Origin of the sequence: Dyella caseinilytica, assembly GCF_016865235.1 — a bacterium.
Lineage (GTDB): Bacteria > Pseudomonadota > Gammaproteobacteria > Xanthomonadales > Rhodanobacteraceae > Dyella_B > Dyella_B caseinilytica.
Map to the genome: position 1 here is coordinate 4,526,486 of NZ_CP064030.1, position 57,671 is coordinate 4,584,156.

Genomic DNA, 57,671 nt, shown 5'->3' on the forward strand with positions numbered 1-57,671 from the left:
GCCCAGAGTCAGGTCGCCCGTTACGGTCGCCACGTTTACCGCCGAGTTGCTGCTATAGCTTTGATCGTCCGCAGTGAGGCCTGCTGGCGCGGCATAGGATGGGTCGAGGATGTCCGCGATATTCACGCCATCGCGGGCTTGCACATTCCATTGCGCATCCTGGAGAGCGAGCAAGGTGGAAACGGGTACCGATGTGGGGGCGCTGCTGGTCGAGATAATCTGACCCGCTGCATCCGTGGTACCACTTGGCAAGACATAGGAGAAATCAGAACCGATCAGGCCACCGGCCGAAAGGCTGCCCGTTCCATTCGCGACGAAATAACTGCCGCTGAGAATGTTGCCACCCGAGCTGACGCTGAGATTACCGCCCCCAACGGTCGTGATGGCGGTGCCAGCAGCATTGGCATACCAAGTCGTGGGCAGGGACACCGAGAGATCGCTGATATTGCCGCCCGCTGTGACGCTGACATTGCCACCCGCGCTCATTACGCCCTGATCGAAGTTGGCGAAATTGATCGAGCTGGCGATGGTGCTGCCGTTCGCGTTGAAACTGTTGCCAGTCTCCATCCACGGCCACCAGAACTGACTGATCAATGCGCCCTGTGTGCCGGTGATGGTACCGGTGGTGTCGTAGACCTGCTCGATACCATTGATGTTGCCACCCGCACTGAGCAGGACATTACCCGCGTTATCGGGGTTGACCTGGCCGGTAGCCAGTATGTCGGGTACAGCGCCTTCGCCGGGCACTGGAGTGACTATCGATACGCTGGTACCTGCCGCGGTGCCTGCCGCAGGTGCGCCAGCGGTATAGACCGCAGCGGGTGCGGCCGAATCCTGCCAATCGATATCGCCCGCCGCAACGATGTCGATGGACCCGGTGCCGGTGCGCACCACCGTGGGAAATTCCAGCACGTAGTTATTCGCAGCGCCACTGACGGTGTACTGCACAGCAAAATTGCCATTGAGATTGACATTGCCTGCACGGGTGTTCGCGACGACAGACAGCGGATTCACGCTGGCGAAATTTGCCCCAGCGACCAGCTGGTAGCTGCTGCTTGATCCACCCAGAAGCGTGGCGGACTCCAGCGAGGCCGGATTGCCAAGACTGGCCATATTCGAGGGGCTGTTATTCGGCGCGACGGGTACAGGCGTTAGTCCGTTCGGATTACTGTCCGCCGGCGCATAGGGGGCATAGAAGAATTGTGATCCACCAAGCGAGTTAGGAGTGTTGGGGACGCCGCCGTTAGCGGCTGCGATGACGTTGCCCAGTGGACCGGCGCTCGATACGTAATACAGATAGTTGGCGTAACCGGCCATATAGGCTTCGTACTCACCGACATACGTGCTGCTGTAATTGTTCGCTGTGGGCGTTAGCGGCAACAGCAACGGGGGCGGCGTCGCCGCCTGTGAAAGGGGGAGATTGCCATTGACACCCGAATTGCTGCTATTGAAGTTGGTGGTCAGCCAGCTTTGATACGCCGAAACGTAGCTGGCATAGCTAGTAAAGCTGGCTGGCTGGGGGGCGGTGGCGGAGAGCGCATTATTGGGGTTGTAGGGAAGGAAAGAGTCGTAATCGCCGTAGTTGAACAACAAGGAAAAGGTATTGTTACCGCCTTTGCCAACCTCGGTGATGTAGAGATTGTAATTCGCATAGTACTGAGCCGATTGACTAGGGTCCGGCGCCTGGATGGGCTCGTAATATTTATCGGCAGCGGTACTCAGAACGAAGGGATCGTAGTTACCACCTGCATCAATGTAATACTCGGTAAGTGGACCCGACGATGCCGTTGCCTGCCAGATTGGCCATGGTTGCCCGGTGAGAGCGGCTTCAAATGAGTCGTTCGCGAGGTAACTGATGGACGCGTTATAGGCTGATAACTCGTTATTGTAATCCTGCGTGATGACACCACCCGGCTGCACGTAGACGGGCGGGGTAAGATCAGCCCCCAGGTTCTGCTGATAGAAGCCGTCGGTAAGACTCGCATCGACATTCACGTCATGCAGGGCCAGTACGGTCAACGTGGGCGCGATGCCCGAAGCGGACACCGAAGGATTGGCGCCATAGCGATAGGCCAACTGGATCGTGCCATTGGATGCCGTGACGCCGGCGCCCAGATTCCAGTTGGTGAGTACCGAGATATCGCCGCCGTTGACGTTTGCATCCGGATTGATCAGCTCGATACCAGGGCTGATCTGCAGATTGGTGATGCCCGTATAGCGATTGCCAAAGGTGTAGCCGGGCTGTTCCACATAACTCATCAAGGTGCCAGCACCCTGGGTCGGGTCGCCGTTGACGTAACCGTAGAACGTTTCGTGCGCGGCATTGGCCGTTGTCGGCACGAAGTAATCGTTCTGTAGATCGTATTGCAGCGCGGTGGCGGTGGTAGGCGCGGCCAGTACATTACCTGTCGCGTCGTACCACGTACCGGCGACCAGTTGCGGCGAGTCGCTGGTACCTGCGTTGGCATACCACCCAGAGGGATCGATCAGGCCATCGAAATATTTGGCCGTGCCTTGGTTTTCGGTATCCGCCGCGCTCCACACCGCATAGGGCACCATAGTGACGCTGCTGGCGCCGGTAATCGTGGCATTGTTGGCGAAGGTGATCGGCACATCGCCATTGGCCAGCAACGGTGCGCGCAGGCTCACCATGCCGCCCACACCACCGGAGCCGCCAGCAACATTGACGATGGCACTGGGCCCGAACACGATGCTGCCGGCATTGCCAGCGTCCACGTCTTCATAGCCATACGTGGTGTTGAGCTGACCGGGCGTCGCCGTGCCTGACGTGCCAATCTCCACAATGCCGCCCATCTGTTCCGGCACGCTGCTGGTAGCGAGCAGGCTACCGTTGACGGTGACGCCATTGCGGCCAAAGAGCTGAATTTCACCGGCCGCTTTGCCCGACGCATTGACCGTGCCTTCGATGTCCACCACGCCGGCATCCGTGTTGACAGCGCCGCTACCGCCATTGGCGGTCAGGTACACATCCTGCGCCACCAGACTTTGCCCGGCGGAAAGCAGCAGGTTCCCCGCACCACTGGTGATGGAAATACCGCTGGTGGTACCGGCGCTCTGCGTCAGCTGTGCAAGTTGATCCAGATTCAGCGCACCGCCGCTGCTCAGCGTGAAATAGCCACCCAGATAACCATCGGTTGCACCGCCTTCAAACGTGCCATTGAGCGTGGCGAGATTGTTCGCGTTGATGGTAAGGCTGCCCGCCGTACCGCCCTGCGGCGCACCGGCGAAATTAACTAGGGCACCGTTGTCCACGGTGACCGAGCCCTGGCTCGAAGCCAGCGTGAGATCGCCACCTACTGCATAGGTGGTGACGTCGTAGAAGGTCTTGTTGATGCCGGCGACATCGACATTGGCATTGCCGGTGAGGGTGAGGTCGCCGCTCGTGGCGGTGAGGGTGAGTGCGCCGGCCAGCGCATCCACTTGTGTGCCCACGGTGAGCGAGCCACCGCTGAGGGCCAGGGTGCCGCCCAGGTTGTTGTCGGTGAGTGGCGTACCGCTCGCGCTGTTGACGGCAAAGCTGCCGGTGGTGGTGAGCGTCGTGTTGGCTCCGCTTTCGGCCAGCAGAACCGGTGTGTTGAAGCTGACATTGGCCGCACCGAAGTTCATCCCACCATCACCCTGGCCGGTGATGCCCTGGCTGGCGTTGGCGGTCACGCTGGCAAAGCCCTGGGTGACGCTGCTACCGGCAGTGAAATCCAGCTCGTTCGCAGTGAGAATCAGCTGGCCCGTACCCGCAGTCACCGTGGCAGTGCTAGTGCCGGCGTCATTGCCCAGACCCAGGATGTCCGCCTTGATGCTGACGGTACCGCCGTCGCTGACATAGGCATTCGCGTTGAGGTTCAAGCTCTGCGGCAAGTCGATGCTGACATTGCCCAGGAAGTCGATGGCGCCGCGGCTGTTCAGCGTGACCTGGCTGGCATCGTTGAACAGGCTCAAGGTGCCAGGGCCGATCACCAAACCACCGATGCCAGCGCTGCCTGGCGCATCGCTGCCGATAAAATTGATCTGATTGGCGGTGGCCAGGATGTTCTGCGCGGTGAAGACCGCATTTGGATCGACGCTGGTGGCGCCCGTGGTATCCATCGTCAGCGACGCACCACCCTGTACGGTGGCGCCGGCATCAATGGTGAGGTTGCCCAGCGTGGTGCCTGATGTGTCGTAGCGGGTGACCGGCGCCACGCCATCTTGTGAGACGCGTAGCAAGGCACCATTGCCGCTGACAGCGGCGGTATTGGTGGTGGTGTTCGCATCACTGCCAAACAGCAGCGGCGTGGTATTGGGCGTGCCGCTACCGGTGGCGGCAAGATAGCTACCCGACTGCAGCACGATGCCTTGTGCTCCCGCATTCCCATTGGTAACCAGCAGAATCTCCTGACCTTCCAGCGGATCGGCGCTGTCGTTGGACAGCACCACGCTGTTGGCAACGCTGGTGATCTGGTAGCCATCGCTGGTGAGTTGGCGGGTGCCGCCCAACAACAAGCTGCCCGCATTCAGCGCCGTCAACTGATCGGCGGAGATCTGCAGATAGTTGCCGCCCAGCGATGTGGAATTGGCCCCCACCACCTGGATCGCCTGCGCTGCGATATCCACCATGCCGGGGCGCCCGCCACTGGCGGGTGCATCGTCCAGGGTAGCGCCCAGTTGCAACTGCTGGGTGGCGCTGAGGATCAGATGGCCGCCATCTTCAGGCAGCTGCGGCGTGACCGTGCCATTGCTGGCGGCCTGGCTGGTGAAATAGCTGTTCGCATTGGTGAAGGTGTACTGCGAATACTGCTGCCATACCGAGGCCGACTGGACGTCGAAAGTGGTGTTGGTGGATTCGTGCGCGCCATCCAGGGCGTCAGCGAAATACCCCGTAATGGCCAGCGTGCCATCGGGCAGCACCGCGTTCTGGCCCAACACGGCGTTCTGCGAGCTGGTGTCCTGCACCACGCGATACGCGCCAGGCAGGGTCGCGTAACCGGCCGGCAACAAGGTGTAATAGCCGGCAGGCAAGCCGGTGATGCCTGACAGATAGACCGACTCGCCCACGGCCGGGCCCGAACCCGCGTTTGCGGCGCTGTTCATGGCCGCATCCTGTGCACTGACCGGCGCGGTATAGCCGGGCAGGATGGCGTAGATGGCGCGCCCGTCAGCGTATTGCGATACCTGCGTGCCGGTGGTGCTGTTGGCGTAGCTGGTTTCGGACTGGGTCAGCACATTGACGGTGCCGCCCGTGCCGGGCACCCATTCCGAGGCCTGTAATTCACCGCCACCGCTGATATCGATGGTGGCGCCGCTGCCCAACGACACGTTGTTGCCGGTGATGGTGATGGACTTGGACGGCGGCGCGGTCAGCGGTGAAACGGTGTTGCTACTGTTAGGACTGCCGGCATAGTTCCACTCCTCGCCATCGGTAGTGCTGCCGTAGGGTACGGTTTCGCCATCCAGTGAGACCGAGGTAAGGCTACCAGCGCCCAGGATGACGCTTTGCGTGGCCACCAGCGGATACCAGGAGGAGGGGCTACTGCCGATGCCAAAGCTGGCAAGCGTGCCGGCGGTATTCTGCGGCACGCCGATGATCAGGTCGCCGGAAGGCACCCATACCGCACCGTCCTGCACGATATTGTCCGCATCCAGCAGCAGGCTGCCGCCAGCCGACAACGGCACGCTGGCGGCGCCGTTGCCCAGGATGGTCAGCGTGGTGCTGAGCGCTTGGCCTTGGGCATTTTTCAGGCCCGAGGGATTGGCATCGATCGCAAAGGCGTAATTGGTGACCGGATAAAGCTCGGCCGCCTGGAAGGTGAGGTTGCCGGTGCTGAACAGCAAACCGGACTGCAAGGTGCCGCTTGCCCCGGAATACTGGACGTTTGCCGGTGCGTAGAAACGGATATCGCCGCTCGCGGTGAAGTTGGCGTTGGCCCAGCCCTGCAGATTGATCAAGCCACCAAGATCGATGAAGTCGGCATTGACATTCAGGGTGCCGCTACCGGCCACCGGGCTCGGTGCGCCACCCACGCCGGTAATTTCTACGTAAGGTGCGCTGATTTGTACGGTGCCGTCCCCCGGGTTGTAGGCGGTGGTGCTGACACCGGACAGGTTCTTACTGCCCGCGGGCAAGGCCGTGAGGGTAGGCGTATACAACTCGAAGCTTTTGCCCAGCGAGAGATCGATATTGCCAGCGAAGCCGACCGGCACAGGGGTTTGATAGATCGCGAGGTTGGCCGAAGGAATAGGTCCCAACGTAAGACTGGTAATACCTGAGCCATCCAGTCGATCCAGTGCGAAATACAGCACACCCTTAGCAGCTTTGAGCGCCACCTTGCCGCCCGGTTGCAGACCGGAAGCGGGCACCAGCATGCCGGATTGCTGCAACACAAGGGCGGTGGATTTCGCGGCCAAACCGAACTCGACCAAGGAGCCTTCCGAGGCAGCGGGGCTCATACCTGCTATCTGCAGACTACCGCCTTCAGCCTGAGAGCTGCCCCCTTGCGCCAGCAAACTCCCATCCGCGTATAAGCCCGCTGCGGCGCCCACCAGGATCGAGCCGGCGTTGCTCCACACCGGCGTCGGTGTATAGCCGGTTTCGGCACCGTCGAACGCCCCATTGGCAACAGGCAAATCGTAGACATCGGAGCTGCCCGATACATCGATCAGGCTGCCCTGCTCGGTCAATACATAGCCCGCAGGGGACGTGATATTGACGCTGCCGCCATTCAACACCAAGCCGGTGCGAGGGACATAGCGGGTGGCTAGGCCCAAACCCAGGCTATTGCCGGGCACGGCTGCGGCCAGCGGGTCGATCAAAGACACGCCAGCGACGTTCAGGACTGCCTGCGGCTCCAGCCACAGTTCGGGCACGCTCTGAAGTTCGACGTCGACTGCGGGGTTGGTGACATTGATCGTGCCGCCGGGCGCGTTGATGGTGCCATCCACAATGGTGGACTGCGCGCCCCCCAGCGTGATGGCGGCCCCCGCATCGGCGGAAATACTTGAACCCGCGCCCAGCGTTAGCGAGCCAGTGACACCGGCATACGCCTCTGGCCCTGCCTCCGGACCTATCGCAGCGTTTGCGGAGTAGTTCAGATACATCCCGGCACTCAGTGAAAAACCGGGGCCGTTCGCATCGCGGGAGATATAGCGCAGATAAGGGGCCAACTGTCCGACGCTGACATACGCGCTACCGGTCAGCGCACTCTCGCCATAGATGTCGGTGCCGGTGGGCGCGGCCAGCAGAGCGGGGATATTGGGTAACAGGTTGTCGCGGCTAATCTGCACCACCGCGCCTGGCGCGATGTTCGCGTCGGTGAAAGAGGTGAGCGCATAGTTGTCGAAGCCCTGGCCGGCAAAGAAAGACGGGGACAGGTACAAGCCATTGCTCAGCGCCAGGTCGCTGGCGCTACCGCCGATCTGGATATCGATCGCCTGCAGGGTAAGCGTGCCGCCACCGCTGAAGCCGTAGGCGCGCAAGCTACCTTCCAGCACCAGCTTGCCCCGCCCAAGGGAAACAGGTGGGTTCGTACCTGAGTCGTTGAATGTAAATGAACCCTGATCCGCATAGTCGATCAGGCTGATGCTGCCGCCACTACCATCCGGCACGCCATTGGTCAGCTGCAACTGACCATTGCTGTTGACATAGCCGCCACTGGAGACGTCCAGCAAGCTGCCGGATTGCAGCACGATGGAACCCGTTTCATCAGTAGGAGTGCCGCTGGTACCCTTGCCGGCGCCAACAATCACATCAGCTTGATCCACTGTAAGGCTGATGGTACCGCCGTTGATGTAGCGATCGCCGATGTAATTGCCGGCAGCAGCCTGCGCGTCATTGACCCATAGCCCGTCGGTACTCAGCACGGCGCCACTGCCGACGGTGATGCCTTCGGCCAGCACCGCCCCCGTAAGACTGGCCGGATCGGGAAAATCAATGCCCGATGCTGTCAGGGTGATCGCGCCGGACGGCGCACTGAGTTCACCGAGGATGTCGATGGCGTTTGCCGTCATCCCGATCGAACCGCCGGGCTGCACGCCGAGCACCGTGCCAGTCTGCTCCAGAATCTCGCCGCCAGCTTTATTCAGGTTGAGTGCGCTGAAGCCGCCTTGCTGCACCAGGTTGGCCGAAACGGGCACCCAGCGCGTGAGGTCGTACGGGTTGGTGCCGGCGGGGTCTTCATCGCCAAGCACGGTCGACCAGGACGTATCGGCCTGGAAGCTGGAATCGATCTGTTGGAGCGGCGCTACCGATTGCTGCAACAGGATGCTGGGCGCAATAACCACGCCATCTGTGTTCTGCGCGCCGCTCACGCTGATATCTAACGTACCGCCACTGGGCTGGGCACCCTGCGACACCTGGTTGCGACCGGCAAACGCCTGCGCGCTGATCTGGCCGTCCAGCACCAGCGCATCGCCCGTGGTGATATTGAGCGTGCCGCCGTTGCCGCCGACCGCGAAGCCGCTGTCCCAGCGCGTGTTGCCCGCCAGCAAGGGATTGCTGTAGTTGGTGGTGACGCCCCAGCGGTTGTCGACAACGCTGTATTCGCCGGCGAAGCCCACATAGGTCAGATCGGGATCGGCGTCGGCGATGTTGTAGATCTGTCCGTTGGAAGCCAGCAGGTTGGGTGTGCTGATCCAGCCGGGCTGGTAAGCGACATAGCCGCCATCCAGGTTCAATTCGGCGCCGCTACGTACGATGACCTGGGCACCGTTGAGGTTGATGGTGCCGCCATTGGTCATCAGCTGATTGACGGTGCGTGGCACATCATCGACATAGCCGGAAACATTGAGGACGGGGCTGCCGACCCAGGTAAGGCCGCTCGCCGTAATACCGCTCTGGGTACTGTCTACCGTGAGGTTTTGGCTGTGATAAAGGACGCTGTTGCGCAGCAGGGGCGAATTGGCCAGTTCGTTCTGGCCTACCAGCGGAATGGTGACCAACAGATCCGACATTGGTAATTCGACATTTGCCAAACCCGAAACGTCGATGACTGCGCCGTCGTCGACATAGATGCGCCCGGCCTGCGGATTAATGAAATCATCACCAGAGTAATTACTGGCGGCATAGGCATTGATGCTTAGATTTGCACTGGGCGCTTCCAGCAGTGAGCCGGACTGGAAGTTGACCGTTTGACCGCTGAGGATCAGAACACTGTCACTCTGATTGAAAGCCGTGGTGGCCGCGGCGGTAGACGTGGTCGTTGCACCATCCTCTTCCGGAAGCACGGTGGTGACGGAGTTGGGGCCGAGCGTCAGGGTACCGCCCGCTAGGTAAGTGCCCTGGGCCTGGTTATACCCACCACTCTGGGCGTTCAGCACGATGCTGCCCTGATAGTTGATGCTGGTGGAGGCCAGCGCCACGCCGTCCTGCGTGACGTTGAGGCCATCCATCTCCACTTCGCCTCGGCGCGATTGCAACAGGCCCGTATTGGTAGCAGTGCCGCCACCGGTCCCTGATGCCACGATGGCCAACGGTAGCGTGGTCGACGCCGAATTGGCGTTCTCGAATTGCGTACCCGCTGCGAGGATTATTTGGCCCTGATCGTCCACGATGCTGCCAGCATTGGAGACGTTCGGCGCCGCCAACAGCACGAAGCCTTGTGTGCCGCCGGTGATGGAAGCGCCATCTTGCACTACCACATCGTGGTTCTTTCCATCGGTAAAAACGCCATTGACCAGGATTGGCAAATAGGGGAGGTTGCTGGAGCCAATGCCACCATTGAGGAAATCGCTATTGCTGGTGGAAACGCTGCTGCTGAAAAGATCCAGCGAACTGGCAATCAACGAATTCGTATTTACCTGGCTACCGGCACCAAACAGGATGCCGTTGTGATCAAGAATGTAGACCGTGCCTTCGGCCTTGATCTGGCCGAAGATCTGGCTGGGTACGGCATTGGGATTGACGACGCGGTTCAGCGCAATCCAGTTGTTGTTGCTGCCGTTGGTCTGGTTGCCGCCGCTTTGATTGAAGTAAAGCGTGGTATCGCTGCCGACGTTGAAGCTGCTCCAGGTGAGGATCGCCTTCTGCGCGGTCTGTTTCACCTGGACGGTGGTCTGGCCATTGGAAACCGATTGCGTCGGCGCGTTGGCGTTCTGCCACAGCGATGGATTGCTGGAGACGCCGGGTGCCACCACCAGTCCACCTGGTGTCAAACCATTGGGTACCGAGGAGCCTTGCTGTTGCGCAGCCTGCTGCGCCGCTTGCTGTGCAGCGACCTGTGCGGCAACGGCCTGCGCGGCCTTGCTGAGGTTGGCCAGCGACTGTTGCACCTGTACTTGTTGCAGCAATTGCGCAGGCGTCTGCGCGGTGATGCCGCTGGTGGCCGGCGAATTGGCGGCAGGGTTGGTCGCCTGGGTTGTCGCCTGATTTTGCGCCTGAGCCAGCCATGCCTGACTCAGCGGCGGTGGGCCGCCGGCATGTGCCGGCATGGCCGCCATGGCCAGCACCGAGGCAATGGCGTAAGCCAAGGGGCGCCTTGGGCCCGTGAAACGCTTTACAGAAAGGGACCGCTTACCTGAACCGATCGGTGTGATCACGAAACTCTTCCCCTGGCATCTCTACGGCAACTCGCTAAGCAAGGCCTTCGGCTGGATAGACCGTTGGGTAAGGGGCCGACTGAACCATGTCATCAAAATTTCATCTGCGCTGTCGCGCCGGGTTCACAGATTTGTCGCAAAGGATTCAGACGGCTATTTGGAACAACGGAAATTCAACGAATGACCTCGCTTGGACTGTGCATCGCACTCTCCGCCTGTCATCCCAGCTTTCGCCGGGATGACAGGCGGAGGCATTACGCCAATTCATTCATCGCTCGTGCGGTGCAAAGCCACTGGGCCCCGGCCTTCGCCGGGGCGACGGATTCATTGAATATTCGCCACTAACTGTGACGATTAATGCGCACCCACAGGCACACCCAGCAAAGGCATGGGCGCCAGCGGCGGCGGGCGTTGCGGGTAGACAGATTTGCCCAGGTTGTTGCCCATGCGAATGCTGAGCGCGGAGAAGTTGAATTGCCCCAGCTGCTGGTTGCTTGGCGCGTGCGTTACCGCATCAAGTTGCGGCTGCGGACCGGGAGCAGTGTTGGCGGACGCGCCCAGTTGCTGATTGAGACACGCGTAGGACAAGGCCGGATGATCGTTGACAGCGACATCAACGCAAGATGAAGCCTGGCCTGTGGTGTGGATCGATGTCTGCGCCAACAGCGGCGCAGACATCAGGTACAAACTGCTGATCAGAAGAACGGATGCTCGCATGACACGCTCATCCTCCTGCTGTGATGGAATGATTATGGCGTGCTGCCGGTATTGGCGGCAGGTGCCGGTTCCAGGTTGAACGAGATGGTGGTGATCTTCGCATCCAGGCTCTGCACCACGGCCGGTGTCAGGTCGTTGGTCATGTTGCCGCCCAGCACTGCGTTGCGATCAAACAACACACCGCAGTTCTTGCTGTTGTACACGCTGACGATCACCGGCTGCGCGTACTGCGCAATCTGGTCCAACGCCTTCGCGCGCGTAGCTTCCAGCTGACGACCCTTGGTCTGCTGGTCGGCCTGCACCTGCTGCATGCGCTGGCCGAGCGCTTGTTCCTGCGACTGACGCTGATCGGCAGAGAGCGAAGCGGCCTTGGCGCGATAAGCTTGCACGTCGGCATCAAGCGGCTTGCGCTCGGCATCGATCTGACTCTGCGCCTGCTCGGCGAGCTGCTTGAGACGCGCGGTAGCGGCCTGGCCAACCTTGGCATTGGCGAAGATCGCTTCACGCGACAGGTAGCAGACGCCGGATACGGCAGGGCCGTTCAAAGGCATGCTGCTGGTGCTGGCCTGGGCGTGGACGGCGGTGCTGGACGCGCCCGCCAGGGCAACGGCTGCCACAGCCATGAGAGTTCGATCGATACGCATGGTGATTCCTTTACTGGGTGAAGTGCGAAATGAATAAGATCGCACTAATGCTGTCGTTTTGCATCGGGCGCGCGGCTTTATGCCTTTCTCCCTCCCTGCGGGGCTCGACATGCCCCCTACGCTTTGTGCGCCGTCATTCCCGCGAAAGCGGGAATCCATGGTCGCTTTTAACGCCAGAGCCACATGGATTCCCGCTTTCGCGGGAATGACGACAGGGCAGGATTGAGACTATTCGCAGCGAACAACCTTTTTCGAGCCACAAAAATGGTCGTGTTCGCCTCCGGGAGCAAACCGGCCATCACGGCTTCTTCACACTTGCCGCCCGCGGGTCATAGCGCTGCTCATACAGCTTGTCGCCATAGGCTTGCGCCGCGTTTTCCAGCTTGACCCGCTCGGATGCCGCAAACGGCTCGCGGCTGGCGAGCACGGTGCCGAGACCTATGTGGCTGTAGGCATCGAGTATCTCGCTGCCGATCGTGTACAGCTGCTGGTTCTTGGCGGCGCAGGTGCCAACCTGGGCCTGTGCGGTGTTGAGCTGGGTGGCCAGGTCGGTGCCGTGTTCTTCCTGATCACGCTCTTTGGCGTTGGCGTCGGCGACCTGTTTCTGCAGCTGCTGCACCTGGGCCTGAGCCTGCTCATGAGCGGCGCGTTCGGATGCCAATGCCGACGCATCCTGCGATGTGCTGGCGTTGTTCTTGGCCAACTGCGCCTTGGCATCGTCGAGCGCTTTACGTGCAGCATCACGCTCCTGCTCCAGTTGCGCTTTCTGCGCCTGCCATTGCGCCTGTTGGCCTTGCAGATCCTGCAGCTGGCTGCGCACGTCGGCCAGTTGCGAGCGTAACTGTTCTTCCAGTGTCTGCGCGCTGGCGTGCGTGGCCACCAACAACGAACACAGGATGGCGGCGGTGATCAGTAAACGTTTCATCGCAAAGCCCTCAGAACTTGGTGCTGATCTCGAACTGGACGATGTCGAGGGTGAACGGCGGTCCGTAGACCTGCTTGGCGCCGTAGTAGCGCGCCGACACCCAGGTACGATCCGCAATGCCGTAGTCGGCGCTGAAGATGAAGCCCTTGGCATTGGTGCCGCCGAGATGGAAGTTCTGATCGGTGAGGCCATCGAGCGTCGCGTCAGGCTGCAGGTACTTGTAACCGAGTGCGATATTCCATTCGTTGGCGGCCATCGGATGCGGATTGCCGATGATGCCGCGCAGCAGCCAGCCGACCGGGCCGCTCTTGTAGGGGCCGGTGGTAGCTTCGCCAGTGGTGCTGGTGCTGCCCTGATAGTTGTTCACCGGAACACCCAGGCCATCCGGATAACGGTCGAATGCGTCGCGCGTGCTGTAGGCCATGTTGCGTTCGTATTCGGCCTGGATCTCCATCGGCGTCTCGCCAATCTTGAAATCGATCTTATTGGTCAGATCCGCGACGTGATAGTTGTACGACAGGCCCACGAACTGCGGCTGCGCATAGTTGTCCGGCGACGACGTACTGGGAATGATGTCGCGCAGCAGGAACACCGTATTGCCCCATTGCATATAGTCAGGCGCGGTATCGTCGGTGCTGCAGTAATTTTGGCCGGTGGTGGCGAGGTAGCACGGCGCGGAAAGCTGCCCCTGCATGTGGTCGAAGAAGTAGTAGGCCAGCGCAACCTTCCAGGTCGCGTCGTTGGCGAACCGCCACTGAAGGCCGAATTGCGCAGCACTCAGCCAGTTGTCGCCGGCGGAATATTTGGCGGTGCTGTAAGAATCGGTGGGGGCGTTGTTACTGGTGTACTGGATCGGAACCTCGCTCAAGGTCGCGAAAGCCTTCAAGTTGTCGGAGAACGGCAGATCACCATGGGCGGCGACACCGTCGAAATTCAGCTCAGGCGCAAAGATCAGGTCGGTGACCATAAACGGATCAGGCATGCGGCCGGCCGTGAGCGAAAAATTCGAATTCGGCTGCCAGCGGATCCACGCCTCATTCAACCAGATGTCTTTCTTTTCCAAACCACCACCGAGCGTCTGCGTGGTCGACACCGGGTTGTCGTCATCGCCAGAAGCGAGGGCCACACCCGTCGTGATGGTGTCGCCGAGCTTCACATGCATACCGATATGCGCCTGCAGGCGCAGCATGTTCGGGCGGTTCTCTGTCGAATTGAGAATCGGAGGGAGCTGGCCCGACGTGATGCTATTGATGTCATACGGACCGGTTTGGTTGAGCTGGGCGTAGTTAATGAAGTCGTCGGCATTTTTACGGCTGTAGAGCCACGACTCATCGCGCACATGCACATCGCCGTACCAAGTGATGCGGTCAAGCCAATCGGGCAACGCATTGGGTTCGGCCCAATGTTCGTTCTTGGCTTGTGCGATCACTTCCTGCTTTACCTGATCGCGAATTTCATTGCGCACACTTTGCGGTACATAGGTGACGCGCACATCGCCCGGTTTCGCACCATCGGCAATAGTGGGCACAGCAGCGGGCTGCGCGGCGGCGGCTTGTGCCTGCGCGGCTTCGGCGTTGGCCTGCGAAAGCAGACCATCAGCCTCGGACTGCGTGATCAAACCTTTCTTCACCATCAAGTGGATCAGGTTGATGGTGGCGTTCGGCGAGGGCGCAGCATCCTGCGCGAACGCGTTGCCGCCCAGCATTAAGGCAACGGCCATACACAACATCTTCAAGCGAGGTGCGCTCTGTGCCCGACTCCCTCTCCCCTCCGGGGAGAGGGTTGGGGTGAGGGGCTGCACTGGCCAGGCACCCTCGCAAGTGCGACCCCTCACCCTAGCCCTCTCCCCGGAGGGGAGAGGGGACAGATCCGCTGCACCCTGCAAACTTACGGTTGGCGACTTCATTCCATTCTCCAAATCATTTCGATAATTCAGCCGGGTCGATAACCGCGCATGGCGACGCGAACCGGCATGCCTAATCTCGGGGGTGGTGGCGTGTCGACGCGTACGGTGCGCAACACTTCAATCAAGGCTTGGTCCGTGCTTTGCGAACCGCTGGAATTGACCAGCTCCGCGCGCGTCACTTCGCCGACCGCCGACAGCCACAGATTCACGCGCACATTGAAGACCAGGCGACGCGTGCGGTCGTCATGCTGGATGGCTTCCTGCAGCGCGAAGCTCAGATACTGCTCGTACGATCCACCACCGCCGCCACCACCGCTGCCCACCATGCCGCCACCTTCGCCGGCGCCGATGTTGAACGAGTCGTTGCCGGCTTGTGCAGGACCATTGATGGTGATCTGCTTGGCAAGATCCGGCGCCTGTTTCGGTGACTCGACCGGCTTCACCGGTTCGGCCGGTTTGGGAATGTCTTCTTTGACGACCTCTTCCTTCTTCGGCTCCGGCGGCTTTTCTTTCGGCGGCGGAGGTGGCGGCGGCAACGGCGTGATGGTGGCAATGCGCGGCGCTGAGCGGCGTACGCCCACTTCGTGCCCTGCCAGCATCCAGATCAGCCATGCAGCCGCGAGCACCACCAACACGGCGATGATGCGTCCGCGCCATCGCCGCCATCGGGTCTCGTCTGTGTAACCGGGCTCGAACATTGCGCGGCGCTCCGGTCCGTCAGGTGGGCTGCTTGCCGGTCACCAGACCGACTTGCGTGAGATCGAGACGCCTCAGCAGATCCAGAATGTCGATGACTTTCTGGTACTGCACATTCGAATCGCCTTTGACGATCACCGGAAAATCCGGCGTCAACGCTTTCTGCTGGCGCAGGCGCTGCTCCAGTTCGCCGATCGTCACCGGAAACGCATCCAGGAAAATCTGCCCGGTGTCGGACACGGTGATGGCCTTGGTTAGCGGCTTGGCCAAACTGACCGACGCACTCGCCTTGGGCAGGTTCACTTTCACGCCCTGCACCGCCGCGGTGGTCATGATGATGAAGATCACCAGCAGCACGTACGCCAGGTCCAACATCGGCGTGATGTTGATGTCGTCGTAGGGCTTTTCTTCGTCATGAACCTGCATGGCGCACCTCGCGTGCCTCGGTCGACGATTGATCGACCGGACGATGCAGCTCAGCCAGACGGGTGACGAATTCGTCGACGAACACCTGCATGTTCGCCGTCACCGACTTGTTGCGAGTCAATAGGTAGTTGTAGCCAAACAGTGCGGGAATCGCGACGAACAAACCCGCTACGGTGGCAAGCAATGCGGCGGAGATACCTGGCGCAATGGCGTTGATGTTGACGTCGCCCGCCGCTGCAATCGCGGCGAAGGTGATCATCACGCCCACCACGGTACCGAGCAGGCCGAGGAAGGGGCCGCCTGAGATCGCGATGGTCAGCATCACCATCGAGCGCGATAGGGCCTGGTTCTCGCGCACCAAGGTCGAATCCATCACGGCGCGAATCGCCTCGATCGATTCAGAGGCAATCACCATGTGACCGTGCGTATCGCGACGTCGCCAGACTTCCTTGGCGCCTGTTTCATAGAGTCGGTACAGCGAAGAGCCGGCCAGTTCCTGCCTGATCGCCGGTGACACGTCGTTGCCGGACAACCCAAGCAGGTTGGCGCCCAGATCGCGATAGCGGCGGATGAAACGTTCATTGGCTGACGAGACTGCCGACACATAACTGCCGCGCTGCCACATCACCCACCAGGAGATCAGGGCCATGATCATCAATGCCCCGATGACCACCCACGCATCCACCGTGACCGACTTGACGATGATGCCGAAGTAGCCGAAGCCAAAGCCGGATTTCTTCTCGTCTTCGCCGTAGGCGATCAATTTCGATTCGGCACCCTGCGACAAGGCGTCAGCAGCGATGACCGTGGCCGAACGCGCTACACGTGACAGACGCAGTTCGTCCATCTGGCCGACGAACGATGCAAACGGCACGGCGGCGCCCGTGGTTCCGGCGATGTCGCCACCTACCGTGGCGCTCCCGCTCAATGCAGGCAATGCAGCGGCGACGTTGGCGTACGGACGGCCATCCACATACAACGCGATCTGACCGTTCGATGCAGTCACCGCCAGATGCGTCCACTGCCCGGCCTTCAACGGTTGACCGGCGGTCGTGCGCAGCGGCTTGTCACCGCCATCCACTTCGACGAACGGCGCACCGCCATCGATGCCGATAAGCAAGGCCTTGCCATCCTGACGATGACCGTAGATCAGTGTCGGCGTGGTCGGCAGCGCATCCAGCTTGATCCAGGCGCTGAAGGTGAAGCTGCCGCCATCCTTGATATCCAGCGAGGAACTCGTCGGCAGTGTCAGCACGGTCGAACCGTCGAAACGCGCCGCGCTGCCTGCAATGCCACCATCCACCGTGCGCAATGCACCGCTTACCGCGTTGTTGCCGTAGGCAGTCGCGTCTTTCGGCGGCTGGCCACTGGCTTCATCGAAGTGATAGACCAGGGTGTAGTCGGCGTCGAAGGTCGCCGGACCGCTGCTGAGCGCCGGTGCCTTGCTGTTGCCGTAGTACATCCAGATGGTTTGCTGGCCGCTTGCTGGCAGGTCTTGCACATCCAGCCAGATCTGCGCGACGCCCATGACCGGATCGAAGCTCTCGATCTGATAGTTCAGCGGCGTCTTGCCGTCGCTACCGATAAAGCGCAGATCGTCACCGGTCTTGCTGATGCCGTCGAACTGGAAGTTGCCCGGATGCAGGCGGATCAACAACGGCATGCGTCCCGCCGAGTCCGCGATGTTGGCACCCTTGCTGGTGGTATCCAGCGTAATGGGCTTGCGGTACGACCAGTCGTCGTTCCACCACGAGGCCTCGGCCGCTCCGCTTAGTCGCGGCAGCAGCAGGAGGCACAGTGCGCATACATAGATGAAATACCGCATTGTCGTTGAACCCCTATCTGGAAATGTGGCCCGCGCCGCGTCAGAGACCGGCCTTGACGCTGAAAAGCAGGTGTCCGTCATGCGCCTTCGTATCCACGCCGTTACGCAGTGGGTAGGCGTATTCGAGAACACCATTGAAGTAATGGAACACTGTGAACTGCGTGCCGACGCCGGTACTCAGCAAGGTGAAGCGGCCATGCTGGTCCGGCAGCGGATCGATCAACATCAATCGCGCGCTATCGACAAACACATGGAAGCGCCAGTCATTTGCCCACGATCCCACCCACGAATGAATCGATGGCGTGCGCATCTCGACCGACGCGATGGCACCGTTGTCGGCGGTGTCTTCGGCCGACAGATAACCGCGCACAGTGGTCATGCCGCCCGCAGCGAACTGTTCACTGGAGACCAGCGGCATGCTGGCCGCCTGCGCACTGCCGCGAGTGTAGAAGGCAAAGCCGTCGGCGAACGTGTGCAGGTAGTTGATGTCCAGATGCAGATCGGCGTAGTCGTCGTGCGCTTGGTAACGCTGGTTGTCGAAGGCGGTGTTGCTGCTGCCCGCGCCGCGCAAACCAAAATTGCCGGTCAGCGTGAAGCTGGAACTGGATGTATCGGTCGTGTGCTGGCCCGTATACGCAGCGCTCAGCGGGTAATACGTCAGCGGCGCATAGGTGGTCTGTCCGCCCAGGGTGATGTTCTGGTCGAAGTGCTTTCGGCTGAAGCCGAACGACACCATCTGCGTGTAGTCGCCAAGCACCGGCAATTGGTCGGTAGCCTGGAAGCTGAAAGCGTTGCCCTTGCCGAGCACCGTCGTGCCGCCCAACGTGTTGGCGTTGCTGTTGGATTTGTAGGCCGAACCGAGCAGGCTCCAATTCGCATTCAACGGCGCCAAATAAGACAGCGCATACACTTCGGTCGCGTGCGGATCTTGCGGTGCCACGATGTACGAGGCGGAAATCGTGTGACCTAGCTGCCAGAGATTGCTGTAGCTGACGTTGGCGATCGTGCGTAGATCAGGCGTGTCCGCGCTGTGATCGTTATCCACTTCGACACTGCCGTGCCAGGGATCGGTGTCATCGACCTTGAGTGCGACGTCCATGGTGTCGGGCAAGCTGCCTGGGCTCAGCACGGGAACAACCTGCCGGCCTGGCTGCACACGATTCAAATCGGTCAGCTGCTGCTGCGCCTGGTTGAAATTGGGAATGCTGCCTTCGGCCAGTGCCGGCACCGCATCGCGAATTTCCTGCGGCGAGTGATACTTCGCCCCCTCTACGCGCACGCGGCCGATGCGGTTCTCCACCACTTGCAACAGGATCACGCCGTCGTTCACATGTTGCGGCGGAATTTCCACCACCACCGACTGGTAACCCTTGGACTGATACAGCTTCTGCAACGCGTTCTGCGCTGCGTGCACATCATTCATGCTGCGACCGGGACCAAGGAACGGCTCGACCGATTCCTCGATATCCACATTGCCAAGCAGCGTATTGCCGCGCACCAGGTATTCGTTGATCTGGAAGCTGGTCGGCGCTGACGCAGGTGCTGCCGTTGCAGCCGGCGCTTGACTCTGTGCATGCGCATAAAGCGGCAGCGAAAGCGTCATCGCCATCAGGGAACGCAGGGAACCACCTCGGCGCCGTAGCGCGCCAAATCCATTTCGCATTCTCATTCGCCGCCCCGTTCCTGAGTCGACGCATCGACTCGCCACCCTGTCCGAGTCGATGAAACTACTGCGCGCTTTGTAACCGGATCACGACAAAGGCGTGTCTGCTTCACAACACGCACAAGACTTGGCACTTCGGATACGTGAAGGTTTTGTCTACGCGTCGTTTCCGTGCCTGCATGCCTATCGCGAACGCGTAAAGAACGGGAGCCCCACCCTGTCCATGCACTGCGCGCCGCGCCACTTCCTTGTGGCAGAAGAGATCGCCATCCCTGCGGCCAATTTCTCATTCGCTTGATCACGCAAAACGTATCCTTATTACAGCGGCATTTAGCCGTCCGTTTGCACAAGTCAAAAAGCCCCCGCACGCGAACGCGGCGGCGCTGCGCGTGATGCGAATATTCGAAGAGAGGGCATCCGTGCCCGTCCACGACTTCCTTGCTGGGATAGACAGGCGTCGCCACGGGCGACTGAACCTTGTCACGAAAATTTAATTTTCCGCAGGGAAAGAGGGGGTTTTACGGTCATTCCGACATGAAAGTGTCATGTGTTTGGACACATGATCGCGGGGTGAATCGTCCGCGCGCGATCAGCTCCCACCGCTGACAACGCAGGGCGGTAGTGACTTGCGTGGCGTTCCCGCTAGCGTGCTAGCTCAAAATAACGATTCCGCCCGGCAACGAAGTGACCTTCGCGCCGTAAGCATCCTGAATCAGCGCCGCGACATCAGCCAACTGATTGAGCGAAAACCTTGCCTGCACCTTGCGTGCGGCGAGGTCGTCATTGGCAAGAATGATGCGCCCGGGGCGGTAGCGGTTGATTTCCTCGACCACTTGCGACAACGACTGGCCATCGAAAATCAGGACACGGCGACGCCAGGCCATGACCATCTCGATATCCGCAGCGGTCACCTGGCCGATGTGCCCACTGCCGTAATCCGCCTGCTGCGCGGTGTTCAGCACAGCACTGTGTCCGCTGTAGTTCAAGGTGATAGCGCCATCCAATCCGGTGACCTGCACATCCGCGCCGTAGCAGCGCACATTACACCTGGCTTGCACACCGACATCGATGCGCCCGCCGCCAGCGAAGATTGGCACTGGCCCCGTCGCATCGGCGGTGGCTTTGACCTGGATTTCGCCGCCGAGCAGATCGATGCCCACCACCCTGCCCTGCGCCTTGCGCAGATTCAGCGCGGTCTGGGTGTTCATATGGATGACGACGCCCTGGCCCAGATCCACATCGCGCTGTTCGCCGGTGCCGGTGCGGTAATCGGCCACCATGTCCGATAGCGAAGGCCACAGTTGCAGCGGTGGATGCACAACGGCCAGTGCAGCGGTGGCGGCAATGGCGGCGCCGAGAAAAGCGCGTCGGGTCATGCGCGGCTGGGTACGCGGCAACGCCACTACGTTGCCTGACGCTGTCTTTATCTGTTCGTGCGCCAGCCACGATTGCGCGGCAGGACCCAGGTTTTCCCACATGCGGCGCGTTTCGGCAAAGGCTTCCACGTGCGCACGGCTCTGCCCGCACCAATGTTCGAAGGCGCGTGCGTCCTGCATCGTGGCCGCCCCGGACGTCAGGCGCAGCAGCCAGTGCTGCGCTTCTTTGTGCAGCGCGGCACGCTGATCGGCGAAGTGTTCGGAAATCCGCATACCCCTAAGACTCTTTTCCTGCACCAGGACCGAACCGCTGGATCACTTTTCGGTCAAGGCGCTTGCCGCAATGCTCAAGCGCCCGCTTCAATTCTTTGCCTACCATCCGCACCGAGATGCGAAAGCGATGGGCGAGGTCCTCTTGCGATACATCGTCGACACGGGCGGCGATCAGGATGGCACGCTGCCTGGGCGTGAGCTCCTGCAAGGCGTGCCCCAACGCTTCCACTTCGAACCGGGCGTGCACGATCCGGGCCGGATCCAGCGTATCGGCGCCGACGTTCAAGAGCTCTTCGACTTCGGTGCCGGTGAGGTAACGTCCGTCCGCTTGGCGCTGGTCGGCGGCCACGTTGATCGCCATGCGGAACAGATAACCGGCGGGATTGCTGGAGACTTCCGAGTGATCGCTCATGCGCTTGATGCGCAGATAGGTCTCCTGCAAGGCGTCGTTGGCCGCCTCGTCCGAACCCAACCGATGCTTCAACCGGCGCCGCAATTCCTGGCGGCGCTCCATGAATAGACGCAGCAGCGGCAGTGACGTGGATTCCATCGTGAATCGCTCTCAGCCTTGCGGCGGCAACGCGCCGGCACAGGCGGAACCCGGTCGGCCCGGCAGCAGCAGCAACGTGATGGGTTGCGGCATGTCCACCGGAGGCGGATCCAGGGTGAGGCTATCCAAGGCGTTGCGCACCTCATTCTCGCGCTGTGTGTTGCGCATGGACGTGAGCAGCTGGGTGCGTTCCACTTTTCCGGATGGGGCGACCCAGATCTGCATGGCCAGGCGATAGGTGCCTGGCCGCGTGCGGTCGGACTGGCACAACGCCGTCTCAATAGGGTGTTGAATCTTTCCTGCGTAGCGTTCAGTCACAGCGTCGATTCCCCCAACCTGCATCGCTTCCGGTTTTTCTTGCGCAGCGATAACACCGGTTTCGCCAGACTCGGCGAGCTTCAACGTAAAGGCTTCATCGCTCGAATAACTTGCGACGAGCCCGGTCCCTGCCAGCAATCGCGTCAATGCCTCGATCCGGTCGAACTCGCCGCGGACGCCGGGAGATTGCCGTCCCGTCGCCAACACGTTGTCGACCAATACTGCCTGCCCTGTCAGCTCGCTATACGCGCGCAACGCCGTCAACAGCGGCTGCGGGGGTATGTCGAACGCAATGGTATTACCCACTTCGAATTGTCCGGCCGGTTCATTGGCGGCAGGAACCGCCTGATACGCCGCATCGCCTGCCGCCACGGGCGACAGGACGGTAAGCGCCGAACCCAGGACCAGACCGATGAACCGCTGCAACGTGAAGCACTTAAGCCCCTTTATGTCGAAAGCACCGCACGCTGAATAACCTCCTAGGGCCAGCGTAGAGACTATGCCGACAATATGACAACGAATGACATAGCCGGCAGCCCGGTCGTTGGAAAGCATAGGCAGGCGCTTCATAAGCCCGTAGATCAAGCGCTTGAGCATGGTTCCGGGATGGCGCGTGCACAAGTGACAGAGGTTTGTTTAGAACGTGTCGGGTCTAAACCGGCTTACCGTGGCATCACTATCCATTGGCCCTGATTGACGGGCACGCGATCCAGCACCAGTCCATACACTTTCGACAACGCTTGCGCATCCAGCGCGTAATCCGGCGTACCCAGACGTACCAGTCGCCCCTGGGTCAGCAGCGCAATCTCATCGGCATAGCGTGCGGCCAGGTTCAGATCGTGCAACACGACGATCACGCCGTAGCCTCGGCGCGACAAGGCGCGCATCTGCTTGAGCATGTCGTGCTGATGGGCGATATCAAGACCGGCTTCGGGCTCGTCGAGCAACAACCACGCCGGCCCATCCTGCTGTTCCCAGACTTGCGCCAGCACTCTCGCCAGTTGCACACGTTGCTGTTCGCCGCCGGAAAGCTCCAGATAATTGCGGCCACGCAAATGCGCCACCTGCGCCAGCCGCAAGGCTTGCTCGACGATGACGGCATCCTGCGCGTGCGTTGCATGCCTGCCGCCGGGCGTGCGGCCCAGCATGACGACTTCTTCCACCAGAAAGGCAAAGCCAAGCTGAACGTTTTGCGACAGCATGGCGCGACGCCGCGCCAGTGACATGGTTGGCCATGCGGACAATGGTTTGCCATCCAGCGACACCTCGCCGAGCGAAGGCGCCATCCATCCAGCCAGCGCTCCCAGCAAGCTGCTTTTGCCCGCACCATTTGGACCAATCAGGGCCAGCACGCGTCCCGGATGCGCCTGCAGGTTTATGCCTTGCAAGACGGCGCGTCCCTGGCGTGTGAGGTGAATATCGCGCGCCGCCAGCACGCCACTGTTGGCAGACGGCGAACGCCAATCCAGCGGTGTATTCATGCGCGCACCCCGCTAGTGCGCGTGCGCATCAATAGCCACAGGAAAAACGGGCCACCCAGCAAGGCCGTGATGATGCCGATCGGCAGCTCGGCGGGCGCTACCACGGTACGCGCGACCGTGTCGGCGCCGATCAGCAGGATGGCACCGCCCAAGGCCGAAGCCGGCAACAGCAGGCGATGATCCGGCCCCCACATCATGCGTATGGCGTGCGGCACCAGCAGGCCGACAAAACTGATGACGCCGCATGTGGCGACTGCAGCGCTGGTGGCCAGGGCGGTGAGGGCAATCAACAGTCGCTGCAGTCGCTCCGTGTGATACCCGAGAAGACTGGCTTCGCGTTCGCCAAGCAACAGCGCGTTGAGTGCGCGTGCATGGATGGGCAGCCACAGCAGCGATAACAGGATCCACGGCGCAACGGCCACCAATCGTATCCAATCCGTACCGCCGAGACTGCCAAGCGTCCATAGGCTGAGATCGCGCAACTGGCGCTCGCTCGCCATATAAGTGAGGACACCGATGCCAGCCATCGATATCGCATTGATCGCCACACCCGCCAGCAACAACGTCGCGGCATCCGGACGGCGGCGGCCGATGGCATAGACCAGCGCCGTCGTCAGCAAGCCACCGGCGAAGGCGGCGATCGTCACCCCGAACGAACCCAGCAAACCCGCACCGAATCCGCCACCCAGCACAATGACGCCGATCGCGCCTAAGGCCGAGCCGGATGACACACCGATCAATCCCGGTTCCACCAGCGGATTGCGAAACATGCCCTGCATCACCGCGCCACTGCACGCGAGCGCTGCACCGACCAATGCCGCCATCAGCACGCGTGGCAAGCGCAGAGTAAGCACGATGGCGTCGTCCGCTTGCGCTGGCTTTCCGCCCATTCGGCGCAGCAGTGCACCGAAAACATCTTCTGCGCTCAGGTGCATCGCGCCGCAAGTCATGGCGAAGGTGGCAACGATCAGCAGGGTCACACACAAGCTGCCAAGCACCACGCGATGCCCTGCCCTGCGGCTGGCCGCGGGCAACGCCATACCTGCGCTGTTCATGGCGGCAGCGTGGCGGCGAACTTACCTTGCAAGCTCAGTTCACTGTCCGCATTGCGTGGACCAAACCCCAGCAGCGCCTGGCCGTCGACGAAGATCACGTGCTTGCGCTGGCCGGCCGGCGTTTGCAGCATGCCCGGCAGCGCGAGCACTTGCCCGATATCGCCAACGCCATCGGCACGCTCGCTCATCACCACCAGCACGTCCGGCGCAGCAGCGACCAGCGCTTCGGCGGACAACGGCTTGTAGCCGCTGTAAGCCTGGATCGCGTTGCTGCCACCGGCCAGTGCTATCGCGCGATCCGCAGCCGTGTCGTGTCCTGCGGCAAGAAAATTTCCTGCGCCTGCCGATAGCAGGAATACCACGCGCGGATGGTGCGGCATGGCGGCCACGCGCGATTGCAGCGCAGTGTAACTCTGCACAAGCTTGGCATTGAGCTGGCGGGCCTGCGCATCGCTGTTGAGAAGATGCCCAATGTCATCAATTTTCGCCATCACGTCCTGTGGCGATCTTGATGGCGGCAGAAGGTCCAGTGTCACGCCAGCCTGGCGCAATTGCTCAAGCACCGTGGCCGGTCCCGCGTCATGCGTGGCGATCACTTGCGTCGGATGCAAGGCCAGAATTCCTTCCGCGTTGAGCTGGCGCACATAGCCCACGTTGGGAAGCTGGTGCGCAGCCGCAGGCCATTCGCTGGTGCTATCCACACCAACGAGCTTGGCTTGCGCATCCAATGCGTAGATGGTTTCGGTGATATCGCCGCCCAGCGCCACGACACGCTGCGGCGTATCGCCAGCGCGTGCCAGTGGCGCCAACGCAAAGATCAGCAACATTGCCATGCGCTTGACGGCAACCCGCCTTCGCCGGAACAACGTTCGGTTTGATGAACGTTCGGGGCGAACAGGCAACTGCACGGACGCGAAGGGAGATTCGTAGCATTGCTTACGCATTAGTGCGCTCCATTCTGGGCAAGCTGTCCGCCAGTGCGCGCCAGGCTTTCAATTCCGGGATGCCGGGCTTGCGCTTGCCAAAGATCTGCAGGATCTGTCTGCCGCGGGTATCGTAAAGATCCAGCGACGTGACCGGGCCTTCCGGTGTCGGCTTGCGCACGACCCAGCTCTCGGCGACATGGTCTTCGCGCAGATGCAGGTTGAAATCCATGTCCATCACGTTGAGCCACGGACCCACGCGCTTGATGGTATGCACCGGCCCTGTGTGGATCTGCACCACACCGGGCGAGCCGACGAAAACCATGATGGGCAAGCCGCTTGCTGCCGCACTTTCCAGCACTGTACCAATCGCCTGATTGTCGACGCGCTGCGCGAACTCGGCACCGGCGACGCGCAAGGCCTGCGTGCGGGTGACGTGATGTTTCCTCAGCAAGGCGAAGAAATCGTGCGGATCACGCATGGCACGCCAATCTTCACGCAGAGATGGCGCATCCACTTCATGATCCTGCCGTAATTGCGGCAGTGGATCATCCACCGCGGCAAGCTCGAGCAACGGCGATTGCACGGCGGCGCTGTAACGCCCGATCAGACTGTCCCACGCTGCGATGTCGCTATCGTCGGTACGGTAGATCTTGTGCACAGCCTGTCCATCGGCATCGAAGAACTGCAGGCTGTGCAACAGGCGGCCGCGCGATGTTTCCTGTACGGCGAAACCATGTTTCCAGCGAGTCAGGAACAGGCGCAGGTCGATGGCTTGATCCAGCACCACGCCCATCGATCCACCGATCTCGATGTTCGCAAACGTGCCTTTCTTTTCGTGCACGCAGCTGTCATTGCGTGTCAATACCATCACGCGCCCCAACGCCGGCAACGCGCGCAGCAGGTCGGGCCACGGACCTTGCAGGCGTGTGACGCCTTCACCGCAGCGGCTTGCCACCACTTCGCCTTCGCTGACGCCGATGCATTCAGCCAGATCGCGTGCGCGCAAGTTGGGCTCGCTTTCGCGCAGGCGTTGCCACGCTTCGCGCACTTCCAGTACCGGCATGGCGATGGCATGCACGGATGACGATTCGTTCGACATGAGTCACTCCTTCCTTACTCAATAGGCGATGCGAGCGGCGAGACTGAACGTGCGACCGGGCATGGTGAAACGATCCGCGGGCAGGCCGCCGGTGCCGGCATCGTTCAAGCCGTTTCCACTGATCAAGTTGCCCAGTGCACCGCTGTTGAGGTTGCCCCAGTCCCAATACTTGCGATTGGTGAGGTTGCTGATGCCTGCGTAGAGATCCAGATAATCGGTAGGCGAGTAGTGTGCGTAGAGATCGAGCTTGCCGTAACCAGGTGGCCGAAAAATGGTCGGATCACTCAGGCCGGTGTGTCGACGCACGGCTGTGCCGATCAACTCGGCGCCCCAGTTGTCCGCGTCGTAACTCACGCCCGCGACAAGCTTGGCCGGATCGACCGTATTGAGCGGGGTGTAACCGGTATCACCCGGCTGGATAAGCCGGCCCGTCGCCACCGCGGCACTGCCCTTCAACGACCAGCCCTTCAGCACATCACTGAAATGTCCCAGCTGCAGCGCACCCGTCGCTTCAAAGCCTTTGATATAGGCTTTGCGCGCGTTCACCGCCTGGAAGAACTCGTTGTAGAACGCACCCGGTGAGATCTGATACGCCCACGCAGGTACCGCGCTCGGCGCAAGTGCGTAACCGGACCAGATGAAGTTGCGATACGCGTTGTAATAGCCATCGACATTGAACCAGCCGACGTCACTCTTGCCACGCACACCAAACTCCGCCCCGCGGCTCGTTTCCGACCGCAGATTGGGATTGGGCAGATAGGCGATGTTGATGCCTGCCACCGGCTGCTCGTTCCACGCGCCAGCGATTTCGCTGTAGAGCGGCGGGCGGAAGCCGTAATCGAAATTGGCGTAAGCGCTGAGTGCATCGGTGAAGCGCCAGATCACACCGAGTTTGGGCGAGACATGGTTCTGCTCGAAATTGTTCTGTACGAAGCCGTTGTTGTACTTCAGATACAACGCGTCGTTGTCCGGCTTGTATTCGTAGCGATCAGCGCGAACGCCGGGCGTGATAAGCAAGTGGTCACCAAACAGGCTGATCTCGTCCTGCCCGAAGACCGAGTAGCGATACGTCGCGCTGTCCGGGATCAGGTGCAAAGGGTAGTTGCCGGGCATGAAGGCGTCGCTGCTGCCGGTTGCGCCGGTCAGCGTATTGATGCCGTAACCATCCACGTTGGACTGCGCGGTAGTGCGCGACAACTCGACGCCGTAGCTGATCGTCTGGCTGACGGGACCGGTGTCGCCAAGATGCTTGGTCGCCACCAATTTTCCGCCGAATACTTTTTCCTGCAGCGGCAAACTGTCGAAATAGCGGTCGATCGGTCCGTAGGTGGTCTGGGTATGCGTGCGCGTGAGGCTTTTCTGCCAATACGCGTTCCAATCCAGCGTATCGGCCAGCACGCTGTTCAGTTGCGGGAACCACTGCCCCACACTGGCGCGCACGCGCATGTTCTCATCCTGCGAGTTGTAGTAAGCCGGCGTCACGCCATACGCTGGCACCAGCTCCGATAAGCCATCGGTGCGCGTGCGCGTCTGCGAACCATCGACAATGAAACGGTCCGTACGTCCGCTATCGGCGGTGTGCACGTACTTGCCGAGGAAACTGTTCAGATCGTAGGTTTGCGGATCGGCGCGCGTGCGCGTGTTGCCGACACCACCGACATCGCCCATGTCCTCGGTTTCATGACCAGCGCGATGGTTGAACACGAACAGGATGCCGTTGCGCTGATCGCCGCCGGCCATGGTCGCGGTGGTGGCGAAGCTGCGATCCGCGCCGTCGTACTGTTCTTTCAATGAGGTGTAGACATCTTTGCCAGGGCGCAGATAGTCGGCCGGATCTTTGGTGATCAGGCTGACCACGCCTCCCAGCGCATCGGAGGGATAAAGCGCCGATGACGGACCGCGCACAATCTCGACCTGCTTGATCTCATCCAGATCGAGGAAATTGCGCCCCGCACGGAAGCTTCCACCCGCCACATCCGCACCGAACGAATCCGGCAGCGATACACCATCGATCTCGATGCGCGTGCGATTGCCCGACAGGCCACGGATGTTGAAGCTATCCAGGCCGAAGCGTCCTGCCGTACCAATGGCCGATACACCCGGCTCGTACTGCACCAGATCGCGGATGTTGGTCACCAGGTGCCGATCCATCTGCTGCCGGCCGATCACCGTGGTGGTGCCCGGCACGTTCAACAGTACCGAAGGCGTGGACGCCGAGACCTGCACGCCCGGCAACTGGGTGGTGTTGTCCTGGGATGGCACGGGCGTCGACGGCGCGTCGGCGGCTTGTACGGAAAGCGTCAAAGCTGCCGCGATAAAAGCGGCCAGCGGGGTGAAGCGCAGCATATGTATGTGTTCCTTTGCCTATGCGTGATGACACGCGGCGTTGCTGGCAAAGGCGGCGCGGGGAATGCGCCTGGTGCTGGCGGCCGTGCGGACATGCGTCCGGGGTAAAGCGCTACCGTGGCTGGTGGCGCAACAAATGAGAATCTATCTCATTCGCAAATTCCTGTACAGGGCCTTGGCGGCTCCCGCTACTTACTGATCGCTGGAATGGATCAGGGAGAGTCCGACACTCGTCAGTTGCAGGGCACGGTCTTCTGCTTTCTGCACCAATCCCAGCGCAAGCAGACGATCTGCCAGCGGGTCCGGCACGGTCGACGACCGGCCCTCCGCAACCCGTTCCAGGCTGGCAAGGTCAATGCGATCGAGTTGTTCGGAGAACTTCACGGTAAGAACCTGCTCGCGTCATGGCTGTTGCGTAGCTTGCACCGAAATCTGTGACAGCTTTTTTGCCGATGATGAAGCCCGCGCCAGCACGAATATCATTGTTTAAACAAAGCAATCGTCCGCGGCTATATCCGTCATCACAGGCAATTCCATCCATGATTTGGTGTCGCTGCGCCACACGAATGGGCAGCCACGACCGAGGCAAGCTCGCTTGCGACAAACTGACGGTAACCCTGCGCGCCTGAATGCTCTCCTGCGGAAAGTTCGCCAGCCCTATGACAGATTCATTGCATACGGCCGCCTTTTGCTGCACATTCGACCGGGTGCGGTGAGGGTGAATAGCTGGGGATGGAGAACAAACGGGAGAGTGCGTCGATCGTTCCGTTGCCGGAGTCTCCGGCCCTCGATGTACGCGCCAATGCACAGAATTTCGATGCGTTTATCCGCAGCCAGTTTCGTGGACTGGTGCAGTTTTTGCGCGCCCGGACGGCATCCGAGCAGGATGCAGAGGACGCGGCGCAGGAGAGCATGGCCAAACTGCTGCGCTACCGCGAATCGGAGCCGCCGTCGGCCTGGAAGCAGTTGCTGTATCGCATTGCGGTGAACGTGGCGCATGACCAGTTTCGGGTTTCCCTGACCCATCACCGCAAGGAACACGTCGCACTGGATGCGCTGGATATTGCCGCCACCGAGCACACACCAGAGCAACGTGCGGTTTATGAGCAGCAGGTTGCCCGCCTGTCCAAGGCCATCCTGGAGCTCCCTCCCAAGTGCCAGCGGGTGTACTTGCTCAAGCGCGCGCATGACCTGAGTCATGCGCAGATCGCCGAGCGCTGCGGCATTTCGGTGAAAATGGTGGAAAAACATCTCGCTACCGCACTGGCCCAGCTGAGGCGCAAGGTAGGAGATTCGTCGGAAGAACCGTTTTAATGAACATGGACAGGCGGCAGACAAACAGGGACATCACGCTAGGCTCGTATGACGAGGCCGAACACTGGTTCGTGCGCTTGCTTGAACCTGACTGCCCTGCCGAACAGCGGGAAGCATTCGAGCGCTGGCGCGCAGCCGATCCGGAGCACGCCGCCGCCTATCGCGAGATCCAGTTGCTGTGGAAGCAGAGCGAGGATGCGATCAAGGATCCGGCGGTGATGGCGGCGGCGAAGCGCGCATTGCAGCCGGAGCCGCAGGTACGTGCGCGAAAGCGTTGGTTTGTTCCCGCCCTGGCCGCTGGCTTTGCCGCGCTGCTTCTGGCGGTCGCACTACCGCGTTGGCTGGGGGCGCCGGCGGACCCGGCCGGCACCGCGTACGCAACGGTTGCCGGTCAGGAGCAGACCGTCACGCTGGCGGATGGCTCATCCATCCTGCTCGATACGGATACCAAGGTCGTGGTGCGCTATAGCGAACGCACGCGCCGCGTCGACCTGTTGCGCGGGCAAGCGCAATTCTCCGTGCAAGGAAACCATGCGTGGCCATTCGTCGTCCATGCGGGTGCCGGCACAGTGACTGCGGTCGGCACGCAGTTCCAGGTTCGCCTTGATGATGAGGTGACCGATGTCGCACTGCTCAAGGGCAAGCTCGCCATCGCGGCACAAGCCCCCAATGGCGGCACGCAGGATGCTTCGTTGGTGGGCGGCCAGGGGCTTTCCTACGATGCAAACGGGCAGATCACCCCGATACACGCGGTGGACATGCAGCAAGCACATGGCTGGACCAGCGGCCAGCTGTTTGTCCACAACTGGCGTCTGGCTGACCTGATTGCCGAAATGAATCGCTACAGCAACACCAAGCTGCAGCTTGGCGATGCTTCGCTGGCGAACATCCGTGTCAGCGGTGTTTTCCGTACCAGTGATCAGCAGACGTTGTTGCTGTTGCTGCAGCAAGGTTGGTCGATTCGCGCACAGCGAATCAACGGCACACAGATTCAGTTGCTGCGTTAAGCCAACCAAAGACTCCACTTACCTCAGTGTCATTCCGGCGGAGGCCGGAATGACACTGAGGACATATGCAGTTTCTCGAAATGCTCTCCGCAGCGAGACGACCGTGCGATTTCACGAATGACCGCACAAAAATGAAATCCGTCACCACTCGCAGGTGGGGTTTTCGCAAACATTTGCGTCTTACTCATCAGCGACACCGCAGCGCATGCGACGGACAGGGATCGTAGGGGACGTCGTTCGCTGAGCAGCTTCGAGGGTCGCTAGACACGCAGTGATTCAAGAGGCCGCATGACAGCGGCCAACACTAACGCATGGGGCTTTCGAGCCGCATAGGGTTCGTTTGTCCCCAAACAAGGGAGTTCACTCATGTCGAGTCGTTTTGGTTTTTCGGGGAATCGTAAATTGCTTTTGCCAGCAGCACTGTCGCTGGCGCTGGTTTCGTTGTCGGCACATGCCGGCGATACCTGGGTATCGACCCGCACGCACGCGGGCATTCAAAACAACAACGGCAGCAAATTTTCCACGCTGGTGATGACGGGTCATCCATCGATCGAGGCCTCGCAGATCATGCCGTTGGAACAGAGCAGGAAGCTGCACGTGGAAGTCAGCTTGAACCTGCGCAACGTGGATGATTTGCAGAGCTTTCTGCAAGCCGTGAACCAGCCTGGCAGCGCCAGCTATCACCAGTTCCTGACGCCTGCTCAGTTCAAGGCGAAGTACGCGCCGACCGATGCACAGGTCCAAGTCGTGGTGGCGCACCTGAAAGCATCCGGCTTCACCAACATCAAGGTGGCGTCAAACAACATGCTGGTGTCGGCCGACGGTACGGCATCGAGCGCGAATGCGGCGTTCAACGCCAACATGAAGACCTTCAGCTACAAGGGCAAGGCGCACTTTGCCAACGCATCCGACGTGACCGTGCCGCAGACGCTGGGTGGCATCGTCGATGGCGTGCTCGGTCTGCAGGATTACGCGCGTCCGCATGTGATGTCCCATCGCATCAGCAGCGACGCCGCCAAGGCGCAGGCGTCTGGCACGCAAGTGGGCCACAACCCGACGGACTTCGCGTCGATCTACGACGCAGGCAGCACGTCGACCGCTTCGAATACGGTGGTCGGCATCATCACCTGGGGCGACATGTCCCAGACCATTTCCGACCTGAACACGTTCACCAGCAACAACAACCTAGCCACGGTGAACACCTCGACCGTCGCCGGTGGCAGTGGCACGCTGGCCAATGATGGCGATCCGTCGGAGTGGGATCTGGACAGCCAGGACATCATCGGCGTGTCCGGCGGCGTGAAGCAGCTGATTTTCTACGCCGCGATCAACGGCGATGCCCAGGACAGCCAGCTCACCGACGCGAACATCACCGCGGCCTACAACAAGGCGGTGACGGATAACGTTGCCAAGATCATCAACGTCTCGCTGGGCGAAGACGAAACCGCGGCGAACAACTCCGGCACGCAGGCGGCCGACGACAAGGCGTTCGCGCAGGCCGTGGCGCAGGGCCAGATCTTCTCGGTCGCTGCGGGTGATGCGGGCGTGTACCAGTGGTCGAGCGATCCGACCGAAAGCGCACCCGGCTATGTCGCCAATTCCAGCGGCACGGTGGAAATCAATCTCAGCCATTACGGCGTGAGCGAACCGGCCAGTTCGCCGGATGTGGTCGCTGTCGGCGGCACCACGCTGAGCACCACCAACACCACCACCTGGGCTGGTGAAACGGTGTGGAACGAAGGTCTGGCGCAGATCGATCCGCAAGGCCAGAACAACAACGGCACGCCAGACGACAACGAGCGCCTGTGGGCAACCGGCGGCGGCATCAGCCTGTTCGAAACAGCGCCGACGTGGCAGACCTCGGCCCTTGGCTCCTCGGTGACCAAGCGCGAATTGCCGGACGTGGCGTTCGATGCCGCTTCCAGCACCGGCGCGTTGATTGTCATCAACGGCCAGGCCAACCAGCAGGTTGGCGGCACAAGTCTGGCTTCGCCGCTGTTCGTGGGCATCTGGGCACGTATCGAATCGGCCAACAACAATTCGCTCGGACTGCCGACCCAGAACATGTACACCTACTTCCCCAAGGACACCACGCCGCTGCATGACGTGACCTCGGGCAACAACGGTTACAACGGCTACGGTTACAACGCCGCCACGGGCTACGACAACACCACCGGCTGGGGCAGCCTGGATATCAGCAAGCTCAGCGCTTATGTCACCAAGTATTGGGGCGGCTCCGGCAGCACCGGCGGCGGTGGCACCACGCCCACGACGGGCAACCCGGTCGCCAACTTCACCGATACAGTGAGCGGCCTGACGGTGAACTTCAGCAACAGCTCCACCGATACCGGCGGCACCATCAGTTCCTATGCCTGGAATTTTGGTGACAGCAGCACCTCGACCTCGGCCAGCCCCAGCCACACCTATGCAGCCGCAGGTACTTACACGGTCACCCTGACGGTGACTGACAGCACCGGTGCGGCCAACACCAAGACCGGGTCGGTCACGGTGACCAGCACCAGCAGTGGCGGCGGCAGCAGCAACGGCGTGTTCAGTAGCAACAAATCCGTGGTGATCAACGACAACGCCACTATCACCAGCAGCATCGCGGTGACCGGGGTATCGGGCAATGCGCCGTCAAACCTGAAGGTGCACGCCAGCATCACGCACAACTGGTCGGGCGACCTGACCGTCGAAATCATCGCTCCGAACGGCGCCTATGCCGTGCTGCAGAACCCGGACTATGACAACGATGGCAACATCAACACCACCTGGACGGTGAACGCCTCCTCGATATCCGCCAACGGTACGTGGAAGCTGAAGGTGATCGACAACGATCCGGAGTACTACGGTGACTACGGCACGCTCAACAACTGGAGCCTGACGTTCTAAGCATATGCTTTTTCAGGCGCGCAGGGACGCGTGCCATGGAGTACAAAGCCCGGCTGTCATGGCCGGGCTTTTTTTATTTGGAAAGGGCGTATGGGCATGCCCTATGATCGACCCAAGCCGGCGAGACAGCAGGCATCGAGATGACAGGGGCACACCGCTGGGGAAAGATGGGAGGCAGCAGCTAAGCATGTTGGGCGGTATTCGTCCAAGGCTTGTGCGCACGTTCTGGCGTAAGGTCGTGCAAGACGCCGGTGCGCGCGGATATCTGCTTTGCCGCACCGTCCGTTGTGCGGGCGTCACCCCGTGGGTGCTTTCCGCTGCATGCCTGACGGGGGCGGCGCCGTACGCGCGGGCTTACGATACGCCCGCTGCGCTGCATACGTATGCCATCCGCCCAGGCAACCTGCGCGACGCACTGGACGCGTTTGCTGCGGAAGGCAACATCCAACTCGTCTATGCACCGGAACTGGCCGAGGGTAAGGTCACTGGTGGTGTGTCCGGCCGCTTCGCCCCCGGCGATGCGCTGCGGCAGCTGCTGGCCGGAACAGGCGTGACCTGGACGACGGTGAATGCCACCACCTTCGTGCTGCAACGGTCACCCACCTTTCATCCACCCGCTGCCAGACCGGCGGTTGTCGAAACTTCTGTCGCTATCCCTACGCAGACACTCCGTCCCGTAAATGTCAGCGGCTCGCTGATCGGCAACGCCGCGATCCAGACCGCAACGCCCACTTACACAATCACGGCCGACGAGATCAAGGCGCGTGGCTTCAACAACATCTCCGACGTACTGCAAAGCTCGGTGCTCGCCACCGGCTCGGTGCAAGGACCGCAATACGCGGGCACGTTTACCCAGGGCGCGCAGACGGTCAGCCTGTTCGGCCTCAGCCCTGAGTTCGCGCTGATTTTGGTTGATGGCAAGCCGCTGGCGAATTTCGGACCGCTATACAACGGCACCAACAACTTCACCAACATTTCCAATCTGCCGATCAGCATGATCGATCATATCGACGTGATGCCGGGCGGCGCCTCGTCGATCTACGGCTCGCAAGCCATTGGCGGCGTCATCAATATTGTGACCCGCGAGCATCTGGACGGTGGCGAGATATCAGTGCGCGCGGGGGGATATTCGGATGGCGGCGGTGCCAACCAGCGCCTGAGCTTTGCGTACGGTCATGATTTCGGCGCACTGCGTGTGCTCACCGCAGGCGAGTTCGACAATGCATCGCCAATCTGGGGTTTTCAACGCCCACTGACCATCGGCAGCAATTCGGGTCCGGCCGGCAGCACCGCGCCCAACGTCCAGGCGCAGATTCTCAATTACGGCACCTTTGGCAGCAGCGCATTCACCGGCTATCCGTTGAGTTATCTCGATCCACCCGCAGGCTGCGACACACGCCTGTTCGGCGGCACCACCACGCTGATCAACAACACCAGCCCCCTGCCCGGCCAATATTGCGGCTCGAACAAGCAGGTGGGCTATGTCACCTACAGCAATCAGGCTCGCAGCTACGACGGCATGCTGAAGCTCGACTACCGGGTCAGCGATTCCCTGCGGCTTTATGCAGACGCCCTGCTGGACTGGCAGCAGCAGCGTTGGTATCCCGGCTTGCCCACTTGGACGCCGGCCGATTATCCCCATGGGTCTATCGAAGACGCGACCAGCGGCGACATTCTCAAGCTGGTGAAAACTTTCGCGCCCGAGGAAATGCCCGGCGGCTTGGTGGAACAGATGTATCGGCAGCAGGATCTGCTTTATCAGGCCGACATCGGTGCCAGTGGCCAGTTGGGAGAATCCGGCTGGAACTGGGATATCTATTACGTGCGCTCCGGCGATCGCACCGACGTGGTGGAGCCATTGTGGATCAGCACGTCGGTCGATCGGTTTTTCAGCCGTATCCTTGGACCACAACTGGGTACCGACCCCGCGAGCGGTGTGCAGCTTTACAACCCAAACTACCAGGCGTTTTTCCAGCCGGTGACGACCGCGCAATACAACAGCTTCAGTCAAAACCTCAACGAATTCAGCAACACCTGGATCAACGACACACGCGCTACGCTCAGCAACGCTTCGCTGTTCGCACTGCCCGGTGGCGATGCAGGCTTTGCGGCCATCATCGAAGCAGGTGGCGAAGCGTGGTATCAACCGGTCGATCCGCTGCTTGCACAGAACGAGGTATTCCAACATGCCGGTACCGGCGGCGGCGGTCAACGTTCGCACGCTGCTTCAGCGTTCGAGTTAAACCTGCCACTGTTGAAATCGCTGACGCTCGATTTGTCGGGACGTTACGACCACTACGCGTTGGACGAGGGCAGTGACAATCATAAGTTCACGTACAAGATCGGCATCGAGTTTCGCCCGCTCGACAGCTTGCTGTTCCGTGGCAGCTACAACACGGCGTTCAAGGCGCCGGATCTTGCTTCCATCTTTCTCGGACCCACCGATTACTACGCGCAGATCACCGATTACTACGCATGCGCGCAGGCGCACAGTGCCACTTGCGGCAGCAAGTATCAGTACTACGTGAAAGGCATAACGCTGGCCAATCCCCAACTACAACCCACCTCAGCGCAGAACTGGTCGCTGGGCTCGGTATGGTCACCGTTGGATGGTTTCAGTATCAGTGTCGACTATCTGCATATGGCTATCCGCGATGAAGTGGTGCAGCAGGACCTCGACCTGCTTATGCACACGGACGCGCAATGCCTGCTCGGCCAGCTCAATGCTGATTCAGCCGAGTGCAGGGCAGCCATCGGCCAAGTGCAGCGCATGACCAACAATGGTCCGGTCAACGATGTGACGACGTATTACGCCAACCTCACTGACGAAACGATCCGTTCGTTCATCAGCAGCGCGCGTTATCGCTTCACGCCTTTGCATATCGGCAGCTTCGTCGTGCAACTCGATTACAACGACATGCTGGGGCACACCTACCAGATTGCGCCCGGCCAGCCACCCATCAACCTGCTGGCCAATCCGTTGTACAGCACCGAATTCAAGAGCGCGGTCAGTGGCAGCGTGACCTGGACCAGCCCGGGTGGCTATTGGACCAGCACCGTGTACGGCCACCGCTACGGCCCTTCGCCGAACTATGCCGCACAGATCAATGGACCGGGCACACCAGGCGCGGGGCCTCTGCCTCCGTGGATCACTTTCAATGGCAGCGTGAGCTACCGGCCCACGCGCAACCTTGAGTTCTCGCTGCTGCTCAACAACATCGCCAACAAGATGCCCCCGGTCGATCCGACCTATACCACCTATCCTTATTACAACGTTGAGAATTACAACGTGTACGGCAGGGAGATCATGTTGCAGGCGGATCTGAAGCTTGGCGGTGCGGCGCACTGAGCCTTCTTGCGCGGATAGCGTTGCCCGGTCAGTGGCTTTTCGTTAATCCGCTACGCTGCTGCACAAGATCGCTCAACCGGTCGAGCGGGCAGTCATAACCAGCACTCGCGTCGCTGCAGCCGGGAATAAAAATCGGTGCCATCGAGGGTGGATGCGCCCGATCAAGGGTCGTCGTATTGCGCATCTGATCCATGCTTTGGGCGACGTAGTAGGCACGCACGACATATTGACCGCTTTGTTTTCTGTGCCGCAGCTCGAAGACCAGCGCACCACCCGGCGATGTCGGATCGGCCGGCTGCTCGGGTAGCAACCAATGCAAATCCAGCATGCCTGCCAGGGTTTCGATGTTGGTGTCATGGCCGACGAGAAAAACAATCTTCGCTTTCGCCGGACCTATGGCCTTGTTCGATATGTCCGCACCCGCAGCTTGTTGCAGCGTTGCCAGTATCCCCTCGGCCAGATCACTGGCGTACGCGCTCGCCACCTCGGGCGTACGCAGGCTGATATCGCTGTAGAGACTGTGCAAGGCAATCAGCTGTCCCAGCTGCGCGGGTGTGATGCGCCCCCATGCCACGTCTGACATGGGCATGCCTTCGGTGTATTCCAGATAGAAGTTTTCGGCGAACGTGCTGGCGTTATGCAGCGGGGATTTGATGCTCAGCAATCCATCGTCTTGCGCTGGTGAAATCGATGAAGCCTGATTTTTCAGCCACTTCCTGTCTTTGACCAGCGAAGGATCACACGCCGTTGGCTGACAACCGAACAGGGTCTGCTGCATCAACTCCAGCGAACTGGCGTTTGCGAGTGCAAGTCGGCTGGGATCGCCGCCGATGCGCCCAAGCACGGCCGCTGCGGCGAGCGCACGATCCTCGTCGGTCGCCTGCGAGAAGTCGTGAGCGAACAAGGCTTGCGGTCCTTTTTTGGGCGACGCACGAATGTCGACGTCGCAACCTGGCTCGAAACCCATCATCAGGCCACGCGCCGATTCCAACGTGCGCTGCTCATCATCGGCCAACACAAACAGCGTGTTGTTCGGCAAGCAGCCTTGGATGGGAAGTAACCCGGCGTTCGCATAGTAGTCGCGATACCAAGCACCCATGATGCGCATCAATTGCTTGCCGTGTGGTGTCAGATAACCCGGCGGCACCGGCCACGCGGGCCAAGGCTTGGTCGCGAAGGCATCGAGCGCTCCGGGCTGCGCGGTAGGCGAACGTACACCGTGACGGCTAAGCACCAGGACCCATTGCAGATCGCTCTGCTCCGGCTGCTCGCCGGCAGCAGCGCTGCAACATCCGAGCAATACGGCAAGGGCGCAAAGTAGCTGTGGTAGACGCAAGCAGAAAGTCATGCGCATCGATCTCCGGTCGACCTTCATGCAATCAATGTGTGCCAACGACGAGTACGCCAAACGTGCCTTGCCCGTTGACCGTGACGTCCGGTGCGGCCAGATACACCTTATGTTGCTGGCTATCCACCGCCATCGTGCGGGCGCCCTTGGCGGTGGCAACATTCGCCACCACTGCGTAGTGATCGGCATCATCCTGGCGGATTACGGTGAGGCTGCCATCGGCATTCGAACTGAATATCGTGCCCGAGACGCTGTCGTAGGCCGCCGCATCCGGATCACTCCCGATGGGCAACGAAGCCACACGATGCCCGTCATCCGCATCCAGCACGACCAACTTTTGGTTGGCGCAAGCGGAGAACAGGCGGCGATGCTTGAGATCGATCGCCAAGCCCGTCGGACCGTCACACGGCGCCAGTGACCAGGTGTTCACCACTTTGCCGAGCTTTACGTCGATGTCCGCAATCTGGGACGTGTTTTCCAGGTTGACATAGATATGCCCGCTGTCATCGGTCACTGCAAATTCCGGCTTGCCCGGCAACGCGACCGTCGCTGTTTCTTTTTCAGAGACGGGATCGATGACACTGGCATTGTTGCTATGCCCATTGAAGGTCCAAAGCTTGGCCGATGCCTTGTCGAACAGCATCGCATCGGGATCCTTGCCACTGATTGCGATAGCTGGAAGAGGCTTGAGCGTCGCCAAGTCCATCGGCATCACGCTATCGGCATGCCCATTGCTGACGTAACCACGATGCTGCTCCGGCACGATCACCACACGATGCGCGCCGTTTGCACCGGTGACCTCGCCGGCGAGTTTTCCCGTCTGCGTGTCCATCACCATCACGCGGTTGCCTCGTGCGATGTAGAGCCGCTGCCCATTCGCATCCAGCGTCAGATAATCCCACTTGCCTGCCCCACCCAAGGGATAGCGCTGCAGCACGCCGTAATTTGCCGCCAGTGACGCAGCCGAGCATGCTGTGGAAATAACCAATGCGCCGATAATGATGGGCAGAGCTCGCTTCATGTTGTCGTCCTTTTTGTTGGAAGTGCAGATAGGCATGCGTGTCGGCTAAAACCGCCGCCACCGCTTGCCGGGAACGGAGACAAATCCGCCCGGCAAGCGGCGCGGAGGCACCGGAAACAAATGCTTAGAAATGGAGGCGGATGCCCGCCGTGAAGGTCTGATCGTAGAACTCACGCTGGACCGGGCGGTCGTTGGCCGCCGTTTCAGTGAAGCGCAGCTTGGTGTTGGTCAAGTTCTTGGCCCCGAAGTAAAACGAGATGGTCTCGTTCAACGCATAGCTGGCGCCGAAATCCAGCGACGTGCGCGCGGATGAATATTGATCCGCGTAGATGCTGGACGGCGTGCCATTCGCGTTGGTGTACAGCGGGCTGCCAACGGTGAACAGGTTCTTGCTTTCGTAGTAGGCACCCAGGTCGATGCGCAGGCCCATGTAGTCGTAGGTCAGCGTCAGATTGGCCGTATCCCGTGACGTCGAAGGCAACAGCGAATACACACCGGGATGAATCTCGATACGCGAATCCACATAGGTGTAGTTGGCATTGACGCCTAGCCCGCTCAGCGCGCCCGGCAGCCAGCGGAATCGGTCGACGTACACCAATTGCGCACCGCGTGCGAACGCGGAGGAGATGTTCTCGAAGCTGCTGAAAGTCACCTGCGTGCCTGGCGAGAACACATCCAGCGCGCCAACCGGATTGGTGAGGGTCTCGATATTGCCGGTCTGTACGATGTAATTGGTGAGCTGCTTGTCGAACAGGCCGGCGTAGGCGAGGCCGCCTTCAGGCAGGTAATACTCCAGCGACAGGTCGAAGTTGTCGCTATAGGTCGGCTTCAGGGTCGGATTGCCCTCGGTGACCGTGTCGTTGACGTCATCGATCTGCGTGGATGGCGTGATCTGCTGAAAGCCCGGCCGTGCGACGGTCTTGGAATAGACGGCGCGCATGATCAGGTCGGCATCAAACGCGTAGCGCGCCTGCAGGCTGGGAAACAGGTTGCCGTAGTCGCGCGTGATGATATTGGGCGATGCGCTGACCAGATTACCGTTGCTGGTGATGATGTTCAGGCCTTCGTACTGGGCGTCGGTCTGCTCATAGCGGGCGCCACCCAGCAGGCTCAGCTTGTCGAATGGCTGGAATTCGTATTCGAAGTAGCCTGCGTAGATGTTTTCGCTGTCGTGCCCGTAAGCCTGCAGATTAGCGAGGACGTCGCTGGCCGTGTTCTCGGTAAACAGCGCCGGATTCGTGTTGAACTGATTGACGATCGACTGGGTGTTGATGTTGTAGCCGTTGTTGTACGAGCCATCGTAATAGGTGACCGGCTGGCCGGTGGTATACGCCGACAAGGCATCGGCCGGCGGCACGTAGTCGAAATTGGTCTGGCTGTTATTGCGGTTGCGCAACCGCGCGCTCACGCCGAATTTGACGTACTCGTCATCGTTCTGGGTAAACAGCGAAGTCGGAATGGTGACGTTGTCCGCCGCGCTGTACTCCATGTCATGGTCATGCTCGGTGCCGTTGCTGAAATCGGTCAGCGCATAGCCTTGCGGACTGGCCGGATTCTGTCCCTGCACCACCGAATAAGTCGGGTAGTTCGGATTGCTGATGTTGTCGTAGGCGACGATGGACTGGCCTGAACCATCCGGATTCGCGGGGTTGGGCGAACTGTTGGTAAAGGTGCTGCCGTAGTCGAAAGGTTTGTTGTACGAACCAATCGACAAGGCGAAGTTGTAGTCCGTGCGCCAGCTGCCGAAGTTGTTCTTGCCGCCGATCATCGCCACGCGCGAGTCGATCATTTCCTTTTCCAGCGTCGATGCTTTCTCATAGGTTGCATCGTCGATCAATCCATTCGGATTGTTGGGATTGACGACCGGCGCGCCGGCGAATTCCAAATACAACTTCTGCACGTTCTTCGACTCGGTGTAGCCAGCGTCGAAATAACGTGCGTACCACTTGTTGTCGTCATCGGGCTGATAGTCGAACTCGAAACCGTAGCCGTGACGGGTGCGCTGGTAGTTGTAATAGCGTTGATTCAAATCGGCGAAGGCTTTGTCCGGCACACCGGCCCCCTGCTGATCCACGTAGCTTTCTTCCAGGTCGTCGATGCCGCGACGATCCTGGTAATAATTCATGGTGTAGATGAAGCTGAAGGGCTTGTAGTTCGCGCTGGGGCCGAAGCGCAGGCCGCCGGTCATCTCGTAATCCTTCACCGGCGTATCACGGAGATTTTCCAGACCGGTGCCGAGTTGCAGATCGAGAAATTGATCGCGATCCTTTGGTATGCTTTTGGAGGTGATCTCGATCGTGCCGCCAAGCGCTTCGGCATCCTGTTCGGGCAAATTGGTATTGGTCACCGTGATGGCGCCGACCAATCCCGACGGAATCGAATCGAAGGCCACCGCCCGTCCACCACCGGTTGGCGTGGACACGTTGCTGGGCATCAGGCGCACGCCGTCGAACGTCGTGCTGTTGAGGTCCGCGTCCAGACCGCGGATATTCACGAAGCGGCCTTCACCCGTATCCGTTTCCAGTGAAATGCCTGGCAAGCGACGTACTGCTTCGCCAGCGTTGACATCCGGCAGGCGTTCGATAGCTGCCGCCGGCTGCACGAAGATCATGTTCGGCGCCTGCTGCTGCAAGGCGCGCGCTTGCGCATCCGCGGTGGTAGGCGCTGTGACGTTGATCTGATCCAGAGACTTCACGGCCGCGCCCAGCGCGAAGTCTTCCACAGCGGGATTGTTGCCTTCGATCGTGATCTTGCGCAGCAGCGGTCGCTGTCCCTTGATGTTCACGATCAGCGTATACACACCAGGCGCCAGGTTGGGCAGCACATAGTTACCGTGTGCATCCGTAGTGGTGGCCGCACGCGTTCCCCGCACTTCGATGCGCACGCCGGCCACCGGTTTGTGATCTGCGGCCATTTCGACATGCCCGCTCAAGGCGACCGTATCGGCAGCACTCGCCATTAACGGCAAGGCAAGTACCATCAAGCCCAATCCAAGCCTGCACGCTTGCGCCAGTGACATGTCCCGCACCCTCGAATCGTTGAGATGACGGCAGGCCTGTTGGTACCTGCCTCTGTTCGGGGCACGTTAGATTTCGGGCATGACAGTCAGAATGCAGCTTGCATACGAATCGGTAAGCTTTAAGGCAACAGCGCGATGAACGGCGGCGCAAGATGTTTCGCCATCATGCGAATTGCATCTGCACGGCCAGTCCTGGCTGACGATCGGACAGCGCGAGGGGAACACGATGCAGGTCGGCAATGGCGGCAACCAGGGCCAATCCCAAGCCGCTGCCTGGTGACGTGCGGCTGCTGTCCAGGCGAACGAAACGGTCGAATACGCGTTTGTGCTCGTGGACGGGAATGCCAGGCCCATCATCCGCGACGCATCCCACGGCACCACTCTCAGATCCGTTCAGCGACACGGTGATGCAGGTTCCGGCCGGCGTGTGGTGAATCGCGTTTTCGATCAAGTTGGACAGCATCTGCGTGAGCAGCGCGCGATCGCCTTTGAAAGCCACGCCGGGCTGCACGCTGGCATTGACGGCGTGACCAGTTTCCTCGGCGACAGGTCCATAGACTTCTGCCATCGATACGAACAATTCAGACAGATCCACGGACGCGAAACCCGCCTGCCGCTCGCGTGCCTGGATGCGCGAGATACGCAACAATGCGCCGAAGGTTGCCAGCACATTGTCGACTTCATGGATCGATTGTTCGATCGCGATGCGCTGAGTGGCGGCATCTTGTTCTGCGGTGGTGGCCGATTCCAATCGCTGTCGCAGTCGCGTAAGCGGCGTTCGCAAGTCATGCGCAATGTCGTTCGACACCTGCCGCATGTTTTCCATCAACGTGTGGACGCGCTCGAGAATGCGATTGAGGCGTCCGGCCAACCGTGCAAACTCCACGCCGCCACGCTGAGGACGCAAAGGCCCCGGCGCTTCGCCAGTCACAATGCGTTCGGCCCAGCTGCTGAGCCGATCGACGTTCTTGATGAAGAAATGGCCCGCAATGCCACCCGATAGCAAGGCAAACAACATGGCAAAGCCAACGCTGAAGTAGAAATAGCGTGCCAGATTTTCGTCGAGTTCGCCGATATCGCGATTATCCCGTCCGACGGTGAGCCATCTGCCGTCACCAAGCGGCGTGACGTAGAGATCAACTTGATGTGCATGTCCCTTGTGGCGACCGTGGGCGCCGTGAAACGGTACGCGTTGCCACCCTGGCTCGGTCGGCCGATAGAGGAGGTTGCCGGCGATCCGCTGTCCGTTCGCATCGGACAGCAGTACATAGTCCGGCCCCACCGGCAATACGTTCACCCGCTGGCGAATCTGCGACTCCAGCTCGCCCACGCGCGCAGCTTCTCGCAGGCTGGCCGTTTCCACTTCCACGGCGGTGCGAAGCTGATCGGCAACGTAAGTGTGAATCTCACGCCATACCAATCCGAACAGTGCAGCGACTACGATCGCGAACAGCAACGCTTGCAGCGCGGCGACGCGAAACGTTGCCGTCTGTATGAAATTAATCGGGCGCACGCAGGCAATACCCCGTTCCGCGAATAGTGTGCAACAAAGCCACGCCGTAACCGCGGTCAATCTTGGCGCGCAGACGGCTGATATGCGTTTCCACCAGACTCGTCTGCGGATCGAAATGGAATTCCCACACGTGTTCCAGCAGCATGGAACGCGTGACGACTTTGCCCGCCTGCATCATCAGGTATTCCAGCAAACGGAATTCGCGCGGTTGCAGTTCGATGACCTGCCCGTCACGGCAGACTTCCCGGCTGATCAGGTTCATGTGCAGATCGCCCACGCTTAGCCGCGTGGACAGATCGGCTAAGGGCGGTCTGCGTGCGAGCGCACCGACGCGTGCCTTGAGCTCGTTGAGCGCGAAGGGCTTGCCAAGGTAATCGTCCGCACCGGCTTCAAGTCCCTCCACGCGCGAATCGGCTTCGCCTAGCGCGGACAGCATCAATACGGGCATCTGCTTTCCCCGCTGGCGCAAGTTGCGCACCAGGGAGATGCCGTCTGTATGCGGCAGCATGCGATCGACCACGAGCAGGTCGTATTCACCGTTCATGGCCATCTGCCAGCCCATCGCGCCGTCGACGGCGCAATCGACCAACTGGCCTGCGCTGGACAGGCTGGTCCTCAGATAGCTCGCGGTTTCATGATCGTCTTCCACCACCAGGATCTTCATCCTGCCCTCCCGCCCCATCAGATCAAACCGCGGACTGCCGGAATTCGGCCTGGCGCAGCGTGGCGGCGAGTGTTGCGCCGTTAATGCGGCAATCTGATGACAACCGTGGGGAACGCTTTCCGAAACGGGATGCGTGCGACCGCGCCCCGGGCATCAACGGGGCGCTGGATCAAGAACGCTTAGGTGGTATCAGCGCGGAACGCGCAGGCTGGAATCGCGCAACGCCGCTTCATGTTGCAGCTCGTCGTGTGCGGCAACGTCTTCGGTATCCAGTGCGCTATGACCGGGACGGTGCATGGCGCCTGGGGAAGCGGGCGTTTCGTTGACGCCTTCCTTGTCGATCGTCGTCTCGGCGGTCGGCTTCGTGCTCATGCGTGATTCCTCGGGCTTTTGCCTATTTCTGCATGAAGCCTACTTGCGCGCAAGCTGGTCGGCCGACCAGCCACCGCCCAATGCCCGGATCAGTTGCACGCTAGCGCGCAGGCGCTGGGTATCCAGTTGCAGCAGACCACGCTTCTCTTGCAGCGCGGTGGTCTGTGCGGTGACGACATCCAGGTAGCTGACTGCACCGTGTTTGTACTGCGTCATCGACAAGTCGAGCGCGTGCTGTGCGGCGTCTGAAGCATCTTTCTGGTTGACGCTGGCCGTGCCCAGGTGGTCGAGCAACGCGAGGTTGTCCTGTACCTGCTGGAAAGCCCCAAGGACCACACCGCGATAAGTCGCGCCGGCTTCGTCGGTTTTTGCTTTCGCTGCCGCAATGGTGGCTTTGCGATAGCCGCCGTCAAACAGATCGTAGGCAAGCTGCGGACCCAGCGCCCAGATGCGATTGGGCGCGGTGAGCAGATTGGCCCAACCGGTGCTTTCGAAGCCACCTTGTGCACCGAGCGTCAACGACGGGAACCACGCCGCACGCGCGACACCGATGCCCGCATTGGCCGCTGCCACACGGCGTTCGGCACCAGCCACATCCGGACGGCGCTGCAAGAGGCTCGATGGCACGTCGAGTGGGATCACCGGTATGGCGATCGCCGACGTATCCGCCGGCAGGTTGAAGCTGGATGCATTTTCGCCGACAAGCACCGCGATCTGGTCCTGCATCAGCACACGCTGCGCCACCGTCTGCGACCACTGTGAACGCGCGTCGGACAGCTGCGTCTGCGCGCGCGATACATCGAGGCCGGACACAATGCCGCCTGCATGCAGCGTCTGCGTCAGCTTCAAGGCTTTCTGATAGGCCTCGATGGTTTCCTGCAGCAAGGCGATCTGCTGGTCATAGCCGCGCAATTGCATGTACGCGTCGGCAAGTTGCGCCTGCAAGCTCAGCTGTACCGAAGCGAGATCCGCCTGCGCCGCCAGCGCATTGTCACGGCCGGCTTCGACCGTGTTGCGCACTTGGCCCCACAGGTCGACTTCGTAGCTGGCCTGCACGCCAACGGCATAGGTGTTGTATTCGCCCGGCGCTGCATAGTGCGGAGCGGTATCCGATTCGCGTTGGCGCTGGGCGCCGGCATTGACGCCCACTTGCGGGAACAATTCCGAACGCGCTTCAGCGCTATAGGCCTGCGCCTGCTGATAATGCGCCAGCGCGACGGCCAGATCGGTATTGTTTGCCAGCAGTTGGGTCTGTAACTGATCGAGCTGCGGATCGCTGTACAACTGCCACCAATGATCGCGGGGCAGATGATCAGAAGGTTCGGCGCTCACCCACGGCCCGACGTCGCGATAAGCCTGTGCCTGAGGCGTCACCGGTGTTTTGTAGGCCGGCGCCAGCGAGCAGCCGCCCAACGCCACGCCCAGCGCGATGGAAAGTGCTAACTCAAGCTTTTTCATGAGGCTTGGCCGTTGCGTTGTCGCTGGCAATCTTCACTGCGTCGCCGTTCTTGATGCCATCCGGCGGGCTGTCGATCACGCGATCGCCGGAGGTGAGACCGGAACCGATTTCGACCGTCTTGCCGTAGTCGAACATGATGCTGACCGTCTTGAATGCGATTTTGTTGTCGCCATCGACTGTCGCCACGCGCAAACCGGCGTTGTCGAAGATCAGCGAACTGGCCGGTACGCGAAGCGCCGCGGTGTCGACCGGCAAGCTGAAGCGCACGTGCGCAAAGCTGCCCGGCATGAGCTTGCTGTCAGCGTTGTCGACCATCAGCTGCACCAGCGTGGTGCCGGAGCTGGCATTGACGGCATTCGACGTCGCGATCACCTGCGCATGGAACTCGCGGCCCGGATATTCCGGCACCATCAGCACGGCATCGCTGCCTGGGCGGATCGACGGACCATAAGCCTGCGGCACCTGCACGTAGACGCGCAGCTTGTGGATATCGGACACCACGAACAGTTCGGGACCCGTGCCGCCGCCTGAGTTGATCAGCGCGCCGACGTCGGTGTCACGCGCGGTGACCACGCCGTCGAACGGCGCGACCAGGCGCGCGAATGCCTTGGTGGCTTCCAGGCGATCGACGTTGGCTTGCGCTGCATTCATCAGCGCGACTTTCGCTGCGTAGTCACCGGTGCGCTGATCCACATCCTGCTGCGCGACCGAATCGCTGCCCAGCATGGCCTGCCAGCGTTTGGCGGTGATCGCGGCCAGGTCCGCGTTGGCCTTGGCGCTCGCCAAGTCCGCACGTGCTTGCAGCAATTGCTGATCGATTTCCGGCGTGGAGATTTCGCCAAGCAGTTCGCCGGCTTTCACTGGCGCACCGATGTCGGTCTTCCAATCTTTCAGGTAGCCGCTGACCTGCGCGTAGATCGGTGCGCGTACGTAGGCTTCCAGACGTCCGGGCAGATCCAGCACCGGCCCTTTCGAGCCCGGCTCCGGTGTAATCACACTGACCGTGGGTACAGCTTGTTCCTGCGTCCAGGTTTTGAGGTTGCTGGCCTGCGTGGCGCGGGTGATCAGGCCGATCACCACAACCGCGATCAGCACAACAGCGACCACAAGTCCGGCGAGGCGCAAGCCACGCTTGGATAGCTTCTGGGCAGGGTGCATAGAGACTTCAGACGACATAGCTGGGTTCTCCGGAAGCATGGGGGTGCGCTGCGTCCATCGGTACTGGCGTCACCGTTTCTGTCTGTTCGCAGACCGTAGGGCCATCGGCGAACGCAGACTGGTCGTCTGTCGAGCCGATGGACCGAAGGTATGCGGACAGACAGAAACGGCCCCCACGAATAAATTTTGAATGAAGGGGTGATGCGCAGAAGGCCCGCAGGCCTTGCCACGCGTCTTGACAAGGCGGCCAACCTTCCCGGCGCCGCGCAACAAACCCTGCGGGCCTTCTGCGCATCATGCCGCCTGCACCGATGGGCGCAGCGCACCCCCTTCTTTCGGTTCATGGCTGTGACGCGCATGGATGATGCTGAACACCACCGGCACAAACAGCAGGGTGGCGCATGTTGCAAAGATGAGGCCGCCGATCACGGCACGGCCGAGCGGCGCATTCTGTTCACCGCCCTCGCCCAGGCCGAGTGCCATCGGCGCCATGCCGATGATCATCGCCAGCGCAGTCATGCAGACGGGACGGAAACGGGTGAAGCCGGCTTCGAGCGCAGCGACCGCGGCGTTGCCGTGTTCGGCCAGACGCTCGCGGCAGAAGCTCACCACCAGAATCGAGTTGGCGGTGGCCACGCCCATGCACATGATCGCGCCGGTCAAGGCCGGCACCGACAACGGCGTATGCGTGGCGAACAGCATCCACACGATGCCGGCCAGCGCAGCAGGCAGCGCGGTGATGATCACGAACGGATCGCTCCAAGACTGAAAATTCACCACGATCAGCAGGTAGATCAGCACCACCGCGCCGAGCAGACCGAACATCAAGCCGGAGAAGGCGCTGTTCATGGTTTGCACCTGGCCCAGCAGCACCACGTGCGAACCCTTCGGTTGCTGGCTGGCGGTGTCGTTGATCAGCTTCTGCACATCCGCAGCCACCGCACCGAGATCGCGACCTTGCGTGGCAGCGTAAATCTGCACCACCGACTGAATGTCGTACTGATCGACCACCGCATTGGTGTTATCGCGTTTCAAGGTGACCAGTCCGCCCAGCACTTGCGACTGTCCGTTCGCGCCGTTGATCGGCAGATTGCGCAGCTGCGTCAGGCTGTCCAGCGCGTACTGTGGTGTCTGCATCACAATCGGATACGACACGCCATTGGCCGGGTTCAGCCAGAAGGTCGGCGCCACCTGGCTGGAACCGGCAAGGTTCACCACCAGGCTATTGGTGACGTCACGCTCGGTAATGCCAAGCAGCTGCGCCTGGGTGCGATCCACATTCACGTCGAAGCCCGGATTGGCCTGCGACTCCTGGATGCGCGCATCCACCACGCCCGGAATTTGCTTGATCTTGCCGAGCACCGTATTCGCATAAGTGAAGTTGGCGGCAAGGTTCGGACCGCGAATCTGCAGATCGATCGGCGCAGGCGAACCGAAGTTCAAAATCTGGCTGACGATATCCGCCGGCGGGAACGAGAACGTCACGCCTGGATATTTGCGCGGCAGCAGTTCGCGCAGCTTGCGCACATATTCGGCCGTCGGACGATGGCCTTCGTTAAGTGCGATCTGGATGTCGCCATCCTGCTCGCCGACCAGGCCGGTGTTGTTATACGTGGTGTTGATACCACTGTTCGACAGGCCGATGTTGTCCACCACCGTGCCAAGTTCGTCCGGTGGGATCACCGTGCGCACCGTCTGCTCAATGTTGTTGAACAGGTTGGAGGTTTCTTCCATGCGCGTACCGACCTGCGCACGCACGTGCATCAGAATCTGGCCGCCGTCCACATCAGGGAAGAAATTTCGCCCAAGGAATGGCACCAGCAGGAACGAGACCAGCACGAAGGCGAGGAAGCCGATCACGAACGGCCTGCGATGGCCCAATGCCAGATCGAGCATGCCGTGATAGGTAGCGCGGATACCCTCGAAGCGAGCTTCGAAGGCACGCTGGAAACGCACCAGCGGATTGCGCGACGGCGCGACCACGTGCCCTTCGGCATGCGGCGCATGGGCTTTCAAAAGATAGTTCGCCATCGTCGGGACCAGCGTGCGCGAGAGGATGAACGAGCAGATCATCGCGAACATCACCGCTTCGGCCATCGGCACGAACAGAAAGCGTGCCACGCCTTCGAGGAAGAACATCGGCACGAACACGATACAAATACACAGCAGCGACACGAAAGCCGGCGTCACGATCTGCTTGGCGCCGTCGATGATCGCGGTTTCCACATCCTTGCCGTGTTCGAGATGCCAGTTGATGTTCTCGATGGTCACCGTGGCATCGTCCACCAGGATGCCTACCGCGAGTGCCAGGCCGCCCAGCGTCATGATGTTCAACGTTTCGCCAAACGCGGACAGCAACGCAATGGCGCCGAGAATAGCCAGCGGAATCGACACGGCGATGATCACGGTCGAGCGCCAGCTGCCCAAGAACAGCAGGATCATCAAGCTGGTCAACGCCGCGGCAATCACACCTTCGCGCGCCACGCCGGTAATGGCGGCGCGAACGAAGATCGATTGATCGCCGATCGGCGTCACCTTCAGGTTATCCGGCAGGATGCCCCGGCTATCTGCCAGGCGTTGCTTGATACCGGCCACGATCGCCAATGTGGAGGCCGAACCATTCTTCAGCACGCTCAGCAGCACCGAGCGGTGGCCATCGACGTGCACGATGTTGGTCTGCGGTGGTGCACCGTCGCGCACATTCGCCACATCGCGAATATAGATGGTGGTGCCGTTGACTTGCTTGACCGGCAGATTGCCGAGCTCATTGATGTCTGACGGCGAGTTGTTGAGGTTGAGCGTGTATTCGAAATTACCGATCTTCTGCGTGCCGACCGGAATGATCAGGTTCTGCGCCGCCAGCGCATTGGCCACGTCTTGCGCCGACAATCCACGCGCCTGCAGCTTGGCCGAATCGACGTCGATCTGTACCTGGCGCGTCTTGCCGCCGTAGGGATACGGAATCGCCGCGCCAGCCACCGAGACCAGCTGCGGACGCAGAATGTTCAGGCCCAGGTCGCCCAGGTTCTGCTCGCTCAGACCATCGCCCGACAACGCCAGCTGCAGGATCGGCACAGTCGATGCGTTGTAGTTGAGGATCAACGGCGGCGTGATGCCCGGCGGCAGCTGCTTGAGCAGTGTCTGCGACACCGCTGTCACCTGCGCATTGGCTGTCGCGATGTTGACGGTCGGCTGGAAGAAAATCTTGATGATGCCGAAGCCGTTGATCGATTTCGCCTCGATATGTTCGACATCGTTGACCGTGGTGGTCAGTACACGCTCGAACGGCGAGGCGATGCGGCCAGCCATCTGGTCCGGCGGCAGGCCGGTGTACTGCCACACCACCGCGATCACTGGGATCTTGATGTCAGGAAAAATGTCGGTCGGCGTGCGTAATGCCGCCAAGGGACCGACGATCAGGATCAGCAGCGCGAGAACGACGAAGGTATAAGGCCGCTCCAGCGCAAGCCGGACAATCCTAAGCATGTGGATGTACTCCAAAGATCAGGGACGGAACAGTCAGGCCCTTAGCCGCATGCCGCATCTATGGCATTCATGCAACGAATCGAGGCTTCCCGCAGCCGCTGCGAGCGGCCGCATGCTCCGCTTACATGCAAACTTCCGGTTAGACGGACAGCTGACGCGTGGGGAATGACGTCAGTCTGGCGTGAAGGTTAGCGGTGCGACTTGCTATGATCGATACAGCATGGCGAATGGCTCGATACGCATGACGAATGATTACCTTGAGCTGCGGCATCTGAAATATTTCGTCACGGTGGCCGATGAGCTGCATTTCGGACGCGCCGCGGAGCGCCTGGGCATTTCACAGCCCCCACTTAGCCAGCAAATTCATGCACTTGAGCTGCGCCTGGGGGCCAAGCTGTTCGAACGCAAAGGCCGCGGCATCGCCCTCAGCCATGCGGGAACTGCTCTGTTGCCCCGCGCACGCGGCATCCTGGCCCAGGCCGAGCGCGCCGCCGAATCCGTGGCGCGATCGCAACGCGGGGAAATAGGCGAATTACACATGGGCCTGATGTCGTCCGGCCCATTCACTTTTGTCGTGCCGCGCGTGCTGGCCAGGTTCCGCCAGCGCCTGCCGGACGTGCGCCTGCTGATCCACGAGATGGCTACGTCACAGCAAATCGACGCCCTGGAGCAAGGCATCATCGACGTCGGTGTGATTCGGCCCGATGCCCTGCCCGAGAGCATCTGCGCGATCGAGCTGTTCAAGGATTCGCTGACCGTCGTCATGCATGCCAGCAATCCTCTGGCTGCCACCCCGGGACCGATTCACGTCAACGAACTGGCCCGTGAAGATTTCATCTTCTATCAGCGCCATCTTGGCGTGCGCCTGTATGACGAAGTGATCGCACTGTGCACGAAGGCCGGCTTCAGTCCACGCATCCTGTATGAAGTGCGCGAGCTGCCCACCATTATCGGCCTGATTTCCGGCGGTTTCGGCGTGGCGGTGTTGCCCGGCTCGGTGCAGCGGATGACGGTGGAAAACGTGGTGTATCGGCCGGTGGCGGACATGGAAGCGGCGACTGCGGTGTGGGCGATTTATCGCCACGATGCGAACAATCCGATCGTGGATGCCTTCCTGGAAATTGCGCAATGCATGGCTTCCAAACAAGCGACCAACCGTGAACGCGGCGCAGCCTAGTTACACAAGAGGTTTTCTACTGGCGCTGGCGGCGGCCGCGCTGTTTGGCGTCAGCACACCGCTGGCCAAGCTGCTGCTGGGCGCCATCGCACCGGGCATGCTCGCCGGCTTGTTGTATGCGGGCTCGGGTTGCGGATTGCTGCTCTGGATCGGGTTTCGCCGCCTGACCGCCGCGCCATCCGGCGAAGCACCGCTGACCCGACGCGACCTGCCCTGGCTGGCGGGCGCCGTGCTTTTCGGCGGCGTGCTCGGCCCTTTGCTGCTGATGTTTGGCCTTGCGCATACCCTCGCTTCGACCGCGTCCTTGCTGCTGAATATGGAAAGCGTGCTGACAGCGGTGCTGGCCTGGGTGGTGTTTCGCGAAAACGTCGATCATCGCGTGCTGCTGGGCATGCTGGCGATCGTGGCGGGCGGCGCATTGCTTTCCGTGCAACAGTTTGGCCTCGGCGGTCCGATACTCGGCGCTTTGGCCATCGTCGGCGCCTGCCTTTGCTGGGCGATCGACAACAACGTCACCCGGCCGATCTCAGGCAGTGATCCGGCCCAGATCGCCAGCATCAAGGGCATCGTGGCCGGATGCGTGAACATCGGCATTGCGCTGGCTGCAGGCCAGCACTTCCCTGCCCCACTCACGCTGTTGGCTGCCGGCGCGCTGGGACTAGCCGGGTATGGCGTGAGCCTGATGCTGTTTGTATTGGCTTTGCGCTCGCTCGGCACCGCGCGCACCAGCGCTTATTTTTCGACGGCGCCCTTCCTTGGTGCATGCGTGGCCTTGCTGTTGTTCGACGAACATCCAGGTCTCAGCTTCTGGCTGGCCGGGGCGCTGATGGCACTGGGCGTCTGGCTGCATGTCAGCGAGCGCCACGACCATGCGCATGTGCACGAGGCGATGAACCACAATCATCGCCATCGTCACGACGAACATCATCAGCACGATCACGATTTTCCATGGGATGGAAAGGAACCCCATACCCATCCGCATACGCACGAGCCACTTGAGCACAGCCACCCGCATTACCCGGATCTGCATCATCGCCATCGGCATTCCTAAGAATTACCGGTACTTGCCAGCGGCATGCACTTGAACAAATCGGTCGCGAATACGTCTTTTGAATCTTGCACAAAACTGTCGTTTTGTTCGTGCTCGCCGATGACACACTGTGTTGCGGTAAATGACTCAAAAGTGGCTAGTCACACGCCTTAATCATTTGTAAACTTATAAGTACATAAACGTCATACCAACCCTACCCCACAGGTATTTCGAATGCGTACTCACCGATTCACCCGCGGTCTGGCTGTCGCGCTGATGTGCGCCCTTCCTGCGCTTCCTGCCATGGCGGCACGTCTCGAATTGCAGGGTGGCGTCAGTTACATGGGTAACCCCAGTAATAACTACAGCACACCTGTTGCATTTGGCGAAGTGATCTTCGACCCGAACCAGATTGGCAGCAGCAATTTCACCTGGTCACCGGATGTCACCGCCGGTTGGATCGGTGGCCGCGATGGCCGCAAGGTTGCCGAGTTCAACAACGACAATCCCACCACGCGCCACGACACCTTCATTTTGGCTGGCGGTGTGCGCGTCCACTACGGCCCGACCAATGCCTGGTATCAGCCGTTCTTCCTCAGCTTCCAGCCCGCCTTCAATAGCGCCAGCACGCAGGCTTTGAGTACCCACTACGAATTCGTCACGACGGTCGGTTACCAAGGCAATCATTGGAGCCTGGGCATTCGCCACATCTCCAACGGCAGCCTGCATGAGCCGAACCGTGGCGAGACGATGGTGGTCGCGGGCATCGGGTTCTGATTCGAAGCGTTCCCGCTGCACACAAAACAACGGCCCCCATGGGGCCGTTGTTGCTTCTGGAGGCTGGTAACGTTTTCCTCAGCTCCGTCATCGACCCACTTCGCTGCTGTAGAGCACTTCAACGAAAGCGGAATGCTTCAAAAAACTTCGCCATTCCAAAGGGGCCTATGCACTTTGCTCGTCATCCCCGCGAAAGCGGGGATGACGGCGTGAAACATCACGGGTTTTGTCAGCGGCTTTAGTGCCCACCCGCACCGGCACCGGCCTTGGCCGCAAATGGCGGCTTGGCCATCCAGATCACCACGATCAGTGACAGGAAGATCCAGCCCAGCATGTGGAAGACTTCGTTGAAGGAGATTTGCAGGCCCTGCAACGTGATCGTCTGATTCACCGTCGCCATCACGGTCTGCGAATCGCCGGTCTGACTCACGGCTTGCTGCACGATCGGATTGTAAGGCGTGATCTGCTCGGCCAATTGCTCATGGTGCACGATGCCGCGGTGCTGCCACAGGAACGTGGTGAGCGATGCCGCGAAGCTGGCGCCCATGGTACGCAGGAAGGTCGCGAGGCCACCACCTGCAGCAATTTCATTGGGCCGCAGGTCCGACAGCAAGATCGTGGTGACCGGCATGAAGAAGAACGCCACGCCGAGACCTTGCAGCAATTGCACCAGGGCGACGTGTTCAAAGTCGATCCCGATATAAAAGTTCGAGCGCAGGAAGCAGGTTGCCCCCATGACCACAAACGCACCACTGGTCAGCAGGCGCAAGTCGAATCGTGTGGCGTACTTGCCGACAATGAATGTGAGCAGCACCGGTATGACACCAAGCGGCGCGGTGGCTAAACCGGCCCATGTTGCGGTGTAACCCAGATTGAGCTGCAGCCATTGCGGCACCAGCAAGCCAATCGCGAAGAATGCTGCGTAAGCCAGCACCAGCGCGATCGTGCCCATGCGGAAGTTGCGATGTCTGAATAGTTTCAGATCAACGATCGGATCCTTATCGGTCAACTCCCAGATCAGGAAGATGACGATAGCGATAGCCGAGACCAGCGACATGACCACGATAAAGGTGGAGTTGAACCAATCGTCGTCGTTGCCTTTGTCCAGCACTACCTGCAGCGCACCCACTCCAATGATCAGTGTGATCAGGCCGACGTAGTCGATCTTAGGCAGCTGCGTGACCACCTCGCGCAGCCGCATCTGATTGGCCACCACCATGCTGGCGAAAATGCCGATCGGCACGTTGATGAAGAAGATCCATGGCCAGGAGTAATTGTCGGTGATCCAGCCGCCGAGAATCGGACCAGCAATCGGCGCCACCACCGTCACCATCGCCAGCAGCGCCAGCGCCATACTTCGCTTCGCTGGTGGATAGATTGAAATCAACAAGGCCTGCGTGATCGGATACATGGGACCGGCTACCGCGCCCTGGATAGCTCGGAAAAAGATCAGCATGTTCATGCTCTGTGCGATACCGCACAGGAACGATGCCATCGAGAACAGCAATGTCGCCCATACGAACAACTTCACTTCGCCGAAGCGGCGGGTGAGGAAGCCGGTGAGCGGCAATGCAATGGCGTTGCTCACGGCGAAAGAGGTAATCACCCAGGTGCTCTGATCCTGACTTACGCCGAGGTTGCCGGCGATGGTCGGCAACGACACGTTGGCGATCGTGGTGTCCAGCACCTGCATAAACGTGGCCAGCGACAAACCGATTGTCGCAAGGACCAAGTTGGGTGGACGGAAATGGGTGTTCATGGGTCGATACCTAACCTAGACCTGGACCCCCTCTCCCCTTTTGGGGAGAGGGTTGGGGTGAGGGGGCAATCTTGCGTTGAGGTCAATTCGGAGCGCCGCTTTGATAAGGGATCGGACAAGCCGTAACCCCTCACCCTGCCCTCTCCCCATAAGGGAGAAGGAAAAGCGAAGGCCTCAACGCCCGCCCATGTTTTCGTGAATGATCTGCGCAATCTTTTCGTTGGCATCGACCAACTGATGGTTGTAGACGTCGGTGCTGAACAGCGGTTCGGTACGCGGCGTCTGCGACAGCATCGGGCCGTTCTGGTCGTGCAGGTTCACGTCGGTATTGAGCGACATGCCGATGCGCAACGGATACTTGTCCAGCTGAGACGGGTCGGTGAACACCACGCGCACCGGAATGCGCTGCACGATCTTGATCCAGTTGCCGGTCGCGTTCTGCGCCGGCAGCAGCGAGAACGCGCTACCCGTGCCCACGCCCAGGCTCTGTACCTGCGCTTTGTACTTCACGGCGCTGCCGTAGACGTCGGCGGTCACTTCCACCGACTGGCCGATGCGCATCTGCGTGAGCTGTGTTTCCTTGAAGTTGGCATCCACCCACACTTCATGCAACGGCACCACCGCCATCAACGCGGCGCCCGGCTGCACGCGCTGACCCACCTGCACGGTGCGCTTGGCGACATAACCCGTGACCGGCGCGACCATCGTGGTACGCACGTCATCGAGGTAGGCAGAGCGGTACTGCGCGGCAGCGGCTTTCACATCAGGATGCGAAGCGACCACCGTGTCGTCCACCAGCACCTGGTTGGTCTGCAATTGTTGCTGAGAGGTGGTCAATGCGCTCTGTGCTGCAGTGAGTGCATCAAGGGCATGCGACAGCTCTTCAGCGGAAATCGCGCCGGTCTTGGCCAGATCGCGACGGCGGTTGTAGTCGGCCTGTGCTTTCTGCAGCGCGACCTTCTCCACCGCAACTTGTGCCTGTGCACCTTGGACAGTGCTGTACAAGCCGCGCACGCGGCGTACGGTGCTGGCAAGGTTGGCAGCGGCGCGCTGCAGTTCGACGTCCGCATCGGAACGATCGAGCTGCACCATCACGTCGCCCTTTTTCACGACATCGCCGTCATCGGCGCCGATGCTGATCACCGTGCCGTTGATGCGCGGCGTGATCTGCACGATGTTGCCGTTGACGTAAGCGTCGTCGGTGCCTTCGTACCAGCGGCCATCAAGGAAATACCACGCGGTCCAGCCTATGGCCGCAAGGACCAGGACCACGAGCAATAGCCGCAGCAGGAAACCGCGCCGGTTGTTGGGCGCAGGTGCCTGGACGGCTGACGTATCGGCAGTATTAGGATTCGGACTGGACATGGGGCTGCCTCAGGGAAGATCGAATTAATTGGAGGAAAGTTGGCTGTCGGCTTGCGGACGGAAACCGCCGCCGAGCGCCTGGATCAGTTGCACATTGAGATCAGCCTGCTGTGCATGCAGCGACGCCATGCGCTGTTCGGCCGCCAGCAGTTCCTGGCGCACGCTGAGCGCTTCCAGATAACTGCCAATGCCGGATTTGTAGCGCTGC

The 57,671-nt window shown here is 60.6% G+C and carries 37 protein-coding genes (2 of these 37 running past the window's edge); 7 read left to right on the forward strand and 30 right to left on the reverse strand.

Annotated elements, in window-relative coordinates; genetic code table 11:
* From ISN74_RS19855 to ISN74_RS19940, 18 genes are all read right to left on the reverse strand, one after another.
* On the reverse strand, positions 1-10,458 hold the 5' portion of the coding sequence (locus ISN74_RS19855; RefSeq protein WP_188795696.1) for a filamentous haemagglutinin family protein. Its footprint begins 2,172 nt before the window's first position; only the first 10,458 of its 12,630 coding nucleotides appear in the window; its start codon is at positions 10,456-10,458; the stop codon falls past the left edge of the window.
* A gap of 423 nt (positions 10,459-10,881) precedes the next feature.
* Complete coding sequence (locus ISN74_RS19860) at positions 10,882-11,244, reverse strand: hypothetical protein (protein WP_188795700.1); 363 nt, start codon at positions 11,242-11,244, stop codon at positions 10,882-10,884.
* Positions 11,245-11,276: 32 nt separating this feature from the next.
* Entirely contained in the window at positions 11,277-11,888 is a 612-nt protein-coding gene (locus ISN74_RS19865; protein ID WP_188795702.1) for an OmpH/Skp family outer membrane protein, read from the reverse strand.
* Positions 11,889-12,186: 298 nt separating this feature from the next.
* The gene (locus ISN74_RS19870) at positions 12,187-12,813 is read right to left on the reverse strand and encodes a hypothetical protein (protein WP_188795704.1); all 627 of its coding nucleotides are present in this window, start codon (positions 12,811-12,813) and stop codon (positions 12,187-12,189) included.
* Between the two features lie 10 nt (positions 12,814-12,823).
* Entirely contained in the window at positions 12,824-14,533 is a 1,710-nt protein-coding gene (locus ISN74_RS19875) for a putative porin (protein WP_188795706.1), read from the reverse strand.
* A 212-nt stretch (positions 14,534-14,745) separates the two neighbouring features.
* The gene (locus ISN74_RS19880) at positions 14,746-15,417 is read right to left on the reverse strand and encodes an energy transducer TonB family protein (protein ID WP_188795708.1); all 672 of its coding nucleotides are present in this window, start codon (positions 15,415-15,417) and stop codon (positions 14,746-14,748) included.
* Between the two features lie 19 nt (positions 15,418-15,436).
* Positions 15,437-15,841, reverse strand: a complete 405-nt coding sequence (locus ISN74_RS19885) for an ExbD/TolR family protein (RefSeq protein ID WP_188795710.1) — start codon at positions 15,839-15,841, stop codon at positions 15,437-15,439.
* On the reverse strand, positions 15,828-17,666 hold the full coding sequence (locus ISN74_RS19890; RefSeq protein ID WP_188795712.1) for a DUF2341 domain-containing protein: 1,839 nt from the start codon (positions 17,664-17,666) through the stop codon (positions 15,828-15,830). The genes ISN74_RS19885 and ISN74_RS19890 overlap by 14 nt, the downstream gene beginning before the upstream one ends.
* Before the next feature lie 40 nt (positions 17,667-17,706).
* Positions 17,707-19,335: a ShlB/FhaC/HecB family hemolysin secretion/activation protein gene (locus ISN74_RS19895; RefSeq protein ID WP_203546661.1), complete on the reverse strand. Its 1,629-nt coding sequence runs from the start codon at positions 19,333-19,335 to the stop codon at positions 17,707-17,709.
* A gap of 644 nt (positions 19,336-19,979) precedes the next feature.
* Positions 19,980-20,978, reverse strand: coding sequence for a FecR family protein (locus ISN74_RS19900; RefSeq protein WP_188795713.1), 999 nt, complete (start codon positions 20,976-20,978; stop codon positions 19,980-19,982).
* Between the two features lie 4 nt (positions 20,979-20,982).
* Complete coding sequence (locus tag ISN74_RS19905) at positions 20,983-21,492, reverse strand: RNA polymerase sigma factor (protein ID WP_229678882.1); 510 nt, start codon at positions 21,490-21,492, stop codon at positions 20,983-20,985.
* 48 nt (positions 21,493-21,540) lie between these two features.
* Positions 21,541-22,443, reverse strand: a complete 903-nt coding sequence (locus tag ISN74_RS19910; RefSeq protein WP_188795717.1) for an STN domain-containing protein — start codon at positions 22,441-22,443, stop codon at positions 21,541-21,543.
* 65 nt (positions 22,444-22,508) lie between these two features.
* A complete protein-coding gene (locus ISN74_RS19915) occupies positions 22,509-23,327 on the reverse strand; it encodes a heme ABC transporter ATP-binding protein (RefSeq protein ID WP_203546662.1) in 819 nt (272 codons plus the stop codon).
* On the reverse strand, positions 23,324-24,382 hold the full coding sequence (locus tag ISN74_RS19920; RefSeq protein ID WP_229678884.1) for a FecCD family ABC transporter permease: 1,059 nt from the start codon (positions 24,380-24,382) through the stop codon (positions 23,324-23,326). Before ISN74_RS19920 ends, ISN74_RS19915 begins: the two co-directional genes overlap by 4 nt.
* Positions 24,379-25,215, reverse strand: coding sequence for a heme/hemin ABC transporter substrate-binding protein (locus ISN74_RS19925; RefSeq protein WP_203546663.1), 837 nt, complete (start codon positions 25,213-25,215; stop codon positions 24,379-24,381). Before ISN74_RS19925 ends, ISN74_RS19920 begins: the two co-directional genes overlap by 4 nt.
* Positions 25,216-25,318: 103 nt before the next feature.
* A complete protein-coding gene (locus ISN74_RS19930) occupies positions 25,319-26,407 on the reverse strand; it encodes a hemin-degrading factor (RefSeq protein WP_188795721.1) in 1,089 nt (362 codons plus the stop codon).
* A gap of 18 nt (positions 26,408-26,425) precedes the next feature.
* A complete protein-coding gene (locus ISN74_RS19935) occupies positions 26,426-28,753 on the reverse strand; it encodes a TonB-dependent hemoglobin/transferrin/lactoferrin family receptor (RefSeq protein ID WP_188795729.1) in 2,328 nt (775 codons plus the stop codon).
* Between the two features lie 192 nt (positions 28,754-28,945).
* The gene (locus ISN74_RS19940) at positions 28,946-29,137 is read right to left on the reverse strand and encodes a hypothetical protein (protein ID WP_188795731.1); all 192 of its coding nucleotides are present in this window, start codon (positions 29,135-29,137) and stop codon (positions 28,946-28,948) included.
* A 348-nt stretch (positions 29,138-29,485) separates the two neighbouring features.
* Here ISN74_RS19940 and ISN74_RS19945 point away from each other — a divergent pair, with 348 nt between their 5' ends.
* The 4 genes from ISN74_RS19945 (at position 29,486) to ISN74_RS19960 (ending at position 37,315) form a co-directional block, all read left to right on the forward strand.
* The gene (locus ISN74_RS19945) at positions 29,486-30,067 is read left to right on the forward strand and encodes an RNA polymerase sigma factor (RefSeq protein WP_188795734.1); all 582 of its coding nucleotides are present in this window, start codon (positions 29,486-29,488) and stop codon (positions 30,065-30,067) included.
* Complete coding sequence (locus tag ISN74_RS19950; protein ID WP_188795736.1) at positions 30,067-31,074, forward strand: FecR family protein; 1,008 nt, start codon at positions 30,067-30,069, stop codon at positions 31,072-31,074. Before ISN74_RS19945 ends, ISN74_RS19950 begins: the two co-directional genes overlap by 1 nt.
* Positions 31,075-31,440: 366 nt before the next feature.
* The gene (locus ISN74_RS21260; RefSeq protein WP_188795745.1) at positions 31,441-33,966 is read left to right on the forward strand and encodes a protease pro-enzyme activation domain-containing protein; all 2,526 of its coding nucleotides are present in this window, start codon (positions 31,441-31,443) and stop codon (positions 33,964-33,966) included.
* Between the two features lie 187 nt (positions 33,967-34,153).
* Positions 34,154-37,315: a TonB-dependent receptor gene (locus ISN74_RS19960; RefSeq protein ID WP_188795747.1), complete on the forward strand. Its 3,162-nt coding sequence runs from the start codon at positions 34,154-34,156 to the stop codon at positions 37,313-37,315.
* Positions 37,316-37,343: 28 nt separating this feature from the next.
* On the opposite strand, the gene ISN74_RS19965 is transcribed toward ISN74_RS19960, so the two are convergent.
* The 9 genes from ISN74_RS19965 to ISN74_RS20005 form a co-directional block, all read right to left on the reverse strand.
* A complete protein-coding gene (locus ISN74_RS19965; RefSeq protein ID WP_188795749.1) occupies positions 37,344-38,663 on the reverse strand; it encodes a histidine-type phosphatase in 1,320 nt (439 codons plus the stop codon).
* Positions 38,664-38,694: 31 nt separating this feature from the next.
* A complete protein-coding gene (locus ISN74_RS19970; protein WP_188795751.1) occupies positions 38,695-39,684 on the reverse strand; it encodes a YncE family protein in 990 nt (329 codons plus the stop codon).
* 124 nt (positions 39,685-39,808) lie between these two features.
* Positions 39,809-42,703, reverse strand: a complete 2,895-nt coding sequence (locus ISN74_RS19975; RefSeq protein ID WP_188795752.1) for a TonB-dependent receptor — start codon at positions 42,701-42,703, stop codon at positions 39,809-39,811.
* Between the two features lie 163 nt (positions 42,704-42,866).
* Positions 42,867-44,216 (reverse strand): sensor histidine kinase, encoded by a 1,350-nt coding sequence (locus ISN74_RS19980; RefSeq protein ID WP_188795754.1) that lies wholly within the window; start codon positions 44,214-44,216, stop codon positions 42,867-42,869.
* Positions 44,203-44,880: a response regulator transcription factor gene (locus ISN74_RS19985; protein WP_188795756.1), complete on the reverse strand. Its 678-nt coding sequence runs from the start codon at positions 44,878-44,880 to the stop codon at positions 44,203-44,205. Before ISN74_RS19985 ends, ISN74_RS19980 begins: the two co-directional genes overlap by 14 nt.
* 189 nt (positions 44,881-45,069) lie before the next feature.
* Positions 45,070-45,252: a hypothetical protein gene (locus tag ISN74_RS19990; protein WP_188795758.1), complete on the reverse strand. Its 183-nt coding sequence runs from the start codon at positions 45,250-45,252 to the stop codon at positions 45,070-45,072.
* A gap of 39 nt (positions 45,253-45,291) precedes the next feature.
* Positions 45,292-46,710: an efflux transporter outer membrane subunit gene (locus ISN74_RS19995; RefSeq protein ID WP_188795760.1), complete on the reverse strand. Its 1,419-nt coding sequence runs from the start codon at positions 46,708-46,710 to the stop codon at positions 45,292-45,294.
* Positions 46,697-47,887 carry an efflux RND transporter periplasmic adaptor subunit gene (locus ISN74_RS20000; RefSeq protein ID WP_188795761.1) on the reverse strand — a complete coding sequence of 397 codons (1,191 nt, stop codon included), beginning with the start codon at positions 47,885-47,887 and terminating at the stop codon, positions 46,697-46,699. The genes ISN74_RS19995 and ISN74_RS20000 overlap by 14 nt, the downstream gene beginning before the upstream one ends.
* A 276-nt stretch (positions 47,888-48,163) precedes the next feature.
* Positions 48,164-51,355, reverse strand: a complete 3,192-nt coding sequence (locus ISN74_RS20005; protein WP_188795763.1) for an efflux RND transporter permease subunit — start codon at positions 51,353-51,355, stop codon at positions 48,164-48,166.
* Between the two features lie 241 nt (positions 51,356-51,596).
* Between ISN74_RS20005 and ISN74_RS20010 the strand changes: the two genes are divergently transcribed.
* The 3 genes from ISN74_RS20010 to ISN74_RS20020 all read left to right on the forward strand — a co-directional run bounded on the left by ISN74_RS20010 (position 51,597) and on the right by ISN74_RS20020 (position 54,339).
* Positions 51,597-52,532, forward strand: a complete 936-nt coding sequence (locus ISN74_RS20010; protein ID WP_188795765.1) for a LysR substrate-binding domain-containing protein — start codon at positions 51,597-51,599, stop codon at positions 52,530-52,532.
* Positions 52,513-53,583, forward strand: coding sequence for a DMT family transporter (locus ISN74_RS20015; protein WP_229678887.1), 1,071 nt, complete (start codon positions 52,513-52,515; stop codon positions 53,581-53,583). The genes ISN74_RS20010 and ISN74_RS20015 overlap by 20 nt, the downstream gene beginning before the upstream one ends.
* A gap of 213 nt (positions 53,584-53,796) precedes the next feature.
* Positions 53,797-54,339 carry an acyloxyacyl hydrolase gene (locus ISN74_RS20020; protein WP_188795769.1) on the forward strand — a complete coding sequence of 181 codons (543 nt, stop codon included), beginning with the start codon at positions 53,797-53,799 and terminating at the stop codon, positions 54,337-54,339.
* Between the two features lie 238 nt (positions 54,340-54,577).
* Here ISN74_RS20020 and ISN74_RS20025 read toward each other — a convergent pair whose 3' ends face one another.
* The 3 genes from ISN74_RS20025 to ISN74_RS20035 form a co-directional block, all read right to left on the reverse strand.
* Entirely contained in the window at positions 54,578-56,098 is a 1,521-nt protein-coding gene (locus ISN74_RS20025; RefSeq protein ID WP_188795771.1) for a DHA2 family efflux MFS transporter permease subunit, read from the reverse strand.
* 174 nt (positions 56,099-56,272) lie between these two features.
* Positions 56,273-57,463 carry an HlyD/EmrA/EmrK family protein gene (locus ISN74_RS20030; protein ID WP_188795772.1) on the reverse strand — a complete coding sequence of 397 codons (1,191 nt, stop codon included), beginning with the start codon at positions 57,461-57,463 and terminating at the stop codon, positions 56,273-56,275.
* Positions 57,464-57,487: 24 nt separating this feature from the next.
* Positions 57,488-57,671, reverse strand: the final stretch of a protein-coding gene (locus tag ISN74_RS20035; protein ID WP_188795774.1) for an efflux transporter outer membrane subunit. It continues 1,256 nt past the right edge of the window; only the last 184 of its 1,440 coding nucleotides appear in the window; the start codon falls outside the window, past its right edge — the gene reads right to left on this strand; it ends in the stop codon at positions 57,488-57,490.

Bases quoted from the DNA above. Each gene is read 5' to 3' on its own strand.
- ISN74_RS19935 (WP_188795729.1), bottom strand. From the start codon at position 28,753: ATGCTGCGCTTCACCCCGCTGGCCGCTTTTATCGCGGCAGCTTTGACG.
- ISN74_RS21260 (WP_188795745.1), top strand. From the start codon at position 31,441: ATGTCGAGTCGTTTTGGTTTTTCGGGGAATCGTAAATTGCTTTTGCCA.
- ISN74_RS19875 (WP_188795706.1), bottom strand. From the start codon at position 14,533: ATGGCCGTTGCCTTAATGCTGGGCGGCAACGCGTTCGCGCAGGATGCT.
- ISN74_RS20020 (WP_188795769.1), top strand. From the start codon at position 53,797: ATGCGTACTCACCGATTCACCCGCGGTCTGGCTGTCGCGCTGATGTGC.
- ISN74_RS19905 (WP_229678882.1), bottom strand. From the start codon at position 21,492: ATGGAGCGCCGCCAGGAATTGCGGCGCCGGTTGAAGCATCGGTTGGGT.
- ISN74_RS19945 (WP_188795734.1), top strand. From the start codon at position 29,486: ATGGAGAACAAACGGGAGAGTGCGTCGATCGTTCCGTTGCCGGAGTCT.
- ISN74_RS20000 (WP_188795761.1), bottom strand. From the start codon at position 47,887: ATGTCGTCTGAAGTCTCTATGCACCCTGCCCAGAAGCTATCCAAGCGT.
- ISN74_RS19960 (WP_188795747.1), top strand. From the start codon at position 34,154: ATGTTGGGCGGTATTCGTCCAAGGCTTGTGCGCACGTTCTGGCGTAAG.
- ISN74_RS19995 (WP_188795760.1), bottom strand. From the start codon at position 46,710: ATGAAAAAGCTTGAGTTAGCACTTTCCATCGCGCTGGGCGTGGCGTTG.
- ISN74_RS19930 (WP_188795721.1), bottom strand. From the start codon at position 26,407: ATGTCGAACGAATCGTCATCCGTGCATGCCATCGCCATGCCGGTACTG.
- ISN74_RS19965 (WP_188795749.1), bottom strand. From the start codon at position 38,663: ATGACTTTCTGCTTGCGTCTACCACAGCTACTTTGCGCCCTTGCCGTA.
- ISN74_RS20025 (WP_188795771.1), bottom strand. From the start codon at position 56,098: ATGAACACCCATTTCCGTCCACCCAACTTGGTCCTTGCGACAATCGGT.
- ISN74_RS19885 (WP_188795710.1), bottom strand. From the start codon at position 15,841: ATGCAGGTTCATGACGAAGAAAAGCCCTACGACGACATCAACATCACG.
- ISN74_RS19950 (WP_188795736.1), top strand. From the start codon at position 30,067: ATGAACATGGACAGGCGGCAGACAAACAGGGACATCACGCTAGGCTCG.
- ISN74_RS19975 (WP_188795752.1), bottom strand. From the start codon at position 42,703: ATGTCACTGGCGCAAGCGTGCAGGCTTGGATTGGGCTTGATGGTACTT.
- ISN74_RS19925 (WP_203546663.1), bottom strand. From the start codon at position 25,215: ATGGCAATGTTGCTGATCTTTGCGTTGGCGCCACTGGCACGCGCTGGC.
- ISN74_RS19915 (WP_203546662.1), bottom strand. From the start codon at position 23,327: ATGAATACACCGCTGGATTGGCGTTCGCCGTCTGCCAACAGTGGCGTG.
- ISN74_RS19990 (WP_188795758.1), bottom strand. From the start codon at position 45,252: ATGAGCACGAAGCCGACCGCCGAGACGACGATCGACAAGGAAGGCGTC.
- ISN74_RS20010 (WP_188795765.1), top strand. From the start codon at position 51,597: ATGACGAATGATTACCTTGAGCTGCGGCATCTGAAATATTTCGTCACG.
- ISN74_RS20030 (WP_188795772.1), bottom strand. From the start codon at position 57,463: ATGTCCAGTCCGAATCCTAATACTGCCGATACGTCAGCCGTCCAGGCA.
- ISN74_RS19890 (WP_188795712.1), bottom strand. From the start codon at position 17,666: ATGCGGTATTTCATCTATGTATGCGCACTGTGCCTCCTGCTGCTGCCG.
- ISN74_RS19865 (WP_188795702.1), bottom strand. From the start codon at position 11,888: ATGCGTATCGATCGAACTCTCATGGCTGTGGCAGCCGTTGCCCTGGCG.
- ISN74_RS19970 (WP_188795751.1), bottom strand. From the start codon at position 39,684: ATGAAGCGAGCTCTGCCCATCATTATCGGCGCATTGGTTATTTCCACA.
- ISN74_RS19920 (WP_229678884.1), bottom strand. From the start codon at position 24,382: ATGAACAGCGCAGGTATGGCGTTGCCCGCGGCCAGCCGCAGGGCAGGG.
- ISN74_RS19860 (WP_188795700.1), bottom strand. From the start codon at position 11,244: ATGCGAGCATCCGTTCTTCTGATCAGCAGTTTGTACCTGATGTCTGCG.
- ISN74_RS19895 (WP_203546661.1), bottom strand. From the start codon at position 19,335: ATGAGAATGCGAAATGGATTTGGCGCGCTACGGCGCCGAGGTGGTTCC.
- ISN74_RS19910 (WP_188795717.1), bottom strand. From the start codon at position 22,443: ATGCTCAAGCGCTTGATCTACGGGCTTATGAAGCGCCTGCCTATGCTT.
- ISN74_RS19900 (WP_188795713.1), bottom strand. From the start codon at position 20,978: ATGCGGATTTCCGAACACTTCGCCGATCAGCGTGCCGCGCTGCACAAA.
- ISN74_RS19870 (WP_188795704.1), bottom strand. From the start codon at position 12,813: ATGAAACGTTTACTGATCACCGCCGCCATCCTGTGTTCGTTGTTGGTG.
- ISN74_RS19880 (WP_188795708.1), bottom strand. From the start codon at position 15,417: ATGTTCGAGCCCGGTTACACAGACGAGACCCGATGGCGGCGATGGCGC.
- ISN74_RS20005 (WP_188795763.1), bottom strand. From the start codon at position 51,355: ATGCTTAGGATTGTCCGGCTTGCGCTGGAGCGGCCTTATACCTTCGTC.
- ISN74_RS19985 (WP_188795756.1), bottom strand. From the start codon at position 44,880: ATGAAGATCCTGGTGGTGGAAGACGATCATGAAACCGCGAGCTATCTG.